Source organism: Streptomyces aureus (genome assembly GCF_001418135.1).
GTDB lineage: Bacteria > Actinomycetota > Actinomycetes > Streptomycetales > Streptomycetaceae > Streptomyces > Streptomyces aureus_A.
The window spans coordinates 1-54,653 of record NZ_LIPQ01000074.1 but is presented as its reverse complement, the minus strand read 5'-3'; the positions used below and the strand labels follow the sequence as shown (position 1 = coordinate 54,653).

At 71.8% G+C, this 54,653-nt stretch carries 55 protein-coding genes (1 of these 55 running past the window's edge); 29 read left to right on the top strand and 26 right to left on the bottom strand.

Features of this window, described 5'->3' with window-relative positions:
- A protein-coding gene (locus AOK00_RS08025; protein ID WP_055599616.1) for a DUF4253 domain-containing protein crosses the window boundary here: on the bottom strand, positions 1–481 show its 5' portion. 296 nt of this gene lie to the left of the window's left edge; the window shows 481 of its 777 coding nt (coding positions 1–481); it begins with the start codon at positions 479–481; its stop codon lies beyond the left edge, outside the window.
- A gap of 110 nt (positions 482–591) precedes the next feature.
- Here AOK00_RS08025 and AOK00_RS08020 point away from each other — a divergent pair, with 110 nt between their 5' ends.
- Positions 592–861: a DUF1876 domain-containing protein gene (locus AOK00_RS08020; protein WP_030546842.1), complete on the top strand. Its 270-nt coding sequence runs from the start codon at positions 592–594 to the stop codon at positions 859–861.
- 65 nt (positions 862–926) lie between these two features.
- Here the strand turns inward: AOK00_RS08020 and argS are convergent, their stop codons facing one another.
- Positions 927–2,723, bottom strand: a complete 1,797-nt coding sequence (gene argS, locus AOK00_RS08015; RefSeq protein WP_055599615.1) for an arginine--tRNA ligase — start codon at positions 2,721–2,723, stop codon at positions 927–929.
- Between the two features lie 219 nt (positions 2,724–2,942).
- Between argS and lysS the strand changes: the two genes are divergently transcribed.
- Positions 2,943–4,667, top strand: coding sequence for a lysine--tRNA ligase (lysS, locus tag AOK00_RS08010; RefSeq protein ID WP_055599614.1), 1,725 nt, complete (start codon positions 2,943–2,945; stop codon positions 4,665–4,667).
- Positions 4,668–4,746: 79 nt separating this feature from the next.
- On the opposite strand, the gene AOK00_RS08005 is transcribed toward lysS, so the two are convergent.
- The 3 genes from AOK00_RS08005 to AOK00_RS07995 all read right to left on the bottom strand — a co-directional run bounded on the left by AOK00_RS08005 (position 4,747) and on the right by AOK00_RS07995 (position 7,892).
- Positions 4,747–5,973 (bottom strand): DUF2637 domain-containing protein, encoded by a 1,227-nt coding sequence (locus AOK00_RS08005; protein WP_437441399.1) that lies wholly within the window; start codon positions 5,971–5,973, stop codon positions 4,747–4,749.
- A 143-nt stretch (positions 5,974–6,116) separates the two neighbouring features.
- Positions 6,117–6,854, bottom strand: a complete 738-nt coding sequence (locus AOK00_RS08000) for a hypothetical protein (RefSeq protein WP_055599613.1) — start codon at positions 6,852–6,854, stop codon at positions 6,117–6,119.
- An 87-nt stretch (positions 6,855–6,941) separates the two neighbouring features.
- On the bottom strand, positions 6,942–7,892 hold the full coding sequence (locus AOK00_RS07995) for a hypothetical protein (protein WP_063886554.1): 951 nt from the start codon (positions 7,890–7,892) through the stop codon (positions 6,942–6,944).
- 174 nt (positions 7,893–8,066) lie between these two features.
- Between AOK00_RS07995 and AOK00_RS07990 the strand changes: the two genes are divergently transcribed.
- On the top strand, positions 8,067–9,260 hold the full coding sequence (locus AOK00_RS07990; RefSeq protein ID WP_055599612.1) for an RtcB family protein: 1,194 nt from the start codon (positions 8,067–8,069) through the stop codon (positions 9,258–9,260).
- Positions 9,261–9,488: 228 nt separating this feature from the next.
- Here AOK00_RS07990 and AOK00_RS07985 read toward each other — a convergent pair whose 3' ends face one another.
- The gene (locus tag AOK00_RS07985; RefSeq protein WP_055599611.1) at positions 9,489–10,253 is read right to left on the bottom strand and encodes an SDR family NAD(P)-dependent oxidoreductase; all 765 of its coding nucleotides are present in this window, start codon (positions 10,251–10,253) and stop codon (positions 9,489–9,491) included.
- A gap of 6 nt (positions 10,254–10,259) precedes the next feature.
- Between AOK00_RS07985 and AOK00_RS07980 the strand changes: the two genes are divergently transcribed.
- Positions 10,260–10,901: a hypothetical protein gene (locus tag AOK00_RS07980; protein ID WP_254047277.1), complete on the top strand. Its 642-nt coding sequence runs from the start codon at positions 10,260–10,262 to the stop codon at positions 10,899–10,901.
- 5 nt (positions 10,902–10,906) lie between these two features.
- Here the strand turns inward: AOK00_RS07980 and AOK00_RS07975 are convergent, their stop codons facing one another.
- Positions 10,907–12,358 carry an FAD-dependent monooxygenase gene (locus tag AOK00_RS07975; protein ID WP_055599610.1) on the bottom strand — a complete coding sequence of 484 codons (1,452 nt, stop codon included), beginning with the start codon at positions 12,356–12,358 and terminating at the stop codon, positions 10,907–10,909.
- A gap of 115 nt (positions 12,359–12,473) precedes the next feature.
- Here AOK00_RS07975 and AOK00_RS07970 point away from each other — a divergent pair, with 115 nt between their 5' ends.
- Both AOK00_RS07970 and AOK00_RS07965 read left to right on the top strand, forming a co-directional pair.
- A complete protein-coding gene (locus tag AOK00_RS07970; protein WP_055599609.1) occupies positions 12,474–13,034 on the top strand; it encodes a TetR/AcrR family transcriptional regulator in 561 nt (186 codons plus the stop codon).
- Positions 13,035–13,180: 146 nt separating this feature from the next.
- Positions 13,181–13,663: a MarR family winged helix-turn-helix transcriptional regulator gene (locus tag AOK00_RS07965; protein WP_055599608.1), complete on the top strand. Its 483-nt coding sequence runs from the start codon at positions 13,181–13,183 to the stop codon at positions 13,661–13,663.
- 78 nt (positions 13,664–13,741) lie between these two features.
- On the opposite strand, the gene AOK00_RS07960 is transcribed toward AOK00_RS07965, so the two are convergent.
- Positions 13,742–14,482, bottom strand: a complete 741-nt coding sequence (locus AOK00_RS07960) for a Mut7-C RNAse domain-containing protein (protein WP_055599607.1) — start codon at positions 14,480–14,482, stop codon at positions 13,742–13,744.
- 51 nt (positions 14,483–14,533) lie between these two features.
- Positions 14,534–15,385 carry an NAD(P)H-binding protein gene (locus AOK00_RS07955; protein ID WP_055599606.1) on the bottom strand — a complete coding sequence of 284 codons (852 nt, stop codon included), beginning with the start codon at positions 15,383–15,385 and terminating at the stop codon, positions 14,534–14,536.
- Between the two features lie 124 nt (positions 15,386–15,509).
- On the opposite strand from AOK00_RS07955, the gene AOK00_RS07950 reads away from it, so the two are divergent.
- The gene (locus AOK00_RS07950; protein ID WP_055599627.1) at positions 15,510–15,959 is read left to right on the top strand and encodes a GNAT family N-acetyltransferase; all 450 of its coding nucleotides are present in this window, start codon (positions 15,510–15,512) and stop codon (positions 15,957–15,959) included.
- Between the two features lie 81 nt (positions 15,960–16,040).
- Here AOK00_RS07950 and AOK00_RS07945 read toward each other — a convergent pair whose 3' ends face one another.
- Positions 16,041–16,580, bottom strand: coding sequence for a GNAT family N-acetyltransferase (locus tag AOK00_RS07945; RefSeq protein WP_055599605.1), 540 nt, complete (start codon positions 16,578–16,580; stop codon positions 16,041–16,043).
- A gap of 14 nt (positions 16,581–16,594) precedes the next feature.
- Complete coding sequence (locus AOK00_RS07940) at positions 16,595–17,524, bottom strand: helix-turn-helix domain-containing protein (RefSeq protein WP_055599604.1); 930 nt, start codon at positions 17,522–17,524, stop codon at positions 16,595–16,597.
- Between the two features lie 83 nt (positions 17,525–17,607).
- On the opposite strand from AOK00_RS07940, the gene AOK00_RS07935 reads away from it, so the two are divergent.
- A complete protein-coding gene (locus AOK00_RS07935) occupies positions 17,608–18,210 on the top strand; it encodes a TIGR03086 family metal-binding protein (protein ID WP_055599603.1) in 603 nt (200 codons plus the stop codon).
- Positions 18,211–18,263: 53 nt separating this feature from the next.
- On the opposite strand, the gene AOK00_RS07930 is transcribed toward AOK00_RS07935, so the two are convergent.
- Positions 18,264–18,512 carry a hypothetical protein gene (locus AOK00_RS07930; protein WP_055599602.1) on the bottom strand — a complete coding sequence of 83 codons (249 nt, stop codon included), beginning with the start codon at positions 18,510–18,512 and terminating at the stop codon, positions 18,264–18,266.
- Between the two features lie 268 nt (positions 18,513–18,780).
- Here AOK00_RS07930 and AOK00_RS07925 point away from each other — a divergent pair, with 268 nt between their 5' ends.
- On the top strand, positions 18,781–19,629 hold the full coding sequence (locus tag AOK00_RS07925; protein WP_055599601.1) for a hypothetical protein: 849 nt from the start codon (positions 18,781–18,783) through the stop codon (positions 19,627–19,629).
- A 34-nt stretch (positions 19,630–19,663) separates the two neighbouring features.
- Here AOK00_RS07925 and AOK00_RS07920 read toward each other — a convergent pair whose 3' ends face one another.
- Complete coding sequence (locus AOK00_RS07920; RefSeq protein ID WP_055599600.1) at positions 19,664–20,083, bottom strand: MerR family transcriptional regulator; 420 nt, start codon at positions 20,081–20,083, stop codon at positions 19,664–19,666.
- Positions 20,084–20,208: 125 nt separating this feature from the next.
- Here AOK00_RS07920 and AOK00_RS07915 point away from each other — a divergent pair, with 125 nt between their 5' ends.
- A complete protein-coding gene (locus AOK00_RS07915) occupies positions 20,209–22,188 on the top strand; it encodes an APC family permease (protein WP_055599599.1) in 1,980 nt (659 codons plus the stop codon).
- A 39-nt stretch (positions 22,189–22,227) separates the two neighbouring features.
- Here AOK00_RS07915 and AOK00_RS07910 read toward each other — a convergent pair whose 3' ends face one another.
- Complete coding sequence (locus AOK00_RS07910) at positions 22,228–22,860, bottom strand: hypothetical protein (protein WP_079041885.1); 633 nt, start codon at positions 22,858–22,860, stop codon at positions 22,228–22,230.
- A 230-nt stretch (positions 22,861–23,090) separates the two neighbouring features.
- Between AOK00_RS07910 and hemL the strand changes: the two genes are divergently transcribed.
- From hemL to AOK00_RS07870, 8 genes are all read left to right on the top strand, one after another.
- Positions 23,091–24,437, top strand: a complete 1,347-nt coding sequence (gene hemL, locus AOK00_RS07905) for a glutamate-1-semialdehyde 2,1-aminomutase (RefSeq protein ID WP_079041884.1) — start codon at positions 23,091–23,093, stop codon at positions 24,435–24,437.
- The gene (locus tag AOK00_RS07900; RefSeq protein WP_055599597.1) at positions 24,434–25,141 is read left to right on the top strand and encodes a histidine phosphatase family protein; all 708 of its coding nucleotides are present in this window, start codon (positions 24,434–24,436) and stop codon (positions 25,139–25,141) included. Before hemL ends, AOK00_RS07900 begins: the two co-directional genes overlap by 4 nt.
- A gap of 333 nt (positions 25,142–25,474) precedes the next feature.
- Positions 25,475–26,770: a hypothetical protein gene (locus tag AOK00_RS07895; protein ID WP_055599596.1), complete on the top strand. Its 1,296-nt coding sequence runs from the start codon at positions 25,475–25,477 to the stop codon at positions 26,768–26,770.
- A 98-nt stretch (positions 26,771–26,868) separates the two neighbouring features.
- Positions 26,869–27,474 carry a TlpA family protein disulfide reductase gene (locus AOK00_RS07890; protein ID WP_055599595.1) on the top strand — a complete coding sequence of 202 codons (606 nt, stop codon included), beginning with the start codon at positions 26,869–26,871 and terminating at the stop codon, positions 27,472–27,474.
- 4 nt (positions 27,475–27,478) lie between these two features.
- Entirely contained in the window at positions 27,479–28,216 is a 738-nt protein-coding gene (locus AOK00_RS07885; RefSeq protein WP_055599594.1) for a cytochrome c biogenesis CcdA family protein, read from the top strand.
- Between the two features lie 5 nt (positions 28,217–28,221).
- The gene (gene resB / locus AOK00_RS07880) at positions 28,222–30,000 is read left to right on the top strand and encodes a cytochrome c biogenesis protein ResB (RefSeq protein ID WP_055599593.1); all 1,779 of its coding nucleotides are present in this window, start codon (positions 28,222–28,224) and stop codon (positions 29,998–30,000) included.
- Positions 29,997–31,082 carry a c-type cytochrome biogenesis protein CcsB gene (gene ccsB / locus AOK00_RS07875; RefSeq protein WP_055599592.1) on the top strand — a complete coding sequence of 362 codons (1,086 nt, stop codon included), beginning with the start codon at positions 29,997–29,999 and terminating at the stop codon, positions 31,080–31,082. The genes resB and ccsB overlap by 4 nt, the downstream gene beginning before the upstream one ends.
- Positions 31,083–31,119: 37 nt before the next feature.
- Positions 31,120–31,653, top strand: a complete 534-nt coding sequence (locus AOK00_RS07870) for an SRPBCC domain-containing protein (RefSeq protein WP_055599591.1) — start codon at positions 31,120–31,122, stop codon at positions 31,651–31,653.
- Between the two features lie 6 nt (positions 31,654–31,659).
- Here AOK00_RS07870 and AOK00_RS07865 read toward each other — a convergent pair whose 3' ends face one another.
- The 5 genes from AOK00_RS07865 to AOK00_RS07845 all read right to left on the bottom strand — a co-directional run bounded on the left by AOK00_RS07865 (position 31,660) and on the right by AOK00_RS07845 (position 37,267).
- Entirely contained in the window at positions 31,660–33,231 is a 1,572-nt protein-coding gene (locus tag AOK00_RS07865) for a hypothetical protein (protein ID WP_055599590.1), read from the bottom strand.
- A gap of 4 nt (positions 33,232–33,235) precedes the next feature.
- Entirely contained in the window at positions 33,236–35,329 is a 2,094-nt protein-coding gene (locus AOK00_RS07860) for a hypothetical protein (RefSeq protein WP_055599589.1), read from the bottom strand.
- A gap of 277 nt (positions 35,330–35,606) precedes the next feature.
- Positions 35,607–36,527 carry an isopenicillin N synthase family dioxygenase gene (locus tag AOK00_RS07855; protein WP_055599588.1) on the bottom strand — a complete coding sequence of 307 codons (921 nt, stop codon included), beginning with the start codon at positions 36,525–36,527 and terminating at the stop codon, positions 35,607–35,609.
- Positions 36,520–36,972, bottom strand: a complete 453-nt coding sequence (locus AOK00_RS07850; protein WP_055599587.1) for a nucleoside deaminase — start codon at positions 36,970–36,972, stop codon at positions 36,520–36,522. The genes AOK00_RS07855 and AOK00_RS07850 overlap by 8 nt, the downstream gene beginning before the upstream one ends.
- A gap of 31 nt (positions 36,973–37,003) precedes the next feature.
- A complete protein-coding gene (locus AOK00_RS07845) occupies positions 37,004–37,267 on the bottom strand; it encodes a GntR family transcriptional regulator (RefSeq protein ID WP_055599586.1) in 264 nt (87 codons plus the stop codon).
- Positions 37,268–37,429: 162 nt separating this feature from the next.
- Between AOK00_RS07845 and AOK00_RS07840 the strand changes: the two genes are divergently transcribed.
- The 4 genes from AOK00_RS07840 (at position 37,430) to AOK00_RS07825 (ending at position 39,590) form a co-directional block, all read left to right on the top strand.
- Complete coding sequence (locus AOK00_RS07840; protein ID WP_055599585.1) at positions 37,430–37,789, top strand: hypothetical protein; 360 nt, start codon at positions 37,430–37,432, stop codon at positions 37,787–37,789.
- A complete protein-coding gene (locus AOK00_RS07835; RefSeq protein WP_055599584.1) occupies positions 37,786–38,130 on the top strand; it encodes a hypothetical protein in 345 nt (114 codons plus the stop codon). The genes AOK00_RS07840 and AOK00_RS07835 overlap by 4 nt, the downstream gene beginning before the upstream one ends.
- Positions 38,131–38,333: 203 nt before the next feature.
- On the top strand, positions 38,334–38,525 hold the full coding sequence (locus AOK00_RS07830; protein WP_055599583.1) for a hypothetical protein: 192 nt from the start codon (positions 38,334–38,336) through the stop codon (positions 38,523–38,525).
- 135 nt (positions 38,526–38,660) lie between these two features.
- Positions 38,661–39,590, top strand: a complete 930-nt coding sequence (locus AOK00_RS07825; protein WP_055599582.1) for a DMT family transporter — start codon at positions 38,661–38,663, stop codon at positions 39,588–39,590.
- Here AOK00_RS07825 and AOK00_RS07820 read toward each other — a convergent pair.
- Positions 39,493–40,377, bottom strand: a complete 885-nt coding sequence (locus AOK00_RS07820; protein ID WP_055599581.1) for a LysR family transcriptional regulator — start codon at positions 40,375–40,377, stop codon at positions 39,493–39,495. The two genes, AOK00_RS07825 and AOK00_RS07820, sit on opposite strands and share 98 nt — an antisense overlap.
- A gap of 1 nt (position 40,378) precedes the next feature.
- Entirely contained in the window at positions 40,379–40,774 is a 396-nt protein-coding gene (locus tag AOK00_RS07815) for a PLD nuclease N-terminal domain-containing protein (RefSeq protein WP_055599580.1), read from the bottom strand.
- 89 nt (positions 40,775–40,863) lie between these two features.
- On the opposite strand from AOK00_RS07815, the gene AOK00_RS07810 reads away from it, so the two are divergent.
- The 3 genes from AOK00_RS07810 to mqnP are packed head-to-tail and all read left to right on the top strand — an operon-like array spanning position 40,864 to position 43,636.
- On the top strand, positions 40,864–42,321 hold the full coding sequence (locus tag AOK00_RS07810) for a menaquinone biosynthesis decarboxylase (protein WP_055599579.1): 1,458 nt from the start codon (positions 40,864–40,866) through the stop codon (positions 42,319–42,321).
- Complete coding sequence (locus AOK00_RS07805) at positions 42,318–42,716, top strand: hypothetical protein (RefSeq protein WP_055599578.1); 399 nt, start codon at positions 42,318–42,320, stop codon at positions 42,714–42,716. Before AOK00_RS07810 ends, AOK00_RS07805 begins: the two co-directional genes overlap by 4 nt.
- A complete protein-coding gene (gene mqnP / locus AOK00_RS07800; protein WP_055599577.1) occupies positions 42,713–43,636 on the top strand; it encodes a menaquinone biosynthesis prenyltransferase MqnP in 924 nt (307 codons plus the stop codon). Before AOK00_RS07805 ends, mqnP begins: the two co-directional genes overlap by 4 nt.
- Here mqnP and AOK00_RS07795 read toward each other — a convergent pair.
- Entirely contained in the window at positions 43,626–44,372 is a 747-nt protein-coding gene (locus AOK00_RS07795; RefSeq protein ID WP_055599576.1) for a TetR/AcrR family transcriptional regulator, read from the bottom strand. The two genes, mqnP and AOK00_RS07795, sit on opposite strands and share 11 nt — an antisense overlap.
- Before the next feature lie 156 nt (positions 44,373–44,528).
- Here AOK00_RS07795 and AOK00_RS07790 point away from each other — a divergent pair, with 156 nt between their 5' ends.
- Genes AOK00_RS07790 through AOK00_RS07775 form a run of 4 tightly spaced genes read left to right on the top strand, consistent with a single transcriptional unit; the run spans position 44,529 to position 50,126 of the window.
- Positions 44,529–45,356 (top strand): glycosyltransferase family 2 protein, encoded by an 828-nt coding sequence (locus tag AOK00_RS07790; protein WP_055599575.1) that lies wholly within the window; start codon positions 44,529–44,531, stop codon positions 45,354–45,356.
- A complete protein-coding gene (locus AOK00_RS07785) occupies positions 45,353–46,831 on the top strand; it encodes a glycosyltransferase (RefSeq protein WP_063886550.1) in 1,479 nt (492 codons plus the stop codon). The genes AOK00_RS07790 and AOK00_RS07785 overlap by 4 nt, the downstream gene beginning before the upstream one ends.
- Positions 46,828–49,317, top strand: coding sequence for a glycosyltransferase (locus tag AOK00_RS40055; RefSeq protein WP_254047276.1), 2,490 nt, complete (start codon positions 46,828–46,830; stop codon positions 49,315–49,317). The genes AOK00_RS07785 and AOK00_RS40055 overlap by 4 nt, the downstream gene beginning before the upstream one ends.
- The gene (locus tag AOK00_RS07775) at positions 49,314–50,126 is read left to right on the top strand and encodes a polysaccharide deacetylase family protein (protein WP_063886548.1); all 813 of its coding nucleotides are present in this window, start codon (positions 49,314–49,316) and stop codon (positions 50,124–50,126) included. The genes AOK00_RS40055 and AOK00_RS07775 overlap by 4 nt, the downstream gene beginning before the upstream one ends.
- Before the next feature lie 45 nt (positions 50,127–50,171).
- Here the strand turns inward: AOK00_RS07775 and AOK00_RS07770 are convergent, their stop codons facing one another.
- Genes AOK00_RS07770 through AOK00_RS07755 form a run of 4 tightly spaced genes read right to left on the bottom strand, consistent with a single transcriptional unit; the run spans position 50,172 to position 54,609 of the window.
- The gene (locus AOK00_RS07770) at positions 50,172–51,038 is read right to left on the bottom strand and encodes a glycoside hydrolase family 16 protein (protein WP_055599573.1); all 867 of its coding nucleotides are present in this window, start codon (positions 51,036–51,038) and stop codon (positions 50,172–50,174) included.
- Positions 51,035–52,294 (bottom strand): FAD-dependent oxidoreductase, encoded by a 1,260-nt coding sequence (locus AOK00_RS07765; protein ID WP_055599572.1) that lies wholly within the window; start codon positions 52,292–52,294, stop codon positions 51,035–51,037. The genes AOK00_RS07770 and AOK00_RS07765 overlap by 4 nt, the downstream gene beginning before the upstream one ends.
- Positions 52,295–52,312: 18 nt before the next feature.
- Positions 52,313–52,693 carry a hypothetical protein gene (locus AOK00_RS07760; RefSeq protein WP_055599571.1) on the bottom strand — a complete coding sequence of 127 codons (381 nt, stop codon included), beginning with the start codon at positions 52,691–52,693 and terminating at the stop codon, positions 52,313–52,315.
- An 11-nt stretch (positions 52,694–52,704) separates the two neighbouring features.
- On the bottom strand, positions 52,705–54,609 hold the full coding sequence (locus AOK00_RS07755; protein WP_216822236.1) for a glycosyltransferase: 1,905 nt from the start codon (positions 54,607–54,609) through the stop codon (positions 52,705–52,707).
- Positions 54,610–54,653 lie beyond the last annotated feature (44 nt).

Below are 54,653 nucleotides of genomic sequence, written 5' to 3'. Positions count from 1 at the left end.
GTATGTCCGCGCTGCGCCGTGCCGGAACCAGGGCCGGGCGGGCGTCCTCGAGCCAGAAGCCCGGCTCCGTCAGCATCTCGGCGACGACGGCCGCCGCCTCGTCGGGATCCGTGCCGCACGGCTGCGCCGGGGCCAGGCCCGGCCAGTCGGCGCTTCCGGGTATCTCGTCGGACGCGTTCGCGTCCCAGAACCCGGCGAGGACCTCTTCCGCGTCGTGGTCCGCCGGATCGCTCATGCGCTCCGGCTCCAGCTCCCACCGGTCCAGGCTCCAGTCACCGCCCAGCAGTACCGGCAGCAGTCCCGCCGTGCGGGCCGCCGGCCGCAGCGCGCTCCAGGCGGAGGGGCCCGCCGCGCCGTGTCCCGACCAGATGTACGGGGCGTCCGCCGGACCGGTGAGGGCGCCGGGCGGCAGGTCGAGGCCGAGGGGACGGCCGGTCGGATCGGCTGCGAGCCGGGGCAGCTGGTTCGGGATCATCGCCATGCGGAGAACGTACGGGGCGTCACTGACAACGGAGCGAGTGGTGGTGCGGCACGCGTCGGCGCACCCTGGAGAGGTAGCCGACAGGTACCTCGCTGGAGGTGGTCCTCATGATGCACACGCTTGTCGGATGGCATGTGGAGATGGAGTTCCAGGAGGAGGGTGACCGGACGCGGGCCGCGGCCATGGTGCGGCTCACCGACGGCACCGAGTTCCGGGCCCACGGCACGGCCAACCGTCACCCCTCCGACCCGGAGCAGCTCAGGGTGGGCGAGGAGATCGCCGGCGCACGCGCGCTGATGGATCTCGCCTCCCAGCTGCTCCAGAAGGCCCACACGGAGATCGACGAGGTCTCGGGCCGGACCTCGCACAGCATCCGTTGACGACGAAGCCCCCGGCACGGTGATCCGTACCGGGGGCTTCGCCTTCGGATGCCGCTCCCGGACCGTCAGAGGCGCTCGGGCGTCCGGATGCCCAGCAGAGCCATGCCCTGCCGCAGGGTGCGGGCGGTCAGGTCGGACAGGAAGAGGCGGTTCTCCGCGACGTCCTGGGCCGGCGCGGGCTTGATGACGGGGCACTCCGAGTAGAACGTCGTGAACAGCGACGCCAGCTGGTACAGGTACGCCGCCAGCTTGTGCGGGGCGTACTCCGCCGCCGTCTCGGCGATCACCTCGCCGAACTGGTCCAGGTGCAGGCCGAGCGCGCGCTCGGCCGGGGCCAGCTCCAGCTCCGGGTGGGCCAGCGGTGTGCGGTCGCCGGCCTTCCCGAAGATCGACCTGACCCGCGCGTACGCGTACTGCAGGTACACCGATGTGTCGCCGTTCAGCGAGACCATCTGGTCCAGGTCGAACTTGTAGTCACGCGCGGCCGACGTCGACAGGTCGGCGTACTTCACCGCGCCGATGCCCACGTACTGACCGTTCTCGACGATCTCCGACTCGGTCAGGAGCGTTTCGCCGGTCTTCGCGACGTACTCCTCGGCCTTCTCGCGCACGACCGTCGTCGCGCGGTCCACGGCCTCGTCCAGCAGGTCCACCAGCCTGACCGTCTCGCCCTCACGGGTCTTGAACGGCTTGCCGTCCTTGCCGAGGACCGTGCCGAAGGCCAGCTGGACCGCCTTCACGTCCTCGTTGAGCCAGCCGGCCCGGCGGGCGGTCTCGAAGACCATCTTGAAGTGCAGCGACTGGCGGGCGTCGACCACGTACAGCAGGGTCGTCGCCTTCAGGTTCTGGACACGGTCGCGGATCGCGGACAGGTCCGTCGCCGCGTAACCGAAGCCGCCGTCGGACTTCTGGACGATCAGCGGGGTCGGGTTGCCGTCCGGGCCCTTCACGTCGTCGAAGAAGACACACAGCGCGCCCTCGGAACGGACGGCGACGCCCGACTCCTCGAGGATCCGGCAGGTCTCCACCAGCATGTCGTTGTAGCCGGACTCGCCGACGACGTCGCCGTCCCGGATGTCCATGTCGAGCTTGTCGAAGACCGAGTAGAAGTAGATCTTCGACTCGTCGACGAACCGCTGCCAGAGGGCGAGGGTCTGCTCGTCGCCGGCCTGGAGGTCGACGACGCGCGCGCGGGCCCTCGTCTTGAACTCCTCGTCGGAGTCGAAGAGCGCGCGCGAGGCCTTGTACAGCCGGTTCAGGTTCGACATGGCCTCCTCACCGGAGACCTCGGAGCCGTCCTCCGCTTTGTGGTCCAGCTCGTGCGGGTGCTCGATCAGGTACTGGATGAGCATGCCGAACTGGGTGCCCCAGTCGCCGATGTGGTGGCGGCGGACCACGCTCTCGCCGGTGAACTCCAGGATCTCGACCATCGCGGCGCCGATGACGGCGGAGCGCAGGTGCCCGACGTGCATCTCCTTCGCCACGTTCGGCTGCGCGTAGTCGATGACCGTCGTGCCGGCCGACTCGTTGAACGGCACGCCGAGCCGGGCGTCGGCGGCGCGGGCCGCGAGAGTCCGCACGATCGCCGCGTCCGTGACCGTGATGTTCAGGAAGCCGGGGCCCGAGACCTCGATCTCCTTCAGGACGTCGTTCTCCGGGATCGCGGCGACGACCTGGGTGGCCAGCTCACGCGGGTTGCCCTTGAGCTGCTTGGCGAGCGCCAGGATGCCGTTGGCCTGGAAGTCGGCCCGGTCGCTTCGTCGCAGCAGCGGGTCGGCGGACGCGGCGTCCGGCAGAGCTGCCGAGAGGCCGTCCGCGAGGTGCTGCTGCACGGTCGAAGCGAGGGAAGGGACCGAGGCCATGAGCTTCCGTTCCTGTTGAGTTCGGGGAGTTCTGTGCGTCCAAATCGCTTGTCAAGTGTCCCATGGGAGCGCAACGTGATTTCCCCGCCTGTGGACAAGCACAGGACGCGCGCCATGTCCGCCTGTGGACAACCTCGGGGAGCGCTCTTCCGTCTGGGAGAATGGCTCACGTAGGGCCCCTCAGGCAGCACCCCACCCAGGAAGAAGGACGTACCGACCGTGGCTCAGAGCAGCACCGAGACCGACTGGGTCTCCCGTTTCGCGGACGAGGTCATCGCCGAGTCGGAGCGACGTGCGCCTGGCAAACCGGTCGTCGTCGCCTCCGGTCTCTCCCCGTCCGGCCCGATCCACCTGGGCAACCTCCGCGAGGTCATGACCCCTCACCTGGTCGCCGACGAGATCCGCCGCCGCGGACACGAGGTCAGGCACCTGATCTCGTGGGACGACTACGACCGCTACCGCAAGGTGCCGAACGGCATCGAGGGCATCGACGAGTCCTGGGCCGAGCACATCGGCAAGCCGCTGACCTCGGTCCCGGCCCCCGCCGGCTCGCCCCACCCCAACTGGGCCGAGCACTTCAAGGCCGCCATGGTCGAGTCGCTGGCCGAGCTCGGCGTCGAGTACGACCCGATCAGCCAGACCGAGCAGTACACCGCGGGCACCTACCGCGAGCAGATCCTGCACGCCATGAAGCACCGCGGCGACATCGACGCCATCCTCGACCAGTACCGGACGAAGAAGACGCCGAAGAAGCAGTCGCAGAAGCCCCTCGACGAGGCAGAGCTGGAGGCCGAGGAGGGCTCCGGCGCGGCGAGCGAGGACGACGGCTCCGGCGGCTCCTCGGGCTACTTCCCGTACAAGCCGTACTGCGGCCGGTGCGAGAAGGACCTGACCACCGTCACCTCGTACGACGACGACACCACCGAACTCGCCTACACCTGCACCAACTGCGGCTTCTCCGAGACCGTGAAGCTGAGCGAGTTCAACCGCGGCAAGCTGGTCTGGAAGGTCGACTGGCCGATGCGCTGGGCGTACGAAGGCGTCATCTTCGAGCCCTCCGGCGTCGACCACTCCTCGCCCGGCTCGTCCTTCGTCGTCGGCGGCCAGATCGTCCGCGAGATCTTCGACGGCGTCCAGCCGATCGGCCCGATGTACGCCTTCGTCGGCATCAGCGGCATGGCCAAGATGTCCTCCTCGCGCGGTGGCGTCCCGACCGCCGCCGACGCGCTGAAGATCATGGAAGCGCCGCTGCTGCGCTGGCTGTACGCGCGCCGCCGCCCCAACCAGTCCTTCAAGATCGCCTTCGACCAGGAGATCCAGCGGCTCTACGACGAGTGGGACAAGCTGGAGGCCAAGGTCGCCGACGGCAGCGTGCTCCCCGCCGACGCCGCCGCCCACACCCGCGCCGCCCGTACGGCCGCAGGTGAGCTTCCGCGCACCCCGCGCCCGCTCCCGTACCGCACGCTCGCCTCGGTCATGGACATCACCGCCGGCCACGACGAGCAGACCCTGCGGATCCTGACCGAGCTCGACCCCGAGAACCCGGTCGCGTCCCTCGACGAGGTCCGGCCGCGGCTCGACCGCGCCGAGAACTGGATCACCAGCCAGGTCCCGGCCGACCAGCGCACCATCGTCCGCGAGGAGCCCGACACCGAGCTCCTCGGCTCCCTGGACGACGAAGGCCGCGAATCCCTCCGCCTGCTCCTGGAGGGCCTCGACAGCCACTGGTCGCTCGACGGGCTCACCACCCTCGTCTACGGCGTCCCGAAGGTCATGGCCGGACTCGACGCCGAGGCCAAGCCGACGCCCGAGCTGAAGCTCGCGCAGCGCGCGTTCTTCGCCCTGCTCTACAAGCTCCTCGTCAGCCGCGAGACCGGGCCGCGACTGCCCACGCTGCTGCTCGCCGTGGGCGCGGACCGGGTGAGGAAGCTGCTCGGCGCGTGAGCGCGCGGACGAGCTGAACACGGGAAGGGGCCGCCGCCCGGATGCCGGGCGGCGGCCCTTTCCCGTACTCCCGTGCGGGTCAGGGAGTGCGGTACTCCCGCATGGCCTGCTGGATCTGCTGCTGGACCTCGGGGATCATCCGGTGAAGCAGCTCGGGGTTGCGGAGCTGCTCGACGCCATAGGCATCAGCCACCAGCCGCTCCAGCTCCTGGGTCTCCGGGAAGGCGTCGTTCTCCACGGCGTACGCCCAGGTCTGCTTGTAGACGACCTCCCGGAACTCCTCGATCTCCTGCGGTTCCGGCTGCTCCTCCACGTACTCGGGATACTCGACGAACTCCTCCGGCCCCGGCGGGGGCACGTCCTCCGGGCCCAGCGGCACCGGCACCGGGATCGGCTCCAGTCCGTCGACGATCTGCGGGTTGTACGAGCCCTGGTAGCCGTCCGGCCGCGCCTGGCCCGCGAACCACGGACTGCCCTCGGCATCCTCCGGCGCGTCGGGAAGCGGCTGCGGCGCGGGCGCGAGCTGCACCGGCTGAGGCTGCTGAGCCGGCTGCAGCGGCTGAGGCTGCTGGGGCAGCAGCGGCGACGTGCCCTGCGGCTGCGGAGGCAGCACAGCCGGCTCGATGCCGGCCGCCGCGAGACCCGCCGCCGCCGTCTCCGCGAGCGGCACTCCGTACCGAGCGAGACGCAGCGGCATCAACGCCTCCACCGGCGCCTTGCGACGCCAGCTCCGGCCGAAACGGGCCTGCAGACGCGCCTGGTAGATCAGCCGCTCCTGCTCCAGCTTGATCACCTGCTCGTACGAGCGGAGCTCCCACAGCTTCATCCGGCGCCACAGCCGGAACGTCGGCACCGGCGACAGCAGCCAACGGGTCAGCCGGACGCCCTCCATGTGCTTGTCCGCGGTGATGTCCGCGATCCGTCCCACGGCGTGCCGCGCGGCCTCGACGGCCACGACGAACAGGATCGGAATCACGGCGTGCATCCCGACCCCGAGCGGGTCGGGCCAGGCGGCCGCGCCGTTGAACGCGATCGTCGCCGCAGTCAGGACCCACGCGGTCTGCCGCAACAGCGGAAACGGGATCCGCAGCCACGTCAGCAGCAGATCCAGGGCGAGCAGCACACAGATGCCCGCGTCGATGCCGATCGGGAAGAAGTACGAGAAGGTGCCGAAGCCCTTCTGCACGGCGAGCTCGCGCACGGCGGCGTACGAACCCGCGAAACCGATCCCCGCGATGATCAGCGCACCGGCGATGACGAGGCCGATGAGTATCCGGTGTGTGCGTGTCAGCTGCATCGCGGCCACCCGCGATCCCCTCCCCGTCAATCGACATCTCGCGCGCACAGACTGGCACATGTGCGCGAAGCCCGGCCCCCGGGGGAGGGACGGGCTCCGCATCGACGTGCCACTCTGCGACGGTTTGCGACAGGTTGTCGGCCTTCAGTCGCCTACTTGTTCGCGGCGGCGACCGCGGCGACCGCCTCCTTGGCCGCCTTCACCGCACCGTTCATGATCGTCTGGTCCGACGGCGTCGTCGCACCGGCGTACCCGGCGCCGTTGTACGACAGCAGCACCAGCACATTCCCCGTACGCGCCACGATGGAGCCGTAGACGAAGTCCTCGTTCGTCTTGCGCAGCTGGTACGCGACGGACTTCGCCTCGTCGCCGATACCCGTGGCCGTGGTCGTGCGGAGCTTCGTCGCACCCGGGGTCGCCTCGACCTTGGCGAGCTCCTTCGCCAGGTTCTCCTGCGCGCGCTCCTGACCGCTGCCGAGCGCGGCGTCCGACTCGTACCGGTAGAAGGACACGTCGAGCCAGCGGTACTGCGACCCCTTCACACCCTTGTCGTCCAGACCGTTCCACGAGCAGCCACTGCGGCTGCCGAGATCGCTGGAGACGGCCGGCGTACCGTTCTTCGTCTTCGCCTTGGGCACCAGCGAGGACGTCGTCCCCGCGACGATCGCCTTGCAGGCGTCCGGCAGCTTCGCGAACCTCGCCGGCTCGACCGCCTTCGTCGTCTGCGACGGCGAGGGGGTGGCGGAGGCCGACGAGGCCCCCTTGTCCTTCGAACCCGCCGAGCCGGAACCACCGTCGCCGGAGTCCGAGGAGCAGCCTGCGACGACGAGCATCACCGGGACGGCGGCGCAGGCGAGTATGCGGGTGAGTCGCGGAGCTGTTCGCTGCATGGTTCCTTCAGTCGCTTGTCGTACGGTCCGGCCGGTACGCCGACACGTTACGTGGTCCCCGTCCGCTCACGGAGCGCACGCGGGCGGCTACTCCTCCAGGCGTTCGGCAAGCAGCCGGGCCAGGTTCCGGGCCTTTTCCTGCAGCTCCGTGCTGTCGGGAGCCTCCGCCGAACCGTCCGTCTGCTCCCGGTAGGAGACGGTCACGATGACATTGGATGTGCGGAACACCACGCTGACGGCCCGCTGATGGCCGTTCGCACCGACCGTGCTCAGGGTGTCGTCGAGATACGCGACGTTCCCCAGGCCTTCGAGGACACGCGGTTCGAGCCCGGTGGGCGAGGGGTCCGAAGGGGTGCCCCCGGACGAGGGCGGCGTGGTCCCGGCGGGGGGCTTGCCCGACGGGCCCTCGCCGGGCTTGCCGGCACCCGCCGACGCGGCGCCCGCGGACGCGCCCTGCGTCGCGCCCGGAGGCAGGCCGCCCGCCGCGGAGGTGCTCTGGGGTGTCGCGGTGGCCGAGGGCGTCGTCGTCGCCGGCGCGGTGGTCGGCGGCGCGGTCGGGGGGAGCGGGATGCCCGCCGCGAGCTGCTTGCGGACGAACACCTCCTGCGCCCGGTCGTCGTCGCTGACGGCGGTGTCGTACGAGACCACCCGCTCGATGTCGAGCGCCAGCCGGTGCGAGATGTCCGGGGTGTCGGCCTTCCAGGTGCAGCCGACCCGCCGGTCGGTGTCGTACGTGACGGACGCGACGCCGCGGTACGCCTTGTCGCGCTCGGGGTCGGCGAGGGCGGCGGCGCCCGGGAGCAGGTCCTTGAGCGTCGCCTGGGGGACGGCGCCGCAGGGCTCGAAGAGCGTGCGGTAGCGGCCCGGGGGTGCGACGGGCGCGGCGGGGCCGGCCTTGGCGTCGACGGCGATGTCGTCGGCCGGGGTGCCGGACGAGCAGCCCGTGAGGCCGATTCCGAGGCCGAGGCCGAGTGTGAGGACGACGGCGGTGCGAGCCGTGGACCCGGTGCGGCCGGGGGTGTACCTCTTTCGCTGCACGCTCCCAGGCTCCCTTCTCCCAAGGTCTTTCCCGAAAACTGTTTGCCGCGCGAACCCGGCCGATGGACACAATGTCTATCGCACACGCAGCTGTTGATGCCGGTCCGCTGTCACCTGTACGGGCTTTGGCTCCGGTTTTTGCGTTATCAGACTTTTCGGGGGAATCGAGGAAGTATGTCGTACGTAGAGGTACCTGGGGCGAAAGTTCCCATCCGGATGTGGGCCGACCCCGCCACGGTGGAGGGCGGTGCCATGCAGCAGCTGCAGAACGTGGCGACGCTGCCGTGGATCAAGGGCCTCGCCGTGATGCCGGACGTGCATTACGGCAAGGGCGCGACGGTCGGTTCGGTGATCGCGATGCAGGGGGCGGTCTGTCCCGCGGCGGTCGGGGTGGACATCGGCTGCGGCATGTCGGCGGTCAAGTCCTCGCTGACGGCGAACGACCTGCCGGGTGGCCTGTCGAGGCTCCGCTCGAAGATCGAGCAGGCGATTCCGGTGGGCCGGGGTCTGCATCGGTCGGAGGTCGACCCGGGGCGGCTCTACCAGTTCCCGACGTCGGGGTGGGGCGACTTCTGGTCGCGGTTCGACGGGGTGGCGGACGCGGTCAAGTTCCGTCGCGAACGGGCTGCTTTGCAAATGGGAACGCTTGGGTCAGGCAACCATTTTGTGGAGCTCTGTGTCGATACCTCCGATTCGGTATGGCTTATGCTGCACTCGGGCTCTCGGAACATCGGCAAGGAACTCGCAGAGTTTCACATTGGTGAAGCCCAGAAGCTGCCGCACAATCAGGGGCTCGTCGATCGCGATCTGGCGGTGTTCGTCGCGGACACCCCGCAGATGGCGGCTTACCGGCACGACCTGTTCTGGGCCCAGGAGTACGCGAAGTACAACCGCGCGATCATGATGGCGCTCTTCCAGGAGGTCGTTCGCCGGGAGTTCCGCAAGGCCCGGGTGACCTTCGACCAGGTGATCTCCTGCCACCACAACTACGTGGCGGAGGAGCGGTACGAGGGCATGGACCTGCTGGTCACCCGGAAGGGCGCGATCCGGGCCGGCTCCGGGGAGTTCGGGATCATCCCGGGCTCGATGGGTACGGGTTCGTACATCGTGAAGGGCCTGGGGAACACGGCGTCCTTCAATTCCGCCTCCCACGGTGCGGGCCGGAAGATGAGCCGGAGCGCGGCCAAGCGGCGCTTCTCGACGCGGGACCTGGAGGAGCAGACGCGGGGAGTGGAGTGCCGTAAGGACTCCGGCGTCGTGGACGAGATCCCGGGTGCGTACAAGCCGATCGAGAAGGTCATCGACCAGCAGCGTGACCTGGTGGAGGTCGTCGCCAAGCTGAAGCAGGTCATCTGTGTGAAGGGCTGAGGCCGGATGGCTGATGGGGCCTGGTGCGGACTCTGCACCAGGCCCCACTTGTCCGAGGGCCAGAAGTGCGTGGGCTCGACTGCGAGTCGCCCCTTGAGGCCCGCCCCCGCCGCCGGGTGGCCGTCGGCCTGCAGGAGCCGAACATGCACGCGCAGCGGGGGCCTTCGAGGTCCATGAAGGACGGCGAGGTCGGCGTGAGGGCGCTCCTGTCGAGGCGCGCGGGCGCGCTCAGAGTTCGCGGTGGACCTTGGTGTTGGAGGCCTGGGCGCGGGGGCGGACGACCAGGAGGTCGATGTTGACGTGCGGGGGGCGGGTGCAGGCCCAGGTGATGGTGTCGGCCACGTCGTCGGCGGTGAGGGGTTCGGCGACGCCGGCGTAGACCTTGGCGGCCTTCTCGGTGTCGCCGCGGAAGCGGGTGGTGGCGAACTCGTCCGTCTTGACCATGCCGGGGGCGATCTCGATGACGCGGACCGGGGTGCCGACGATCTCCAGGCGGAGGGTCTCGGCGAGGACGCGGGCGCCGTTCTTCGCGACGACGTAGCCGGCGCCGCCTTCGTAGGTGGAGTGGCCGGCGGTCGAGGAGAGGACGACGACCGTGCCGTCGCCGCTCGCGGTGAGGGCCGGGAGCAGGGCCTGGGTCATGTTCAGCGTGCCGATGACGTTGACCTCGTACATCTGGCGCCAGTCGGCCGGGTCGCCGGTGGCGACGGGGTCGGCGCCGAGGGCGCCGCCGGCGTTGTTGACGAGGACGGCGAGGGTCTGGAAGGCCGTGGCGAACTCGTCGACGGCGGCGCGGTCGGTGACGTCGAGGGCGTAGGCGGTGGCCTGGTGGCCGGCCCGGTTGATCTCGGCGGCCAGTTCCTCGATGCGGTCCTTGCGCCGGGCGGTGAGGACCACGCGGTAGCCGGCGGCGGCGAGCTGTCTGGCCGTGGCGGCGCCGATTCCGCTGCTCGCTCCGGTGATGACGGCGATGGGGGTACCGGGGGCAGTCATGACGTCGTGCTCCTCGCGCAGGTGGTCGATTACGTCGATCGCCCGGCCAGGATAGGCGGCGCGGATCCAGCGGAGTGCGGTGAGTCTGGGGGCGGTCCGCGGGGTGGAGACACGCTGACTGAAGGATTGTCAGAGGATCTGATGATCTGTGGGTATTTTGGCGTCATGCGTGGATTGCGGAAGGGTGTGCTCGGGGTCGCTCTCGCGGCCGCGGTGGTAATGGGCGCGGGTGCGAGTGCCGGTGCCGTGGGGCCGGTGGTGGGGCCCGAGGCGGATCTGTCCCATCACGGTCATGTCTCCCTTTGGGACGGGCGGCTCGGGGTCTGGCTGGTCAGTGAGAACTTCGGTCCCGCCGATCTCTCCCAGGCGACGGTCCGGCTCGCGTTCTCCGTGCCGATGGCGGGTGGTCAGGAGCTGCCGGAGGCCTGTCTGTGGAGCAGTGACCGGGTGGTCTCCTGCCGGACGGGGGAGCTGCCGGCCGCGGGGGGTGCCGGTGAGCTGGCGCTCGACCTGCGGACCGCGGGGCTTCCGGACGAGCTGACGGTGGAGGTCAGCACTGCCTGGCGGGACGGGGTGGCCGACCGGAATCCGCGGAACGACCGGCATCGGGTGCTTGTGCTGGCCACCGGTGATCCTTACGTCTTCTGACGGGTTCAGTTGCTCGTCCAGTGGACGTAGCCGTCGGGGCGGACCAGTACCGCGGTCCTTCGCGTGGGGTCCGTCCAGGTGGCCCGTACGAGGCGCTCGGGGGAGACCGGGGCGGTCGGGGGCAGGGCCGGGAGTTCGCCCTCCGGGGTGATCAGCACGAACTCGCCCGCTCGCAGCAGCTCGTGGAGGCGGCCTTCGCGCAGGTGGACATCCGGTGCGCGGCGGCCGGCCGGGCGTTTGGAGCCCGCCGGGGGCGCGTACGCGATGCCGAGTCCGCTGATCATGCCCATGGCGCGGGCGGAGGCGGGCCGTAGCGTGCTGAGGAGTCGGGTGGCGAGGGAGCGGGCGGCGCGGGTGAGCGGGGTGTGGGCCATCGCGAGGCGCACGAGTGCGCCGCTGGTGCGGAGCACGGCGGCGCCGACGGGGTGGCGCTCGGACTGGTAGCTGTCGAGGAGGGTGTCGGGGGCGGGTGCGTCGCCGCGCAGGACGGCGGCGAGCTTCCAGGAGAGATTGGCGGCGTCCTGGAGGCCGGTGTTCATGCCCTGGCCGCCGGCGGGGGAGTGGACATGGGCGGCGTCGCCGGCGAGGAAGACCCGGCCCACGCGGTACGAGGGGACCTGGCGCTCGTCGCTGTGGAAGCGGGAGATCCAGCGGGGGTCGTGCATGCCGAGGTCGGTGCCCAGGGCGCGGCGGGCGATCTCGCGGACCTCGTCCAGGTCGACGGGTTCGGTGTCGGGGACCTGGCGGGTGCGGCTCCAGCCCATCACTCGGTACCAGCCGTCGCCGAAGGGGGCGAGGAAGGCGAAGGTGTCGCCGGAGCCGCTGACGCTGAACGCGTCGGTGGGCTCCTCCGTGAGGCGGACATCGGCGAGGACGAGGGAGCGGATCACGGATCCGCCGGGGAAGGGCAGGCCGAGGGCGGTGCGGACGGCGCTGCGGACGCCGTCCGTGCCGACCAGGTGGCGGGCGGTGAGGGTGAGCGGGGCTCCGTCGGGGTCGGTGAACTCCGCTGTCACGGTGTCGGCGTCCTGGCGCAGTCCGCGCAGCCGCGTCTCGTACCGGAAGGTGACTCCGGCGGCGACCGCCCGGCGCTCCAGGAGGCGCTCGACCTCGTACTGCGGGGTGACGAGGAGGTGGTTGAAGCGGCTGGGCAGCCGGGTGAGGTCGAGGTCCAGTCGGCCGAAGAGCCGTGCGGTGGCGAGGGTCGTGCCGGTGGCGACGAGTTCGTCCGCGAGGCCGCGGGCGTCGAGCTGCTCCAGGGTGCGGGCGTGGACGCCGAAGGCGCGGGTCATGTTGGCGAGGCCGTGCGGGCGGCGCTCGACGAGGGTGACGTCCACGCCGGCGGTGGCGAGGTCGCCGGCGAGGAGCAGGCCGGTGGGGCCGGCGCCGATGACGAGGACCTGGGTGTCCGTCGGGTCGGTGGTCTTGGTGGTCTTCGGTGTCTCCGCGGTGCTCATGGCTGCCTCCGGGGTGCCCACGGTCGTTTGCCAACGGCTGTTGGTCAACGCTTGTTGGCAACTGTAGAGGCGGCCCTGATGGGATGTCAACGCCCGTTGGCCTACAGTTGTTGGTATGACGACCGCCCGCCGTTCCGACGCCACCAGAGCCGCGATCCTGGAGGCCGCCCGCGAGCGCTTCGCCTCCGACGGATACGACCGCGCCACCATCCGGTCCATCGCCCGGGACGCCGGGATCGATCCGTCGATGGTCATGCGCTACTACGGCAACAAGGAGGGCCTGTTCGCCGCCGCCTCGGAGATCGAGCTGGACCTGCCCGAGCTCGGCGGCCTGCCCGCGCGGCACATCGGGGCCGTTCTGGTCACCCACTTCCTGGAGCGCTGGGAGCGGGACGACGTCCTCACCGGGCTCCTGCGGGTGGGGGTCACCAACGAGGCCGGGGCGGAACGGATGCGGGCGGTCTTCGCCCAGCAGCTCGGGCCCGTCACCCGGGGCGTCTGCCCCGACCCGGCGGAGGCGCCGCGGCGGGCGGCGCTCGTCGCGTCCCAGATCCTCGGCATGGCGCTCACCCGCTATGTGCTGCGGCTGCCGCCGGTCGCCGAGATGGCGCCCGAGGAGATCGTGGCCTGGCTGGGCCCGACCGTGCAGCGCTATCTGACCGCCGAGGCGCCCTGAGGGTGACCGCGGTCCGGGCCTGCGTGGCCGGTACGGGCCGAGGGTGACCGTGGTCCGGGCCTGCGTGGCGGGTCCGGGCCGAGCGTGACCGTGGTCCGGGCCCGGCGCGCCGGTGTGGGCCGGTGCCTGGTTCGTACAATCTCTGCATGACGCAGAAGAGTTCAGGCCGGCGCGAGGCGCTGATGACCGAGCTGTACGGGGAGGCCCGCCGCTACATGGCGGCGTACGCCCTGTTCAACCAGGCCGTCGCCGACCGTCTGGGGCTCCACCCGACCGATGTGCAGTGCCTGAACCTGCTCAGCCTGGAGGAGGGCCCGGTGACCACCGGGCGGGTCGCCGAGCTGACCGGGCTCACCACCGGCTCCGCGACCCGGCTCGTCGACCGGCTCGAACGGTCCGGCTATGTGACGCGGGAACGGGACGCCGAGGACCGGCGCCGGGTCCTGGTGGCCCTCGTGCCCGAGCGCATCGCCGAACTCGGCGCCCTGTGGCGCAAGCTCAACAGCACCTGGGGCACGATGTTCGACGTCTACAGCGACGCCGAGCTCGCCCTGCTCATCGCCCATATGCGGCGCACCGTCGAGATCAGCGCCGCGCAGATCGAGCGGCTGCGCGGCGACCTGGGCTGACCGGGGGCCGGGCGGCGGCTGCCGTCGGCGGTCGTCCGCCGGAGGGCGGCGGTCGGCCGCGGGTGGGGCTCGGGGGCGTCAGCCGGCCGTCGCGCCGCCGAACTCGCGTACCGCGTCGGAGACGATCGCCTCCAGGCGGGCGTGGTGGGCGCCGCGCCAGTAGACCCGGCCGCACTCCACGCACTCGGCGAACACGTCGTACGACTTCTCCGTGCCCTGCTCCAGGCGCTCGCGCACCGTGTCCTTGTCGGCGTCGCTCAGCCGCCCGTTGCACGCCGTGCACCGCGTCCAGGGCGCGAGCGGCGGTGCGAAGCGCTCCAGGACGTCGCGGAGCTGGTCGTCAGGGCGGTCGCTGTAGACGTAGGCCCCCGCCCACAGTTCGCGGCGGCGGAGCAGGCCGCGGTCCCGCGAGAGCATCACGCGCCGCTCGCGTGCGGAGAGCGCGGCCAGGGCGGGGTCGCCGATGTCCTCGCTCTCGTAGGCCGCGTCCACCCCGAGCAGCCGAAGCCGCCGGGCCAGCGTGCCGAGGTGCACGTCGAGCAGGAACCGGAGGGGCGCGCCCGGTCGTGTCGGCTGCGGACGGGCGACGCCCTCCACCTCGACGGTCTCACCCGCCGCGGGGACGTAGGAGACGTCGACGGGCCGTCCGTCGACCAGCAGCCGGCCGGCCTCGGTGAGCGGTACGCCGAGGGACTCCACGACGTGGCCGAGGGACGAGGCGCCGTCCGTGGTCACGGGCGTGCGGCCCGAGCGGCGGTCGGCCGAGACGAAGAGCCCCAGGTCGGGGGCGAAGCTGATGTGGATCTCCGGTCCGTTCACGGGGACAGGATCGCACCGGGGCGGGGCGGGCGGCCAGGGAATTCGTCGCCGTCAGGGGCGGAAGTCCGCCTCGTGGTCGGCGGCCCAGGTGGCGAACGTGCGGGCCGGACGGCCGGTCAGTTCCTCGACCGTGCGGGTCAGCGGTGTCGGCCGGCCGTCGTGCGCGGCCCAGTGGGAGAGCAGGGCGTCGGCGAAGAGCTCCGGCATGAAGCCGGCGACCGACTCCTTCCACTCCTCGGGGGTCACGACGGTGTGGGGCGCGGGTCGTCCCGTCACCTCGGCGAGTATCGCCAGCTGCTCGGCGAAGGTCAGCGACTCGGGGCCCGTCAGGAGGTACGAGGAGCCGTGCAGCCGGGGCTCGGTGAGGACCGCGAAGGCCGCCTCGGCGACATCGCGCTCATGGATCGGGTCGCCGTACGAGTCGGGGTGGGGCAGGGCGGGGCCCCGCCCGCTCCGGAGGGCCCCGGCCCACTGCAGGGCGTTGGTGGCGAAGGCGCCCGGCTGGAGGTGGGTGGCCTCGAAGGCCCCGGCGTCCGCGGCGGCGGAGAGGGCGCGCTCTGCGGCCAGGTGGGAGGCGGCGATCGGGTTCTCGGCGGCGTCCGGGGCGAGGACGGAGCTGGAGGAGAGCAGGACGACGTGCTCGACGCCGGCGGCGCGGGCCCGGTCGGCGAAGGCCTCGGCGTGGGTGGCCTCGGCGTACAGGAAGACAGAGTCGACGCCGGTCAGGGCGGTGTCGAAGGTGGCCGGGTCGGTGAGGTCGCAGCGCACGGTGTCGACCCCGGGCGGCGGTGAGAGGTCCGCGGGGTTCTTGGAGGCGGCTTTCGCCTTGATGCCGGCGGCGTCGAGGAGGCCGAGCAGGGTGGAGGCGACGCGGCCGCGGCTGCCGGTGACGAGGACGGTCATGAGGGGTTCCTTCCGGAGCGGTGCACGATTCCCTTCGCGGCGCATCATCTGCGTCACGCAGATAAATATCCAGGGTCGCGCCATGCGCGTCAACCCGGACAAACCCCTGAGGTACCGTCCCGGCATGAAGATCATCGACCTTGAGCCCGGCGACCCCCGGCTGGAGAACGACCTCCTGCCGGTCCTGACCGAACTCCGCCCCCACCTCACCCCGGACCTCTTCCGGGAGGTGTACGAGACCGGGCACTCCCAGGGGCTGCGGTTCAGCGCCGCCTACACCGACGAGGGCCGCTGCGTCGGCGCGGCCGGCTGGCGGATCGTCATCAACACCAGCTCCCTGCGCAAGCTCTACGTCGACGACCTCGTGACCGCGGCCGCCACCCGCTCCACCGGCGTCGGCCACGCGCTCGTCGCCCATCTGGAGGGCCACGCCCGCGCGGCCGGCTGCCACGAGCTCAACCTGGACTCCGGCACCCATCGCACCGGAGCCCACCGCTTCTACCTGCGTGAGCGCTTCGACATCGTGGCCTTCCACTTCACCCGGCCGCTCACCGCACCCGAAGACGCCTCCTGACGTCCCCAGGCCCTGTCGTCGAACTCCCGTCTGCCCCGCGGGGCCGCCCTTCGGGCGACGACGGGAGTTCGACGACAGGGCTCAGGCCTCCCGGACCGGCTTCCCCAGGTCGAGGCGCCAGTCGTTGCAGCGCATCGGGTGCCCCGGCGGGTACTCGAAGTCCCGCTCGCCGAGCAGCTCGAACCCGGCCTTGCGGCACACCGCGTTCGACGCGGCGTTGTCCGTCGACGGGAACGCGTGGAGGAAGCGGTGGAGGCCCGCTGACCGGGCCTCCACGGCCACCGCGCGCGTGGCGGCGCTCGCCACGCCCCGGCCCTGGAAGCCCGGCAGCACGGCCCACCCGGTCTCGTACACCGGCTCGCCGTCGCCGGTCCGCACCCAGAAGCCGACGCTGCCGACCACGGCCTCCTCCGGCAGCAGCACGATCCGGTACATGCGCCCCGCGCCCGGATCGTCGGCGCTCAGCTCCACGTACCGCCGGTGGCGGCGGACGAGCTGCTCCTCCGTCTCCGGGCCGCCGAGGTGATCCATCAACTCCGGGGCGTTAAGGGCGCGCAGCAGGCCGGCGTCGGCCTCGGACCAGGGTTCGAGCCGTACGGGCGAGGTGGTGTCGGTGTTCATCTCCGTACGGTAGGTCAGGGCTCTGACACTCCCCGGGCGTACGCCGTCGGCGGCACCCCGATCGTCGCCGTGAACTCCCGTACGAGATGGGCCTGGTCGCTGTAGCCCAGCTCCACCGCCAGGGCCGCCCAGTCCGGGCCGCCCGCCGTGCCCGCGGCCTCGGCGCGCTCCAGGGCCTCGTGGATGCGGTAGCGCAGGATCACCCACTTCGGGCCGACGCCGACGTGGCTCGCGAAGAGGCGCTGGAGCGAGCGCGCCGACAGGCCCGTCGCCGAGACCAGCTGGGCCACCTTGCGGACCGTACGGTCCCCTCGGATCAGGTCCACCAGCTCCATCGCCCGGTCGGCGGCCGGATCGGGCGCGGGGCCGTGGGCGAGCAGGAAGGCGTCGAGCGCCGCCACGCGCGCGTGGTCGGTGCCGGGGGAGAGGACGGCGGACAGGAGGCCGGGGTCCGTACCCGCGGGGTCCGCTTCCGCGCCCGTCCCGGGACTTCCCTCCGTGCCCGTCCCGGCACCCGCCTCCGGGGAGGCGTCCGGGAAGACCTCCGCCAGGGGGACCCGGCGGCCCGTCCAGGTCGACAGCGGCCACGCGGGCGCGAAGGGACGGAAACCGCCGGGGCGGAACTGGACCCCGCAGACCCGGCCCGCCTCCGTCAGCTTCTGGGTGAACAGGCCGAGCCCGATCCCGGAGACCTCGGCGGACGCGCGCGCGTCCGCCGCCGGAGCGCCGAGCGCCCCGTACCGCTGGAAGACGATGTTCATCGACGGGTGCGGGACGACATGGGTCGCGTACGGCTCCGGCAGCTCCCAGTCGATCAGCCAGTAGTGCTCCAGATAGGGCCGCAGCTCCGGTGCCGGGGTGTGGCGGCGGAAGCGGACGCGGGAGAGCAGTTCGGCGGGGTCGACGATGCCGCGGGTGTCCTGGCGGGGAGCGGAGTCGGACATGCTCCGATGCTAGGCCGGGACGGGTTCGCGCCTTGGCGTGTTTCTTCAAGACGGGGGTGGGCAGCCTCTCCTAACGTCGCCCCATGACGAACGAGGACCCGCTCCGCACCGGTGCCCCGCCCCGCATCGGTGACCTGCTCCGTAGCGCCGCCGCACAGGCCACGCCCCTGGTCGGGGGCATCGCCGACACGTCGCTCGGCGCGCCCACGCCCTGCGCCGAGTACGACGTGCGGGCCCTGCTGAACCATCTGCTCGGCGTCGTCGTGCACTTCCAGGCGCTCGCCGCCAAGCAGCCCGCCGATCTCTCCGCCACCACGGACTGGCTCGCCGACGCCGACTGGCGGGACCGCTTCGAGGCCGAGACGGGGAAGCTCGTCGAGGCCTGGTCGGCGCCCGGTGCCGAGGAGGGCACCACCGGGGGCATGGCGATGCCGGCGCGGACCGTCGGGTCCATGGTGCTGCTCGACCTCACCGTGCACGCCTGGGACCTGGCCCGCGCCACCGGGCGGAGCTTCACACCCGGCCCGGGCGTGGTCGACGGGCTCGTCGAGGAGGTGGAGCGGATGGCGCCCATGGCCCGGAGGATGGGCGTCTTCGGGGAGGCCGTCGACCTGCCCGGCGATGCGACCGCCTTCGAGCGGCTGCTCGCGACGACGGGCCGCGATCCGCGCGCCTGGGAGGCCTGAGCCCCGGGAGGCCTGAGGTACCCGAGGCTTGAGGGGTGCCGGAGGCCCGCCGCTCACTGCAGGCGGCCCGCCGATCCCGGGGAGAGCCGGGAGACGACCTGGCCGAAGGCGTGCTCCTCCGCGGGCGTCAGCGGTATCGATTCCTGCGGATGCCAGATCCGCTCCAGCGGGGTGCGCGCCCGGTCGCGGCGGTCACGGGCGCGGGCGCGCAGGCCGAGCGACAGCCACACCGCCGTCGAGACGGCGAGCAGGCCGAAGAGCGTGATCACACGGGGATCGGAGAACTGGCCGGGCAAGGACATGACTCACTCCAGGACGGGAGGGCCGCCCGACACCGCGCGCCCCGGCAGGTGGCGCGTGGGCACGGGGGCCCGACGATTCCTACTGCTTCCTCCCGACCTGTTCAGTTAACACCACCCTGGGGGACTTTCGGCAGGGGGTGTCGGGACCTTGGTCCCGGACCGGCCGCCCCGGTGGCCCGCGCGGCCGACAGGCCCTCTTGTGCGGGCCGGGGAACCGCTCCAAGGTGCTCGGAAGAGGCACATTTCCGGCCGGGGAGGGAGCAGCCGTATGTCCGGGACGCAGGCATGGGGATTCACGGACGACAGAGGTGCGGAGCTGGGGGCGGACCGCGTGCCGCGGCGGGTGATCGGGTACGTGCGGGCCGGGGCCGCCCTGTGCGACCTGGGCGTGACGCCGGTCGCGGTGTACGGCTCCGGGCACGACGGGGACGTCCTCGACCCGGCGAAGGAGGGCGGGCTGACGGCGGCCGCGGTGACCTACCTCGGGCCGGGTCGGGCCCTCGACGAGGGGCTGCTGCGGGAGCTGCGGCCGGACGTGATCGTCGACGTGACCTACGACGGGAAGAGCCCCTACGCGCTGGACGAGGCCGTCGCCGAACGGCTGGGGGTGCCGCTGGTGGCGCTCTCCGTCGGCAACGAGCTCACCCTGCCGGCCGTCCTCGGCCGGTTCGGCGCGCTGGCCGTGAGTCTGGGGGCGGCGCCGGACGACGGGACGAGCGCCGAGGGTTCCCCGGCCGATCTCCGGGCCGCCGAGGACGAGCTCCGGGAGGTCGCCGCGCGGACCCGGCTCGGCGTGCTCGCCCTCTCCGGGGCCGGTCCCGACCAGGTGCACCTCGCCCGGCCGCTCGCCTGGCCCGAGCTGGCGAGGCTCGCCGAGCTCGGCGTACGGCTCGTCGACCCGGGTCCGGGGCCCGGGGCGAACTGGCTCACCGGCGACTGGGGCCGGGCCTCCGAGCTCCGGCCCGATCTGGTCCTCTTCGACAGCCGGGCGCACGCCACGGCGCCGGACGAGGCCCTGTCCGGCGTCCGGTTCTCGCCGTGGAACCCGGAGACCCCGCCCAGCCCGGCCGCGTACGCGCGCTTCTTCCGCACTCTGGCCGGGGCGCTCGCCGGCTGAACCGGCGCGGGCGTCGGCGCGAAGCCGGGGCCGCTCAGGCCGGGGCCGCCGTGAGGCGGGTCCGGCGGAGCGAGTCGGCGAACTCCTCCGCGCGGGAGAGCTGGGCCCGCAGCTCGGCGACCCGCTCCGCGGCGGCCCGCTCGTAGCCGCGGACGCGGGCCACGAGCGCGGCCCGCTCGTCCGGGTCGAGCTCGGTGTCCGTGCCCGCGCGCTCGGCGGCCAGCTGGTCCACGGCCGTCAGCAGCTCGCGGGTCTCGTCGAGGGTGAAGCCGAGCGGCTTCATCCGGCGGACGACCATCAGCCGGGACACGTCCGCGTCCGTGTAGAGCGGGAAGCCGCCCGGCGAGGCCGCGGACGGGACGACCAGGCCGCTGTCCTCGTACTGCCGGATCGTGCGCAGGGACAGCTCGGTCCGTGCGGCGACCTCGCCGATCTGCATGGGCTCGCCGGCCATACGCACTCCTCGTACTCCGCTCACGCGTCAGGTCCTTCCTCGTACGGGGCTCCCACCGGGCGTACGGGTCCCCACAGGGCGCGGCTTCCGCGCATTACATACCATTCGTCCTAACTTCAGCACTTATGAGAGCTGGAAGTGCGGCGAAACGCCTGCTCGTAGGTCGTCCGTTGGACAGCGGCCGGCTCGGGGAGACCCTGCTGCCGAAGCGGGTCGCCCTGCCGATCTTCTGCAGCGACCCGCTCTCCTCGGTCGCGTACGCCACCGAGGAGATCCTGCTGATCCTGGCCCTCGGCGGCCTCGCGGTGCTCCATCTGGCCTGGTACGCGGCGGTCGGCATCGTGATCCTGCTCCTGGTGGTCGTCGCCTCCTACCGGCAGACCTGTTACGCCTATCCGGGCGGCGGCGGGGCCTATGTCGTCTCCGCCGAGAACCTCGGGCAGACCGCCGCGCTCACCGCCGCCTCCGCGCTGCTGATCGACTACGTGATGACCGTCGCCGTCTCCGTGGTCTCCGGGGTGGCCGCCATCACCTCGGCCGTCCCCTCGCTCGACGGGCACGCCGTGGCCATGTCGGTGTTCTTCGTGGCCGTGCTGGCCTGGCTGAACCTGCGCGGGGTGCGGGAGTCGGGGCGCTGGTTCGCCGTCCCGACGTACGCCTTCATCGCGGTCATCTATCTGATGTTCGCGGTGGCCGCGGTACGGATGGCGACCGGTGCGACGATCCGGGCCGAGTCCGCCGACCTGCCCGTCGAGGCGGTCTCCACCTACTCGGGGATCGCGCTCGTGCTGCTCGCGCTGCGCGCCTTCGCCTCCGGCTGTACCGCGCTGACCGGTGTCGAGGCCGTCAGCAACGGCGTACCGGCGTTCGCCAAGCCCAAGAGCCGCAACGCGGCGATGACACTCGCGATCATGGGCGGTCTTTCCGTGACCATGTTCTTCGGGATCACCGTGCTCGCGATGGTCTACGAGGTCCACGTCGCCGAGGACCCCACCGAACTCGGGCTCGCGCCCGGCACCCCGACGTCCACCGCGCTCGCGCAGATCGGACGGGCCACCTTCGGTGACTGGCACATCCTCTTCTACGTGCTCCAGGCGGTCACCGCGGGCGTCCTGATCCTGGCGGCCAACACCGCCTTCAACGGCTTCCCGATGCTCGCCTCCGTCCTGGGCCGCGACCGCTATGCGCCCCGCCAGCTCTTCCACCGCGGCGACCGGCTCGTCTACTCCAACGGCATCGTGCTCCTCGCGCTCGCCGCGATCGTCCTCATCGTCGCCTTCGACGCGCAGCTGACCCGCCTCATCCAGCTGTACATCATCGGTGTCTTCGTCTCCTTCACCCTCTCCCAGGCCGGCATGGTCAAGCACTGGCGGCGAGAACTCGCCACACCCGCGGGCGCCGCCGACCGTCACAACATCCACCGCCGTCTCGCGATCAACGCCTTCGGCGCCTGTCTGACGGCGGTCGTCCTCGTCATCGTCCTCATCACCAAGTTCACCCACGGTGCCTGGATCGTCGTCGTCGCGATGCCGGTGCTCTTCGCCGGGATGAAGGGGGTGCGGCGGCACTACGAGGCCGTCGCCGCCGAGGTGGCCGTCGCCCCCGGGCAGCGGCCCCACGCGCTCGCCGAGAACCACGTCCTCGTCCTGGTGGCCTCGGTGAACGCGCCCAGCCTCCGGGCCCTGTCGTACGCGAAGACCCTGCACCCCGCCTCCCTCACGGCGGTCACCGTCGCCGAGGACCCGGCCGAGGCGGAGGTGCTCCGCGCGACCTGGGAGGCCCATGGCATCGACGTACCGCTGCGGGTGCTCAGCTCCCCGTACCGCTCGATCGTCCAGCCGGTCCTGCGGCACGTCCGGGAGGCGCCCGAGCGGACGGGGGACGCGGTGATCTCGGTGGTCATCCCGGAGTACGTGGTGGGCCACTGGTGGGAGCAGCCGCTCCACAACCAGAGCGCGCTGCGTCTCAAGACCCGGCTGCTGTTCATGAAGAACGTCGTCGTCATCGACGTGCCGTACCGTCTCGCCTCCGCCCGCGAGCTGGCCGCCGAGCGCGCGAAGGCCGCCAAGGCGGCGGAGGACCGGACCGGACGGGACCGGACCTGATCCGACCGGACCTGGCTACCGGCCGGTGCTACCGGATCCCTACGGCCACACCAGGCAGTACGGCTGGTGGCCCGCCTCGTGGAGGCGGACCGAGAAGTCCTGCCACTCGTGGAGCAGCTGGTAGACGTCGAAGGCGTCGCGCGGGCCGCCGCGGTCCGGGACCGTGGACCAGATGAAGGCGGCCGCGCCGACCGACTCCTCGCCGATCGCCCGCAGCGGGTCGACCACGGTCATCGGCAGCTTCACCACGGCGTAGTCCGGGTGGAGGACCACCAGTTCGAGCGGCGGCACCTTGTTCAGGGGCATGCCCTGGATGCCGGTCAGGACCATGGCCGCTATGGTCTCCGGCTTGATCTTGGTGAACATGCCGCCCATGCCGAGCTCGTCGCCGCCGAGCTCCTCCGGGCGCATCGAGATCGGGACGCGGGCCGCCGTGGCGCCGTCGGGCGCCCCGAAGTACTTGTACGTCACCCCCAACCGGCCACTCCCGCTCGCGCTTCCATTGACCGGATCTCCCGGAGGGCCCGATGTGTCGGGGATTCCGGGAATGCCTGGAGTGCCCGGGGTTCCCGAGGCCGATTCCTCGCCCCGCCGGCGCCGGTGCCTCCCCCGGCGGGCAGACTCCGGACCCAGATCGCCCGTCCCCTCGCCCGGTCCGCCACCGCGATGCATATCTCCACCCGACTGCTTTTTCTCGGCAACACGACCCCGCCGCGCAACCCGATCATCGTGTCAGTGACCTCCCCCGCGTTCGTACGGTGAAACACCTGTCCGCAAGAACGCCGTGGCCTCTGACACCATGGATTCCGTGAGCCATCCCTATGACGCCCCAGTTTCGCAGACGCGGAGGGCGAACGCCCCGGCGTAATACTCAGGATGTTCACACCCTCCCTCCGTCCCCGATGTCGTGCCCGAAGTCGTTCTCGCAGGTCAGGATCACAGTGCCGTATTCATACGAAGCCCCAGTCTCACAGACGCTTTTCGACCGCGCTTCCCTCGTGACGCCCGGCGGCGTGAACTCACCGGTGCGTGCCTTCCGGGCCGTGGGCGGAACGCCCCGGTTCATGGTGTCCGGTTCCGGTCCCTACCTCACCGACGCGGACGGTCGTGAGTACGTCGACCTGGTGTGCTCGTGGGGGCCGATGATCCTCGGCCACGCACACCCCGAGGTCACCGCCGCGGTGCAGCAGGCCGTCGCCCGCGGCACCTCCTTCGGTACGCCGGGCGAGGGCGAGGTCGCGCTCGCGGAGGAGATCGTGGCGCGCGTCGAGCCCGTCGAGCAGGTACGGCTCGTCTCCTCGGGCACCGAGGCCACGATGTCGGCGATCCGGCTCGCCCGCGGGTTCACCGGGCGCGCCAAGGTCGTCAAGTTCGCGGGCTGCTACCACGGCCACGTGGACGCGCTGCTCGCCGCGGCCGGTTCCGGTGTCGCCACCCTGGGGCTTCCCGACACGCCCGGCGTGACCGGCGCCCAGGCCGGGGACACGATCGTGCTCCCCTACAACGACCTGGAGGCCGTCCGGGCCGCGTTCGCCGCGCACCCGGGCGAGATCGCCTGTGTCATCACCGAGGCCTCGCCCGGCAACATGGGCGTCGTGCCGCCGGCCGAGGGCTTCAACCAGGGCCTCGCGGACCTGTGCCGGGAGAACGGCGCGCTGTACATCTCCGACGAGGTGATGACCGGTTTCCGTACGTCGAAGGCCGGCTGGTACGGCGTCGACGGCGTCAAGGCCGACCTGCTGACCTTCGGCAAGGTCATGGGAGGCGGCTTCCCGGCCGCCGCGTTCGGTGGCCGTGCCGACGTCATGGGGCACCTCGCCCCGGCCGGGCCGGTCTACCAGGCGGGCACCCTCTCCGGTAACCCGATCGCGACGGCCGCCGGGCTGGCGCAGCTGCGGCTGCTCGACGACGCGGCGTACGCCAAGGTGAACGCGGTCTCGGAGACGATCCAGGGCCTGGTCACCGACGCGCTCGCCAAGGAGGGCGTGGCGCACCGGCTGCAGACCGCGTCCAACATGTTCTCGGTCTTCTTCACCACCGACGAGGTGCGGAACTACGACGAGGCGAAGCGGCAGGAGGCCTTCCGCTTCAATGCCTTCTTCCACTCGATGCTGGCCGACGGCGTCTACCTGCCGCCGTCCGCGTTCGAGTCCTGGTTCGTGTCGGCCGCCCACGACGAGCGGGCCGTCGAGCGGATCGCCGCCGCCCTGCCGGCCGCCGCCCGCGCCGCCGCGGAGGCGACGGCATGAGCGAGAGCGGCAACGGCGCCCACGGCGCCGACCAGGACATCACCGTCGTCCATCTGATGCGGCACGGCGAGGTGCACAACCCCGACGGTGTCCTCTACGGGCGCCGCGCCGGATACCACCTCTCCGAGCTCGGCCGGCAGATGGCGGACCGGGTCGCGGAGAGCCTGGCCGACCGGGACATCACCTACGTCGTCGCCTCCCCGCTGGAGCGGGCGCAGGAGACGGCGACGCCGGTCGCCAAGGCGCACGGTCTGGACCTGGCCACGGACGAGCGGCTCATCGAGGCGGCGAACGTCTTCGAGGGCAAGACGTTCGGCGTCGGTGACGGGGCGCTGCGCAAGCCGGCGAACTGGAAGCACCTGACGAACCCGTTCCAGCCGTCCTGGGGCGAGCCGTACGTCGAGCAGGTCGTCCGCATGATGGGTGCGCTCGACGCGGCGAAGGACGCGGCCCGGGGGCACGAGGCGGTGCTGGTCAGTCACCAGCTGCCGATCTGGATCGTCCGCAGTTTCGTGGAGAAGCGCCGGCTCTGGCACGATCCGCGGCGGCGCCAGTGCACGCTCGCCTCGCTGACCTCGTTCACGTACAAGGGCGACAGGATCGTCTCGGTCGGGTACAGCGAGCCGGCCCGGGACCTCGTCCCGGCGCATCTGCTCGCCGGGGCGAAGCCGGTCAAGGGGAAGTCGAAGGCCTTCGGGGCGTAAGCCTTCTGGAGCGGGACGGGGTTCTCCTTCCGGAGCGGGACGGGTTCTGCCGAAGCGTGGCGGTGGTTCTCCCCCCGGAGCGGGACGCGGTTCTGCCGGAGCGGCGGTGGTTCTTCTGTAACCGCGTGTAGTCCTTCGGTGAAGGATTACGTCCCCGCTGGACAGTGCGGGAGTTCGCGGTCCACAGTTCAGGGCGGTCGGGTGGTGTTCATGCCAACCGATCGCCCTAAAATTTTTGTGCGATTTTCCGGAACCTCCGTGTTCCTCCTGGCATCTCACTCATTGTCGGTTTGGATGACGTTTCGTTAATACGTCAGCGCGAATGGGGATGTCATGCGCGGGATCAATGGGATCAGCCGAAGGGGGCTGCTCGGAGCGGGCGTTGGCGCCGCGGCGGCGATGGGCATCGCCGCGTGCAGTAATGGCAATCAGGACAACTCGGGACGTTCCGGACCGGGCAAGGGGGGCGACGTCTCGGCGGAGCCGAGCACGAGCACCCCGACCAAGGACCACGCCAAGCTCATCGGCGACGGTTCCACCGCCGACACCGGAAAGCAGCCGCACCAGCCCGACGCCCCCGTCCCGCTCGAACCCGGCCAGACCCCGCCCCAGTTCGTGATCTTCTCCTGGGACGGGGCGGGCGAGGTCGGCAACGGCCTGTTCCCGCGCTTCCTCGAGCTCGCCAAGAACCACGACGCGGCGATGACCTTCTTCCTCTCCGGGATCTACCTCCTCCCCGAGTCGAAGAAGAACCTCTACCGCCCGCCGAACAACCGCGTCGGCGCCTCGGACATCGGCTACCTCACCGACGACCACATCAAGGACACCCTGAAGTACGTCCGGCAGGCCTGGCTCGAAGGCCACGAGATCGGCACCCACTTCAACGGGCACTTCTGCGGCGGCTCCGGCTCCGTCGGCAACTGGACCCCGGCCCAGTGGCAGAGCGAGATCGACCAGGCCATGAAGTTCGTCACCGAGTGGAAGACGAACAGCGGCTGGACCGACCTCGACCCGCTGCCCTTCGACTACTCCAAGGAGCTCGTCGGCGGCCGTACGCCCTGCCTCCTCGGCCAGGACAACCTGCTGCCCACCGCCAAGCGGCTCAACTGGCGCTACGACGCCAGCTCGCCCGGCGGCCGGCAGATGTGGCCCACCAAGCGCCAGGGCATCTGGGACCTCCCGCTGCAGGCGGTGCCCTTCCCCGGGCACTCCTTCGAGGTCCTGTCGATGGACTACAACATGCTCGCCAACCAGTCGAAGAACACGACGAAGGGCATGCCCTCGCGCTACCCGGGCTGGCGCAAGCAGGCCACCGAAGCACTCCTCGGCGGCTTCACGCGCGCGTACGAGTCGAACCGCGCTCCCTTCTTCGTCGGCAACCACTTCGAGCAGTGGAACGGCGGCATCTACATGGACGCCGTCGAGGACGCGCTCAAGGGCATGGCCGGCAAGAAGGACGTCCGGCTCGTCTCCTTCAGGCAGTTCGTCGACTGGCTCGACGTCCAGGACCCGAAGATCCTCCAGAGGCTTCGCTCGCTGGAGGTGGGACAGAAGCCGGCCGGCGGCTGGAACACTTTCCTCAAGCCCGCGCCGAACGGTTCGACGCCCTCGTCGACCCCGTCCGCATAGTCGTCGGCCGTGTTCGCTTAGGCGATCTTGACAAGGTGCTTTACGGGCACGTAGGGGGGTGCCCAAGATCCCCCAAACGCCCATGCGAAACTTTTCACATGAGCCTTAGCCGTGCCCCTCGACGCACCCTGCTCGCCGTCGGAGTGCTGTCCGCCGCCCTCACGCTCTCGGCCTGCGGCGGCGACAGCAACGGCAAGTCCGGCGGCGGTGGCAACACCAACTTCGTGACCAACACGGGTGGGATCGCCACCGCGCCCAAGGGCGAGCGCGCGGCCACGGGGGAGCTCGCGGGCGAGACCCTCGACGGCAAGCAGCTCGACGTCGCGGACCTCAAGGGCAAGGTCGTCGTCCTCAACGTGTGGGGCTCCTGGTGCGCCCCGTGCCGCGCCGAGGCCCCGCACTTCGCGAAGGTCGCCAAGGAGCTGGAGGGCAAGGGCGTCGAGTTCGTCGGACTCAACACCCGTGACCCCAACAAGCAGCCCGCCCTCGCCTTCGAGGAGGACTACGGGGTCACCTACCCGAGCCTCTACGACCCGCAGGGCAAGCTGATCCTCTTCGGCTTCCCCAAGGGCACGCTCTCCCCGCAGTCCATCCCCTCCACCGTCGTCCTCGACAAGGAGGGCCGGATCGCGGCCCGCTCGCTCATGGCGCTCAACGAGGAGAAGCTGCGGTCGATGATCGACCCCCTCCTCAAGGAGAAGTGAGCCGGTGAACGAGACCGTCACCAGCGGAGCCCTGCTCCTCGCGCTGCCCGTCGCCCTCCTCGCCGGCCTGGTCTCCTTCTTCTCGCCCTGCGTCCTCCCGCTGGTCCCCGGCTACCTGTCGTACGTGACCGGCGTCTCCGGCACCGACCTCGCCGAGAGCCGCCGCGGCCGGATGACCGCGGGAGCCGTCCTCTTCGTCCTCGGCTTCACCGCCGTGTTCGTGTCCGGCGGGGCGCTCTTCGGCTACTTCGGGTCGACCCTCCAGGAGTACCGCGAGACGCTCACCACGGTCCTCGGCGTGCTCATGATCCTCATGGGCGTGTTCTTCCTCGGTCTGATGCCCTGGTTCACCCAGCGCGAGTTCCGCTTCCACAGGAAGCCCGTCGCCGGTCTGGTCGGCGCGCCGCTGCTCGGCGCGCTCTTCGGCATCGGCTGGACCCCGTGCATCGGACCGACGCTCGCCTCGGTCAACGCGCTCGCCCTGGAGCAGGCCAGCGCCGGCCGCGGCGCGCTGCTCGCGTTCGCGTACTGCCTGGGCCTCGGCGTGCCGTTCGTGCTCGCCGCCATAGCCTTCCGCAAGGCCCTCGGGGCGTTCGGTTGGGTCAAGAAGCACTATGTGTGGGTCATGCGGATCGGCGGCGGCATGATGCTCGTCACCGGTGTCCTGCTCCTCACGGGCGCGTGGGACAGCATGGTCGCCACGATGCAGGGCTGGTCCAGCGGTTTCACGGTGGGGATCTGAGTTCCATGAGCACGACCGACACGTCCGGTACGACGGACACCTCCGGTACGACGGAGCAGCAGGAGAACCTCGGTGAGGCCGGGGCCCAGCTGTCCACCGCCCCCATCGACGACCGCGCCGAGACGCCCGTCGTCGGCGGCCCCACCCTCGGTGTCATCGGCTGGATCCGCTGGTTCTGGCGGCAGCTGACCTCCATGAGGGTCGCGCTGATCCTGCTCTTCATGCTCTCCCTCGGCGCCGTCCCCGGCTCCCTCGTCCCGCAGACCAGCGTGGACGAGCTGAAGGCGCAGGCCTTCAAGGACGCCCACAAGACGCTGACGCCGCTGTACGAGAAGCTCCAGTTCTTCGACGTCTACAGCTCCGTGTGGTTCTCCGCGATCTACATACTGCTGTTCGTCTCCCTCATCGGCTGCATCGTGCCCCGCAGCTGGCAGTTCGTCGGCCAGCTCCGCAGCCGCCCGCCGGGCGCCCCCAAGCGCCTCGACCGGCTCCCCGCGTACACCACGTGGCGCACCGGGGCCGATCCCGAGCAGGTCCGTGCGGCCGCGCTCACCCTCCTCAAGGGACACCGCTTCCGCGCCCATACGGCAGGGAACGCGATCGCGGCCGAGAAGGGCTACCTGCGCGAGGCCGGCAACCTGGCCTTCCACGTCGCCCTGATCGTCATGCTCGTCGCCTTCGCCTGGGGCCAGCTCTTCAAGTCCGAGGGCGGCAAGCTGGTCGTCGAGGGCGACGGCTTCTCCAACACGCTCACCCAGTACGACGACTTCAAGTCCGGCTCCCAGTTCGGCATCGACGAGCTGGAGCCGTTCAGCTTCAAGCTCGACGCCTTCGACGGCACGTACGAGAAGAGCGGCCCCCAGCGCGGCACGCCCCGCACCTTCGAGGCGAAGGTCTCCTACTCGCAGGGCGGTACGGACAAGAAGGCCGTCATCCGGGTCAACGAGCCGCTCAAGGTGGGCGACTCCAAGGTCTATCTGATCGCGCACGGCTACGCGCCCGTCGTCACCGTCAGGGACGGCCGCGGCAAGGTCGTCTTCCACGGCGCCGTGCCGCTGCTCCCCATCGACAACAACATCACGTCCACCGGCGCCATCAAGGTCATGGACGGGTACCGCGACAAGAAGGGCGAGAAGGACCAGCTGGGCTTCAGCGCCCTTTTCGTGCCGACCTTCGCGGGCGAGGGCAAGGGCACGATGTTCTCGCAGTTCCCGGGGCTCGACTACCCGGTCCTCGCGCTCACCGGCTACCACGGCAGTCTGGGCGTGGACTCCGGTCTGCCGCAGAACGTGTACCAGCTCAACACCTCCAAGATGACCCAGTTCAAGATCGACAAGGGGACCGGGTTCGCCGAGCGGCTGCTGCCCGGCGAGGTCATGACGCTGCCCGACGGCGCCGGCTCGATCACCTTCGAGAAGGACGTCAAGGAGTGGGCGAGCTTCCAGATCTCGCAGCAGCCCGGCAACGGGCTCGCCCTCGCGGGCGCGATCGCCGCGATCGCCGGTCTGACCGGTTCGCTCTTCATCCAGCGGCGCCGCGTCTGGGTCCGGGCCGTGCGCGGTGAGGACGGCGTGACCGTCGTCGAGATGGCCGGCCTGGGCCGCAGCGAGTCCGCGAAGCTGCCGGAGGAGCTGGGCGACCTCGCGGTCGCGCTCACGGCGGACGCGCCGCCGGCGCCGGAGGCCGATCCGGACGCCGTACCCGACGCCGATCCGGAAGACGTACCGGAACCCGCGGAAGAACCCGCAGAAGACCCTGCCCCTTCTGGAGAGGCCGACAAGTGATCCTCGCCGCCACGACCAACGAGAGCCTGGCGCGGATGAGCGACCTGCTCATCTACTCCTCGATGGCCGTCTACACCCTGGCCTTCTTCGCCCACATCGCCGAGTGGGTGCTGGGCAGCCGGAGCAAGGTCGGCCGTACGGCCGCCGCGCTCACCTCCCGCGCCTCGGCCGCCACCTCCGCCGTGACCGTCCAGGTCAAGCAGGCGGCCGGTGGCACGGCCGTCCTGGAGAAGCCGAAGGTCGTCACCCGTTCCGCGGCCGGCACCCGTGACGTGCCGGACGGCCCCGGTGCCGCCGGCGGCACCGTCAAGGGCGACCTGTACGGCCGTATCGCCGTCTCGCTCACCGTCCTCGCCTTCCTGGTGGAGGCGTCGGGCGTGGTCACCCGGGCACTGTCCGTGCAGCGGGCCCCCTGGGGCAACATGTACGAGTTCTCCACCACCTTCTCGACGGTGGCGGTCGGCGCGTACCTCGGCTTCCTCGTCGCCAAGAAGAACGTGCGCTGGCTCGGCCTGCCGCTGGTCACCACGGTCCTGCTCGACCTGGGCATGGCCACCACCTGGCTGAAGACCCCCAGTGACCAGCTGGTCCCCGCGCTCGACTCGTACTGGCTGTGGATCCACGTGTCCACCGCGATCTTCTGCGGCGCGGTCTTCTACCTGGGCGCCACCGCCACCCTGCTGTACCTCTTCCGCGACTCGTACGAGAACAAGCTCGCCACCGGCGGGAACCCGGGCGCCTTCGCCCGCTCCGTCATGGAGCGGCTGCCCTCGGCGGCCTCGCTCGACAAGTTCTCGTACCGGGTCAACGCGGCCGTCTTCCCGCTGTGGACCTTCACGATCATCGCGGGCGCGATCTGGGCCGGCGACGCGTGGGGCCGCTACTGGGGCTGGGACGCCAAGGAGGTCTGGTCCTTCATCACCTGGGTCGGTTACGCCGCGTACCTGCACGCGCGCGCGACGGCCGGCTGGAAGGGGCGGAAGGCCGCGTACATCGCGCTCATCGCCTTCGCCTGCTTCCTGTTCAACTACTACGGCGTGAACATCTTCGTGAACAGCAAGCACTCGTACGCGGGCGTCTGAGCTGGCACCGGGCCTGTCCCGGGGTGACGCTTGAGGTATGAGCGAGATACCCCGGGGCAGGTGCGAGACCCACGACGGTGACACGCACCTGCTGCGGTTCGCCGTCGAGCTGTCCCATCCGCTGTCCGAGGTCTGGGAGGCAGTCGCCACCCCCGAGGGCCTGGAGGGCTGGCTCTGCGCGGCGGACCCGCTGGAACCCCGGCTCGGCGGCCGGGTCACCCTCCGCTGGCTCAACGGGGACACGGTGGTGGCGGGGCGGGTGACCGCCTGGGACCCCGAGTACGTGGCCGAGTACACGGTCGATCCGACGCACGGACGCATCCGGTTCCATCTGGAACCGGGGGCGGACGGGGGCGGCGGGTCGACCGTGCTGCGTTTCACGAACGAACTGCGGGCGGACCGGGAGTACCGGCTGGACTGCCTCGCCGGGTGGCACGATCACTTCGAGCGGCTGGTGGCGGCGCTCGAAGGCCGTCCCATGGACTGGGCCTCGTGGAGCCCCGAGCGGTGGCAGCACCTGCGGCAGCTGTACGAGCGGGACGAAGCGCCCTGGCCCAGGTGGGTCCCGTAGGCCCGGCTACCCCCGCTTCGGGGGCAGGCAGGACGTGGACGGCGGTCTGCCCTCCGGCCAGGCGATCTGGACGAAGCGCTGGCTGCCGTCCTGGGCCAGTTCCACGATCGGGACCGCCTTGTTGTACGGGTTCCCGTAGTTGTCCAGGCAGATCCAGCCGCTCGCGCCCTGCACCCGCAGCGAGCCCTTGACCTGCGGCCACTGGGTGACCACGTCGGCGAGTTCCGGGTACTGGGAGCCCTGCGGGGTCGCCTGGCGGATCGCGTGCACCGCCGTCGCCATCGCGTCGTACGCGACGATCGCCTGGCCGTCCGCGAGCGGCACCGGCTCCTTCGAGGCGCGGGCGATGTCCGTGACGAAGGTCGAGTAGGCCACCACCGAACCGCCCGTCGCCGGGACCTTCCGCCCCGCCGCCGGCTTCCACGCGTCCGGGTGGGCGAGGGCCGCGTACCGCACGGTCAGCTTCGCCTTCAGGGCGTTCCGGTCGAGCTTCTCGTCCGCGCCCAGGTACGAGCCCTCGTCGCCGGTCAGGATCGTGAAGGCGCGGTCGAGGCAGCCGCGCGAGCCGAGTGCGTTGATGAACTGGCGCAGCTGGGTGTGGCGGCCCGCGAAGAAGACCGTCTCGGCGCGGGTGTCGCAGATCAGATGGGTGATCTGGCGGAAGGTGTTGGCGGTGGTGCCCTCGTCGGTGGGGTCGGCGGGCGAGGTGAAGAGCTGCGGCTCGTAGGGCGCGCCCTTGAGGGACGCGGCGAAGGCGGACTTGAGGGTGTCGGTGTAGTGGTCGCCGCTGCGGGTGTCCTGGACGAGGAGGGCCTTGGCGGCGTCGACGCGGCCGAAGTTCGCGAGGGCCTTGGCCTCGTCGTTGTTGGTGGGGGAGACGCGGGCGAGGCCGGGGTAGCGGTTGTGTCCGGGGCCCGGGCCGTTGGCGATGTCGTCGGCGGTGATGGTGGTGCCGACGACGGCGATTCCGGCGCCGGTGAGGGCGGTCACCGACTCGCGTACCTCGGTGGAGGAGGTGGCGACGCCGGAGACGGCCCGCAGCCGGTCGGGGGCGCCGGTCATGGCGATCAGCCGGTCGACGGTGCCGCGCCAGTGGGCGTTGCCCTTGCCGGTGTTGGCGAGGACGAGGCGGATCTTCGGGGTCTCGCTGTTGGACTCGTGGTTGGCCCGGTACTGGTAGGCGTACGCGCCCTGCACCTCGTGCAGCACCTTGACCCGCATGCCGCTGTCGGTCGAGGTCAGCGGCAGGAGGACGGCGACGGTGGCGTACTCGCCGGGTTTGAGTGCGGCGTTCTCGGCGCCGATGGCCCGGGCGACCTCGGCGAGTTCGGGTACGCCGAAGGCGTGACCGTCGCCGTTGACGCCGACGCATTCGCCGCTGCCCTCCGGTCTTTCGACCCCCGCGGCGCAGGAACGGTCCTCCGGGGTGGTGAGCCGGGCGACGGCGTACCCGCCCAGGCCGAGGACGACGGCGGCGGTGACGACGGACGCGACGAGCTTCTGGCGGGGGGTGCGGACGCGGCGCCGCAGCCGGTCGAGCGGGCGGCCGGTGCGCGGGGCGGTCGGGCGGTCGGGCATGGCGTCAGACTCCGTCCTCGCGGCCCGGCGGCAGCGACAGCTCCCGCCAGGCACGGATGTCGCGCGGCCAGTGGGTGGCCGCGTCCCAGAGCGAACCGCTGCCCGTCAGATGACGGCCGGAGAGCCGGCGCAGTTCGTGCGCGAGGCGGTCGGCCACCTCGTCGTCGGGCAGTGCGAGCGGATCGGTCAGCAGCCATACGGCGTGCAGCAGCCGCCGTACGGACAGGTGGAGTTCGGTGGTGTCGTGGTCGAGTCCGGGAGGCAGGTCCTCGGCCGTCGCGCCGCTCGCTCCGCCCGGCGGTCGTTGGCCGAGGGCGATCGCCCGGCGCGGGTCCGGCCCGGTCCGGCCGTGCTCGCGGGGGTACGGGGCCGAGCCGATGAACCGCAGCCGCTCCAGCCAGCCGAGGACGTCCTGCTCCGGGAAGGTGAGCCGCAGCTGGGTGACGGCCTCCTCGGTGCGGCCGAGCGCCAGGTCGTGATGGAGGCGGTACGGGCCGGGCTCGGGGCCGTAGTGCCGGTGCAGGGTCTCGTGGACGGCGTGCCAGGCCGTGTACCGGGGATGGTCGCCGTCCTCGAAGCGGAGGCGGTGCAGGAGCAGGGCGCGCAGGAGCGGATCGGCGACGAAGTGGCCCGAGCCCGGTTCGGAGGCGGCCCAGTCCTCGGAGCGCAGCTGGTCGCGGACGCGCAGCGCGACGTCCCCGTCCAGGGACTCGCCCTGGAGCCGGGCGTGGGCGAGCATCCGGGCGGACTCCTCGTCGTGGGCGGCGGCGAGCACGGCGTACGGGCCGGGCCGCCGCACCGGGAGGAGTTCGGCGAGGAGGGTGGGGGCGACGGGCACCGGCGGCGTGTCCTCGCGGAGTTCCACGGTCAGGTCGAGCAGCCCGCCCGGGGTGAGGCCGGCCCGCAGATGCTCCGGGGCCTCTCCGGCGGCCCGGCCGAGGAGGGCGACGCCGAGGGGGCGGCCACCGGTCAACCGGTGGACGGCTCGGGCGAGTTCGGTGGGTGTCCGGCCCGCCGGGTCGTGGTGGTCGAAGGCGGAGCGGGTCTGGGAGGGGGAGAGCGGGGTGAGCTCCACGGCGAGGATGCCGGAGCCGACGCGGGTGTCGCGCGGGCTCGGCGCCCGGTGCGCGGTCTCCGGCAGCCGGGTCCTGGTGGCGTTGCGCAGCCCCTCGTGCTCGCGGACCCGGGAGGTGGCGAGGACGACGACCCGGTCGCGGCGGCCTTCGGCGCGGGCGCGCAGGATCGGTTCGACGAGCTGTCGGCCGAGGGGTTCGTGGGCGTTGTCGAGGAGGACCAGCGGGCGGCCGATCCGGCCGCCGCGGCGGATCCCCACGTACGGGTGCAGGAGGTCCTCGGTCAGCGCTCCGACGAGGAATCCCTCGGCCTCGGCGCGACGCCGGCCACCCTGCTCGAAGTCGATCGCTAGCTGCTGGAGGCCCGCCTTGCCGCGTCCGCCGGCGTTGCGATAGCTGCCGTACCAGCTCTCCGAGGTGCGCTGGAGGCGGCCGAACACCTCCTCCAGGACGGTCTCCACGGTCGCCTCGGCCAGCAGCCCGGCGAGCGGGACGGTGGCCTCGGCGAACGTGGCGGCCAGTTTGGCGAGCACCTTGCCGACCCAGTGGGTGGCCGCGCCCCTGGTCGGGTCGACGGTCGCGAGCAGCGGCCCGAGCCGCTGGAGGTCCCGCCGGGCCCGCTCGTCGTCCTCCTGCGACCAGCCGATCGAGGCGACCGCGACGAGCCCGAGCGAGACCCGGGGGAACCTCACCGGCCGCGCGCCGAGCACCCTCGGCGACAGCTGTACGGCGAGCTCGGCGAGGGCCCCGGTGAGCGGGGTCCAGCCGGGGCCGTGGTCGGCGGGCGGTTCGATGTGCGCGCAGTCGAGGAGCGCCAGCGGCGTGTACCCCTTGTAGCGGTTGCGGACCTCCTTGAGCAGGGCGGTCTTGCCCGTACCGCGCCCGCCGGTGAAGACGGTGACCGGCGGATCGTCACCGTGCTCGAACGGCACCCGGGAGGCGCCGTGCTTCGTGAGGCCGCTGAGGCGCGCGACCAGTCCGGCATCGTGCAAGGCCGCCTCGCGGCCGTACAGCTCCCTGTCCACGAACCGTCACCCCCGTCACAGTCAACTCAAGGATATCGACGGCGTGTTGGGAAAGCGGTGGGCTTTTCGACTCTGCTTTCGAGTCGTTGCGAAGGCGTGTCCTCGGGCGAGGCGGGTGCCGTGCCGCGGTGGCGTCGGCGTCGTCCGGTGCCGGGAGGGGCGGGGCCTGACCGCGATACCGACGGCCGGGGCCCAGTAGACGACCAGCGCGGTGGTCAGGGCGGTGTTGCCCCAGCCGACGGCGCTGTGTGCCGGAGCGGCCGGGTGCCGGGGACCGTCAGTCCGTGGCGATCGCGTCGAGCTGGGCCCGCAGGTATCCGTGCGACTCGATGCCGTGGATCGTCGTCCCGGGTGTGCACTCGTAGAAGTACACGAGCGACATCAGCTCCTCCGTGGGGACGTCGGCCGGCGGCGGCAGCACCCGGTGGCGTCCCGAACGCCAGCGTCCTCCGGTCCAACCGGCCATCAGGTCACCGATGTTGACGGTGAAGGCGGCGGGGTCGTACGGGGCGTCCTGCCAGCCGCCCGCGTCGGTGAAGACCTGCAGCCCGCCCTTGCCGGCCTCCCGGTCCAGGACGGTGACCGTGCCGAAGTCCGTGTGCGGCCCGATGCGGAACTGGCCCGGCTCCGGCTCGCCCGTCCGCTCCCGCCCCGGGTACCAGTTGATGTTGAAGCCGAAGGTGGGGTGTCCGGTGTGCCGGGTGAAGAAGTCCCGCTCCTCGCCGAGAGCCACGCCGAGCAGGTCCAGGACCCGGTCCGCGAGCGTCTTCATCTGCGCCAGATACGTCTCCACCAGCGGCTTCAGCTCGGGGACCTCGGCGGGCCAGGTGTTCGGCAGGAACCACTCGGCGTCCACGGCCGGGTCGCCGGTCGGCTCGTCCGCCGCGAAGGACAGCGACTCCTTCAGGTCGGGCGGCGTCGCCGTGCCCTCCGCGTACCCGTTGGCCTCCGCGCCGGGCCCGAGCCAGCCCCGGCCGCCGACCCGCACGGCGTACCGCTCCTTGACGGCGGGCGGGAGGTGGAAGAAGCGGCGGCCGGCGGCCCGGATCTCGTCACGGAGCCCGGTGCCGACGCCGTGCCCCGTCACGAGCAGGAAACCGGCCTCGCGGAGGGCGCGGTCGACGGCGGGCAGCTGCGGCGCCGGATCGCGAGCGAGGTCGATGACGGGGAGGCGCGCCTCACGGCCGGGTTCACTCATCGCCGATGTCCTCGTTCCAGAGAGCCGGATGTGCGGTGATGAATTCCCGCATCAGCGCGGCGCATTCGGGATCGTCGAGGACGAGGACCTCGACCCCGTGCTCCGCCAGCCAGTCGTGCCCGCCGTGGAAGGTCTCCGCCTCCCCGACGACCAGCCGTGAGATCCCGAACTGCCGCACCAGGCCGGAGCAGTACCAGCAGGGCGAGAGGGTCGTCACCATCGTCGTACCCCGGTACGAGCGCTGCCGGCCGGCGGCCCGGAAGGCGGCGGTCTCCGCGTGCGTCGACGGATCCCCGTCCTGCACGCGCCGGTTGCGCCCGCGCCCGAGCAGCGCGCCGTCCGCCCCGTACAGCGCGGCCCCGATCGGGATCCCGCCCTCGGCGAGCCCGGCGCGGGCCTCGGCGACGGCGGTCGCGAGCCACCTGCGGGCTTGTTCCTGGTCCATGCGGGGAGCCTTCCCCGCCGGGGCGTCGTATTCACGCCTCGGCGGAGGGGCTGCCCTTTCCAGCGGTGGGCGTGACGTAGGAGCCCTTGCCGGGCACGGTGACGATCAGTCCGCGCTCGCGGAGTTCCCGCATAGCCCTGCGTGCGGTCAGAACGGCGATTCCGAATTCGTCGGCCAAGCGGGCCGGGGTGGGGATCATCCGGTCGGGGGCGTACTCCCCGGAATCGATCTTCGCTGCGATCACGTCGGCGAGCTGCATGTACAGCGGGCGTCCCGACTGAGGGTCAAGGCTCATGAGGCAATGCTAGATAGTCATACAAAGACACGTTCGGATGGGTCTAGCTACACAGTGATGCATCACTGTGTAGCACGCGCTACGGTGACGCACATGGAAGACCCCGGCGACCGCTGGAACGGCCCCGGGGCATGGCCACCAACTACCAACGGAGTTGATGACGTGCGGAACCCTATCGCGCGCGTACTGGGCCGGGTCTGGATCCCGGTCCTCCTCTGGCTTCTCATGCTGACCCTGCCGCCCACCGGCAGGCACCGGCCCCGGCCGGCCGGCCGCCGCCGACCCCGTCGCGCGGCGGCGCGGGTGGCCACCGCGCCACGCCACCGCGCCCCGGCCCGGCTGTCCCCGTACGCCCGGGAGCAGGCACTGCCGCTCGACGGAGCCCGATCGCCCCTGGAACGCCCCTACCTCACGGCCACCTCGGCGCGAGCCGCCCAGCGCGGCCGACGGCGGACGCTGTGGCTCGCGACGGTCGGGGTGGACGTCGACCGCCGGAACATCCACGCCGGGAGCACCCGATGAGCCGCTGCGGGGCGCGGCGGTCCGTGTTCGCCGTCGCGGACGTGGTGCGGGCGGTGTGGGGCGGTTCGGTCTGTGTGCTCGCCGTGGGGCACGACGGTCACCATCGCGACCGGGCCGGGGACGGCTGGTGGGTGACGCCGGAGATCGCCGACGCCGTGAGTCTGTCCCTGCTGACCCACGCGCTGACGGCCGCGCCCGAGCCCGAGTTCACGTCGCCGCGCTGCATCGTCGGCCGCCACGACCGCTGCCGGGACCACGTGCCCCGCGACAGTGGCGTCCACGGGGTCCGTCATCTCGTGTGCGCATGCCCCTGCCATCCGGCGCCGCTCGCCGCGCCCTGACGCGACAGGGCCATGGCGGGCACCAGGTGTCCCATGGGTCTGGTCCCTTCGTGCGGCAGCGGAACGGGCCACTTCGCCGCCGATCGGCTGAGGACCGGGGCCGCACCGGCCGGGTGACCGGGGGAGGGGCGGCGGTGGGCCTTAGCGTGCGGGTGCTCCGCCGTCGCGCGGGGCGCTTCCACCGTCCTACCGAGAGGTCCTCCATGCGTTCCCTGCTGACCGTCCTCGCCACCGGTGCCCTCGTCCTCGGCGCCGCCGGCGTCGCGAGCGCCGATGTCCACGTCGAGTTCGAGCCGGAGGCCTCGCACACCGTCGTCTTCGGCGACTGGCTCCAGTTCGCGCACGACGACGTCTTCAACGCCGGTCACGACAACACCGTCGGCTCCGACGACTGAGCCTCCTCCCGGACCGTCGCCCGCCGCTCGCGGCAGCGGTCCGGGAGGCCCCATCGGCTCCGGCGATCGCCCCCATCGGCAGGTCCCCCCACTGGCTCGTGGACCCGGATCCGGGGCGCTCGTAGCGTCGTCGTCATGAGAAACGAGACCAGGGGAACCGTCGAACTCACCCTCGCCATGGTGCTCTCCGGCACCCTCGGCATCTTCGTCGTGGAGTCGGGGGCGTCCCCCTTCAACGTGGTGTTCTTCCGGTGCCTCTTCGGGGCCGCCGCCCTCGGTGCGTACAGCCTGGTCCGCGGATACTTCACCGGCCACGGCCTCACCCCGAGGAAGCTCGGACTCGCCGCGCTCGGCGGCGTGTTCATCGTCTTCAACTGGGTGCTGCTCTTCGAGGCGTACGAGGCCACCTCGATCTCCTTCGCCACCGTCGTCTACCACACGCAGCCGTTCTTCCTGGTGGTGTTCGGCGCCGTGCTGTTCCGGGAGCGGATCACCGCCGCGAAGCTCGGCTGGCTCGCCGTCGCGTTCGCCGGGCTCGTGCTCGTCTCCGGGATACGGCCCGGCGACACCGCCTCCCTCAAGGGCCTCGGGCTCGCGCTCGGCGCCGCCGTCCTCTACGCCCTGTCGACGATCGTCACCAAGCGGATCACCGGCGTACGGCCGCACCTAATCGCCCTCGTCCAGGTCCTGGTCGGCATCCCGCTGCTGCTCCCGTTCGCCGACTTCGGCGCCGCGTCGGAACTCGGCGCCGGCTGGGGCTGGCTCGTCGGGCTCGGGATCATCCACACCGGACTGATGTACGTCCTCATGTACGCCGCGTACGCCAAGCTGCCCACCGCCAAGATCGCCGTGCTGGCCTTCACCTACCCCGCCGTCGCCATGGGCGCCGACTGGGTGGCGTACGGGCATCACATCGGGCTCGTCCAGGCGCTCGGCGTTCCGCTGATCGTCCTCGCCAGCCTCAAGGTCACCCTCGCTGCTCGGACACCAGCCGCCGCGCCTGCTCCACGAACAGGCGGACATGCGCCGGAAGCCGCTTCCCCCGTCGCCACGCGAGTTGGGTGAAGAGGGTGAACGGGGCCTCCCAGGGGAGCTCCACGAGGGTCCCGGACGTCAGCTCCTCCGCCACCGCCACCCGGGGCAGGAGCGCCACGCCCAGGCCCGCCGCCACGCCGCGCTTCGTCGCCTCGATCGTGCCGAACTCCATGAACGGCGGGGACCACTCCGCGAGCTCGCGCTCGAACAGGTCGCGGTAGGGGCAGCCCGGTTCCGTGCCCACCAGCTGCGCGCCCGCCACCTCGGCGGCGGTCAGCTCCGAGCGGCCGGCCAGCGGGTGGGCCGGGCCCGCCACCAGGACCAGCGGTTCCGGGGCCAGGACCTCCGACTCCAGGCCCTCGTGGTCCGTCTCCGGTTCCATCAGGAAGCCGACGTCGTACGTGCCCTGCCGCAGGGCCTGCCGGGTCTCGTCGCCGAGGGTGGGGCGCAGGGTGAGGCGTACACCCGGGTAGCGGTGGTGGAAGTACTCCAGGAGCGGCGGCAGCCGGTACGAGGTCAGGGACTCCATCGTTCCGACGGCGATCGTGCCCGTGGGGTCCGCCGTGGCCGCCACCGCCGTACGGGCCTCCTCCGCCAGCTCCGCCATTCCCCGGGCGTACGGCAGCAGGCGCTCGCCGGCCTCGGTGAGGCGGATGCGGCTGCCCAGGCGCTCGAAGAGTTCCACCCCGAGGGACGTCTCAAGGGACCGGATCTGGGCCGTCACGCTCGACTGGGCGTAGCCCAGTTCCGTCGCGGCCCTCGTGAAGGAGAGGACCGTCGCCACCTTCTCGAACGTGGCGAGGAGTCTGAGCTCCATCTCAGGGCTTCTCGGGAGCGTCGCCGCCGTCCTGCTCGCGCTTCCTCAGCTCCTCCTCGCGGCGGCGGAGGTCCGCCTCCCAGTCCTTCAGCACCGCCTCGTCCTTCTCGTTCTCCTCCTTGAGGGACTTCAGGAACTCGGGGTTGTCGTCCGGCGCCACCCACTCCTGGCGGTGGTTGCGGTGCCACTCGGAGGGAGTGCGGCCGCCGGCCGGGGCCCTGCGCATCTTGCCCGCGGCGAACCAGACGATCGGGCCGACGATCCAGAACAGCAGGATGATGATGACCCAGACCACCTTGGGCAGGTGCTTGGCCTCGTCCTCGGGGGTGTTCAGGCAGTCGATGAAGGCGTAGATCGTCAGTGCCAGCGGCAGGATGTACATGAGCGCCCTGAGCATGTGGGACAGCCCCCTGGAAGCAGTGATGGGGCTCGTTTCGACCGCCCCGGTGACAGGCCCAGCGTAGCTCGTGGCGGATACTGGCCCCTATGGCTTACGACGATCTCCGCTCGCTGCTCAGGGCCCTCGAGCGCGAAGGCGACCTCAAGCGCATCAAGGCCGAAGTCGACCCGTACCTGGAGGTCGGGGAGATCGTCGACCGGGTGAACAAGGCGGGGGGTCCGGCGCTTCTCTTCGAGAACGTCAAGGGCTCCTCGATGCCCCTCGCGATGAACGTCTTCGGAACCGACCGCCGACTCCTCAAGGCCCTCGGCCTGAAGTCGTACAGCGAGATCAGCGAGAAGATCGGCGGGCTGCTCAAGCCCGAGCTTCCGCACGGTTTCGTCGGTGTCCGCGAGGCCTTCGGCAAGCTCGGCTCGATGGTCCACGTGCCGCCGAAGAAGGTGAAGTCGGACGCCGCGGCCGTGCAGGAGGTCGTGCTCACCGGGGACGACGTCGATCTCGACCTTCTTCCCGCGCTCTTCACCTGGCCCAAGGACGGCGGCTCCTTCTTCAATCTGGGCCTCACGCACACGAAGCACCCGGAGACCGGGGTCCGGAACCTCGGCCTCTACCGGCTCCAGAGGCACGACAAGCGCACCATCGGCATGCACTGGCAGATCCACAAGGACAGCCGCAACCACTACGCCGTCGCGGCGGCGAAGGGCGAGCGGCTGCCGGTCGCGATCGCCTTCGGCTGCCCGCCGGCCGTCACGTACGCCTCCACCGCCCCGCTGCCCGGCGACATCGACGAGTACCTCTTCGCCGGCTTCGTGCAGGGCAAGCGGATCGAGATGGTCGACTGCAAGACCGTTCCGCTCCAGGTGCCCGCGCAGGCCGAGGTCGTCGTCGAGGGCTGGCTCGAGCCGGGCGAGATGCTGCCGGAGGGGCCCTTCGGCGACCACACCGGCTTCTACACGCCGCAGGAGCCCTTCCCCGCGCTGAAGATCGACTGCATCACGATGCGGAAGCGTCCCCTGCTCCAGTCGATCGTCGTCGGCCGGCCGCCGACCGAGGACGGTCCGCTGGGCCGTGCGACGGAGCGTTTCTTCCTGCCGCTCCTCAAGATCATCGTGCCGGACATCGTCGACTACCACCTGCCGGAGTCGGGCGGCTTCCACAACTGCGCGATCGTCTCGATCGACAAGAAGTACCCGAAGCACGCGCAGAAGGTCATGCACGCCATCTGGGGCGCGCACATGATGTCGCTGACCAAGCTGATCATCGTGGTCGACAAGGACTGCGACGTCCACGACCTGCACGAGGTGTCCTGGCGGGCCCTCGGCAACACCGACTACGCCCGCGACCTCACGGTCGTCGAGGGGCCGGTCGACCACCTCGACCACGCCTCCTACCAGCAGTTCTGGGGCGGCAAGGCGGGCATCGACGCCACGAAGAAGCTGCCCGAGGAGGGCTACACCCGAGACGGCGGCTGGCCGGACATGGTCGAGTCGGACCCGGCGACGGCGGCCCTCGTGGACCGCCGCTGGAAGGAGTACGGGCTGTGACCACGGCCGTGGGACTCCGCCTCGGGGACGACCTGGCCTGGGTCGAGCTGGCGCCGGACCAGGAGGGGCCGGACCGGTGGCGGGTGACGGCCGACTGGGACAGCGCCTTCACGGCCGACTTCGACGCCCACCTCTCGGCCGAGGAGGTCGCCGTCTTCGCGGACGCGCTGCTGGCCGGGGCCGACGGCGACGGCTCGTTCCTCCTGGAGGTGACGGCGAGCAGGAGCAACCCGCTGCGCCTCCAGTCGGTCCCGGCGGGCGACTGCCACGCCTTCCTGGTCCGGCTCACGCCCAACGGGCACGACGCGGTCGTGCACCTCGACCTGGAGATCGCCCCGATGGACCGGGCCGAGCTGCGCGGTCGTATCGAAGAGTTCCGGAGGTCCCTCGTATGACATCGGCCGCCGAAGGCGTCCTCGGCCAGGGGCCCGCGCCCGACTCCGACGGGAAGGTGAAGTCCTTCCTGCGCCTCGTGATGATCGAGCACTCGGTGTTCGCGCTGCCCTTCGCCTACACCGCCGCGCTCACCGCGATGTACCAGGTGGACAAGAACATCCACTGGTGGACGCTCTTCCTCGTCACCGTCTGCATGGTGGGTCTGCGGACCTTCGCCATGGCCTGCAACCGGATCATCGACCGCGAGATCGACGCGCGCAATCCGCGGACGGCCAACCGCGAGCTGGTGACCGGTGCCGTGTCGGTCCGGTCGGCGTGGACCGGGGCCGGGATCGCCGTCGTCGTCTTCCTCGGCGCCGCCGCCCTGCTCAACCCGCTCTGTCTGGCCCTCGCGCCGCTCGCCGTCATCCCGATGGTCGTCTATCCGTACGGCAAGCGGTTCACCAACTTCCCGCACGCCATCCTGGGGCTCGCCCAGGCCATAGGGCCCATCGGCGCCTGGCTCGCGGTGACCGGCGAGTGGTCCTGGGACGCGGTCATCCTGGGCCTCGCGGTGGGCGTCTGGATCGGCGGCTTCGACCTGATCTTCGCCTGCCAGGACGTGCAGGCGGACCGGGCGCACGGCGTCATGTCCGTACCGGCGCGCTTCGGGATCCCGGCGGCTCTCTGGGGGGCCCGCGCGTCCGCGGTCGTCACCACGGGACTTCTCGTCTGGTACGCCCTCGCCACCGACGCCGGTGTCTTCTTCTGGGTCGGCCTCGTGATCGTGGTGGCCGCGTTCTGTTACGAGCACTCGATCGTGAAGCCGCACGACCTGTCGCGCCTCAACCGCGCGTTCTTCACGGTGAACGGTTTCATCGGCATGGCGCTGTTCGTGTGCGCCCTCCTCGACCTGCTGGTCCGCGGGCTCACTCCGTAGCGCCCGCGCCGGGGGCGAAGCGGTCCAGGAGCGCGTCGAGGCCGACGGCCATGCCCTCGGGCCCGGCGCGCCGGGCGAGCGCCGGAGCGGCGGCGCGCAGACGGGGCAGCTCGCGCGCCGGCATGCGGTGCAGTCCGAGACGGAACGCCGGGTCGGGCTCGTCGGGGTTGTCGACCATGGCCCGCAGGTCTCCGAGGATGCAGCCCAGGATCCAGTCATTGACGGCCCGGAAGGCCGCCGCGGTGGCCTCCTCGTCGAGACCGGCCCGGTTCAGGAGCGCCAGGACGCGTTCGTGGTCCCTGAGGACGGCGAGCGGACGGCGCGCGAGCGGGACCGCCAGCATGCGGGTGGCCAGGAGCGGGGCCACCTGGGGGTGGGCGAGGGCGACCCGGTAGGTCGCGGCGGCGATCCGGTGGAGCTCGTCCCGCCATTCGGGTGACTCCTCGGAGGCGGCCAGCTCTTCCTCCAGCTCGGCGTAGAGCGCCTCCACCAGTCCGTCGAGCAGCGCGTCCTTCCCGGCGGCGTACCGGTACAGCGCCATGGCCTCGACCCCGAGCTCCGCGCCGGTCCGGCGCATGCTCAGCGCGGAGAGCCCCTCGCGGTCGACCAGCCCCAGGGCGGCGGTGAGCACGAGCTCGCGGCTCAGGCGGCCGTAGCGCCCGTGGTCGCCCGCGCGCCGGCCGGGTGCCCGGCGCTCCGCCGTGGGCCCTGCGCTGGGGTCCTTCTCGATCGCCATGTGCCCGCCTTGACCGTGGGACATCCAGGGATAAAGTGTACATATACGTCGTAAACGTATGGTGCATCGTCGGGGTGTACCCCTCGCGCACCACTCTCCGGCGGACGGCCTCCGCAGCACGACACGACCGTGCGCCGAATCCCTCTCGGAGCCATCATGACCACGCACCCGACTCTCCCGCGCAGCACCGAATCCGAGCCCGCCGACCACCCGCTACGACGCTCGACCGACCCGCCCCCGCACCCGATGCGGCGCGCCGGGGACAGGACGCCGACCCGGCCCGCGGTGAGTCTGGTGATCCCGGCCCTCAACGAGGCACGCAACATCCCCTGGGTCTTCGAACAGATCCCGGACTGCGTCGGCGAGGTCCTGCTGATCGACGGCGACTCCCACGACGCCACGGTCCCGGTGGCGACCCGGATCCTGCCGACGGTCCGCAGTCTGCGGCAGAGCGGCAAGGGCAAGGGCAACGCCCTGCGCACCGGCTTCCTGGAGGCGCGCGGCGACTACGTGGTGATGATGGACGCCGACGGCAGCATGTCCCCGGCGGAGATCCCGCACTTCGTGCACTTCCTTGAGAACGGCTACGACTTCGTCAAGGGCTCCCGCTTCGTGGAGGGCGGCGGCTCCCTCGACATCACCCGCTTCCGCAAGCTCGGCAACCACGCCCTGCTCGCCCTCGTGAACCGCCTCTACGACGCCACGCTGACCGACCTCTGCTACGGCTTCTGCGCGTTCCGGCGCAGCTTCCTCGACCAGCTGGACCTGCACGCCACCGGCTTCGAGATCGAGGCCGAGATGATCGTCCACGCGCTGCGCTCCGGCCTCCGGATCGCCGAGGTCCCCAGCCTCGAACTGCCCCGCCGCAACGGACGGTCCAACCTCCACGCGATATCCGACGGGCGCCGGGTGCTGCGTACGCTCCTGTCCGAGCGTCCCGGCGGCCGGCCGGCGTCCGCCCCGCAGGAGCGGAGCACGCCGTGACCGGCGGCGGCCCGCCTGCCACCGTGCCGTCGCCGTCGCCGCCCGGTGCGGTCGCCCGCCTGCCCGCGCCGTCCGCGCCGCTGCCCGTGGTGGACATCGACCTCGCCGAGCCCGGGGCGTTCCGGCGCCCGGGGGGCGGGGCGCGGCCCGGCCCGACCGGCCGCGCGCTCGGTCTCGTACGCCTCCACGGCCGTCCGCTGGGAATGGCCGAGGCGTACGGGCGGGGGCCCGAGGAGCTGTGGCAGGCACTCGCGGAGACGGCGCGGCGGGACTTCCCGGCCGCGGAAAAGAGCACCGCCCGAGACGAGAGCCCCGGCCCGGGCGGAAGGCCCGGCTCGGGCGGGAGCTCCGGCCCGGGCGGGAGTCCTGGCCCGGGCGGGAGTTCCGGCTCCGGCGGGAGCCCCGGCCTCGGCGGGAGCGGCCGCCTGGCGCGTTCCGCGCGGGGGCGGGGGGCCGTCGGGGTGCCCGCGATCAGCGTGATCGTGGCCACGCGGAACCGCGCCGGCATGCTGCGCGACTGCCTGGACTCGCTGCTCGTCCTGGAGTACCCGCGGTACGAGGTGATCGTCGTGGACAACGCCCCGGCGGACACCTCAACCGAGGAACTGGTCCGGCGGGAGTACGCCGGCCGGCGGAACGGCGGCCCCGCCGTTCGCTATCTGCGGGAGCCCGTGCCCGGTCTCGCCCGCGCCCACAACCGGGGGCTCGCCGTGGCGGGCGGCGACATCGCCGCCTTCACCGACGACGACACCCTGGTCGATCCACGGTGGCTGACCGCGCTCGCCGCGCCCTTCGCGGCCGACCCCCGGACGGGCTGCGTCACCGGCCTCATCGTCCCCGCCGAGCTGGACACCGAGGCGCAGATCGCGCTGGAGCGGCACGGCGCGTTCGGCAAGGGCTACGCCCCGCTCACCTGGTCACTGCGGGATCCGCCCGCGGACCCGCTGTTCCCGTTCACCGCCGGCCGGTTCGGCTCCGGCGCGAACATGGCCTTCCGCACGGAACTCCTGCACGGACTCGGCGGATTCGACCCCGCCACCGGAACCGGGACCCCCGCGCGCGGCGGCGACGACCTGCTCGCCTTCTTCCGGGTGCTGGCCCACGGCCGCTCCCTCGCCTACGAGCCGGCCGCGATCGTCTGGCACCGGCACCGGCGCACCCACGAGGCGCTCGTCGCGCAGGCGTACGGCTACGGAGCCGGGTTCGGTGCCTTCCTGGCCGCGGCGCTCGCCCACGAACCACGCATGCTGCCCGCCCTGCTGCGGCGGCTGTTCGGCGGCGTCCGGTACGTGATCGCCAGAAACCGCGAACGTGCCGGACCGCGCCCCGGTGCCGGAGAGGGCGCCGGAGCGGGAGAGGGTGCCGGAGCGGGGACCACCGCGTCCGCGCTCGCCCGCCTGGAGCTGCGGGGGCTGCTCTACGGGCCGTACGGCTACCTCCGCAGCCGCCGGATCGAACGGCGGACACGACGATGACCGAGCTGCGGGCGGCATTCCACGGCCGGTCGCCCCTGGTGGCCGACCCCACGGCCGAGGGGGACCCGCCTCCCCCCGGCGCCCGGCGCTCACTCGGCGCGGCGGTCCGCTCCGGTGTCACCGCCGTCTTCCCCCGTGACCCGCTGCTGCGCAACGGGCACCTCCTCGCGATCAGCTCCCTCGTCAGCGCCGCGCTGGGGTCGATCTTCTGGCTCCTGGCCACGCACTGGTACGACGACGCGGTGGTGGGCGTCAGCTACTCCGCGCTCTCCATGACCCTGCTGCTCGCCAGCATCGGCCAGCTCAACCTGTCCGACTTCCTCGTCCGGTTCGTGCCCTCCGCGGGCCACCACACCCGCCGGCTGATCCTCCTCTGCTACGCCGTGAGCGCCGTCGTCAGCGCGCTGGTGGCCATGGCCTTCCTGCTGCTCGTCCCCGCGGTCGCCCCCGGCCTCGGCTTCCTGCTGACCCCGGTGACCGCCGCCTGCTTCGTCGCCGCCACCGCCGGATACGCCGTCTTCGTGATGCAGGACGGTGCGCTGACCGCGGTGCGGCGGCCCGGCTGGGTGGTGGGCGAGAACGTGATCTTCGCCTGCGTGAAGATCGGCCTGCTCGGCATGGGCGCGGCCCTGGCGCTGTTCTCCGGCATCCTGCTCTCCTGGGTCGGGGCGCTCGCGGTCTCCCTCGTCGTCGCCAACTTCGTCCTGCTGCGGCGGGCCGTACCCGAACACGTACGGGTATCGAAGGAGGCGGAACGACCGGACCGGGCACTGCGGTACGCGGCCGCCGACTACTTCGGCTCGCTGTTCCGGATGGCGGCGTACACCGTGCCCCCGCTGATGGTCCTGAACAATCTGGGCGCCGACCAGAGCGCCTACTTCTCGCTCGCCTGGATCGTCGGCTACACGCTCTACCTGGTGGCCCGCAACCTGGGCAGCTCCCTCGTGGTGGAGGCCGTGCGCAGCCCGGAGCGGCTGGTCGAGCACACGCTGCGGATGCTGCGCCACACGGGTCTGCTGCTCGGCGCCGGCATCGTCTTCGTCGCCGCGCTGGCGCCGCAGATCCTCCAGTTCTTCGGCCCCGAGTACGCCGAGCACGGAAGCACCCTGCTGCGGCTCCTCGCCCTGTCCGCCCTGCCGAACATCCTGGTCAGCATGGCCATCGACGTGTGGCGGGCGCGACGGCGGCTGCGGTGGGCGGTCGGGGTGCAGATCGTGATGTGCGTGATGGTCCTGGGGCTCACCAAGGTGCTGCTGCCGACGCTGGGGATCACCGGGGCGGGCGTCGCCTGGCTGGTGACCATGTGCCTGCTCGCCGCGCCGCTGCTGATCTGGCGTTCGCGCTGGCTCACGACCGGATCCCAGGAGGTCCCCGTGAACACCGAGACCGAGAAGGCCGCCGACACCTCGACGGCTGCCGAGACCGGGGCAGGGGCCGGGCCCGGGACTGCGACCGGGACCGATACCGGCCCCGGCTCCCGCCCCGTACCCACCCTGACCGTCGTCGTCTGCGCCTACACCCTCGACCGCTGGGACGACGTGCGGGCGGCCATCGGGTCGCTGCGCGCCCAGCGGAGCCCCGTGACGGAGACCGTCCTCGTCGTCGACCACTGCCGTGAGCTGTACGAGCGGTCGCGCACCGCGTTCCCCGGTGTGCGGGTGCTCGAGAACAGTGAGCGCCAGGGGCTTTCGGGTGCCCGCAACACCGGGGTGGCGGCCGCCCGTTGCGAGGTCGTGGCCTTCCTCGACGACGACGCGGCGGCCGATCCGGACTGGTCCGCCCGGCTCCTCGCCCGCTATGCCGACCGCGCCGTCGTGGGCGTCGGGGGCCTGGTCCGGCCGTGGTGGGTCACCCGGCGTCCGGTGTGGTTCCCGCGAGAGTTCGACTGGGTCGTCGGCTGCTCCTACCGGGGGCTGCCCGAACAACCGGCCCCGGTACGGAACTTCATCGGCGCCAACATGTCCTTCCGGCTGTCCGAGGTGATCGCCGCCGGAGGTTTCCGCAACGACCTCGGGCGGGTGGGGAAGCGGCCGCTCGGCTGCGAGGAGACCGAGTTGTGTCTGCGCATCGCGGCCCGCAGCCCGGACGCCGTCCTGCTCCACGAGCCCGCGGCGGCGGTCCGGCACCGGGTGCCCGCGGCCCGCACCACCTGGGCGTACTTCGTCGCGCGGTGCTACGCCGAGGGACTGTCCAAGGCCCATGTCGCCCGGCTCGGCAGCACCCGTACGGCCCTGTCCAGCGAGCGCGCCTATGTGCGGTCGACCGTCCCGCGGGCGTTCGTACGGGCGCTGACGTCCGGCCGTCCCGGCGGGCTGCGTACGGCCTCGGCGCTGGTGGGAGGGGTCGGGGTGACCGTCGCGGGCTATGTCGTGGGCCGGGTCCGGCGTCCCGCGCCGGCGTCCGGCGCCGACCGGTCCGCCGCCGGGGCCCCAGCTGCCGCACCCGCCGCGGGGCGGGCCGGAGGAGCGGGCGGGGGCCTGTCATGACAGCCGTGCCCGTCTTCCTGTACCACTCGGTGTCGTACGATCCGCCGTCCTGGATCGCGCCGTTCACGGTCGGACCGCGGGTCTTCGCCGAGCAGCTGGAGACGATCGCCGACAGCGGTCTCCGGCTCGTGCCGCTGCATCGGCTGGTGGCGGCCCAGCGCGGCGGCCCGCCGCTCCCCGCCCGGTCCGCGGTCCTCACCTTCGACGACGGTTTCGCGGACTTCCACTCGATCGTGCTGCCCCTGCTCGCGCGCCTGGGCCTGCCCGCCACCCTGTTCGTCACCACCGGCGCGCTGCGCGGCCGGGCCGGCGCTCCGGTGGACCCCGTCTTCCCGCCGGAGTCGCGGATGCTGAGCTGGCGCCAGCTCGGCTCGCTGGACGGCGCCTCCGGTGTCGAGATCGGCGGCCACACGAGGACGCATCCGCAGCTCGACACCCTGCCCGCCCACCGGGTGTGGGACGAAGTGGCGGGGTGCGCCGGTGAGTTGGAGGACTTCCTCGGTCACCGGGTCACCTCGTTCGCCTATCCGCACGGGTACTCCAGTGCGGCGGTGCGCGACCAGGTCAGTGCGGCGGGGTGGACGTCGGCCACGGCGGTGCGGGACGCGTTCAGCTCGGCGGGTGACGATCCGCTGCGCATCGCGCGGCTGATGGTGCGCGCCGACACGGACCGGGACCGGTTCCGGCAGTGGACCACCGGGGCCGCGGCGCCGGTCGCGCCGTTCCCCGAAGGGGCCCGGACCAAGGGCTGGCGCGCCTACCGCCGGATGAGGGCCCGGCTGAACGTGCCGTACAGGGCGGTCTCCTGAGGTGCGCGGGGCGTCTCCCGAGGCGTGGGAGCCGCCCGGAGACGCTCACCGCTGCTCCCACACCCGTACCCAGTCCACGCGCATCCGGGCCGAGTCGACCGAGTCCGGAGGCTCCTTCGGCACCCCGACCGCCAGGTTGATCAGCACCTCCATGGGAACGTCCGGGATCCGTTCGGTGTCCGTCACCCGGAGCCGTTCGACGTCGTCCACGTACCAGACCAGCTTGTCGGGCTCCCACAGCAGGCCGAACACGTGGTACTCGGCGGGGAAGTCGACCGGGCCGTACGTGCCCTTCTGCCGCTCCTCGTCGCCGTCGGGCTCGCGCCAGTGCACGTAGAAGCTGACCTCCTGGGTGGTTTCCAGGAATTCCATGATGTCGATCTCCGGCGGTGTGTAGCGCGATTCGGGCATCATCCAGAACGCGGGGAACATGCCCGCCTCCGGCGGGATCCTGATCGCCGCCTCGAAGTAGCCGTACGTGAACGTGCGCCGCGGCTCGGCGTACCAGTCGTCCCGGCCGGTGGAGATCATTCCGGAGGTCCACGGATAGGTCCGGTCGTCGCTGCCGCGGGTCTCGCGCCGCTCGGCGGTGAGGGTCAGCTCGCCGTTCGCCACCGAGACCTGCTCGGGCAGGTACCACTGCAGTTCGTCGTTGCCGCTGTTGGTGCAGCCGTCCTCGTTCCAGTCGTAGCAGGTGGTCCATGTCCGGCCGTCGAGCTCTGTCCCGTCGAAGTCGTCGCTCAGGACGAGCCGCCACGCGTCGGACGGCGTCGGCATGAGGGCGGACGGACTCTCCTCGGCCACCCGTGAGCCGTCGGCCGGTCCGACGCAGGCGGTCGCCGCCATCAGCAGGGCGGACGACAGTGCCAGTGCCGCCCGCCGAAGGGACCGGCGGGCGTCCCGCGCGTTCACCGGTCCCGGCCCGCGACCGAGGCCGCGACCCGGCGGGCGGCGAACGTCGTGCCGTGGACGAACCGCAGGAGGGGGCCGAACGTGGGGGCGGCGGCCAGCCCGGTGAAGTACAGGCCGGGGACCGAGGACTCGCATCCCGCCGACAGCACGGGCGGGCCACCGGGCCAGGTGCGTACCGCCGTGCGCAGGGCCGGCGCCAGGACGGGGATCCTCTCGACGTCCACCCGGTAGCCGGTGGCCGCGAGGACGTGGTCGGTGTCGAGGACGTCCTTCCGGCCCGCCGTGTCCTCCGTCTCCAGGCGTACGGCACCGTCCGCGCCGTCCTGGAGCCGGGCCGAGACGAGCCGGCGGCCGCACAGCACCGGCACCTGTCCGTTCACCCGGTCGCGCAGCCACCACGCGCCGGACGGCCCGAGCACGGTACGCAGGAGGCGGGTGCGCACCGGGAGCGGCAGATGGCGGTAGGCGGCGGGGCCGCGGCTGACCGCGAACAGCGACCAGCCGGGGCCCAGCGCCGAGCCGGGTTTGCGCAGCCGGGTGGCCCCGGGCCGGGCGGACGGCCGGTCCGTCGGGGGCGGGTCGCCGAAGAGCAGGGAACGGGTCCGGGCGATCACGACGGGCCGGGCACCCGCCTCGTGCAGCAGCGCGGCGCTCTCCAGGGCGGACTGCCCGGCGCCGACGACCGCGACGCGCCGGCCGGCGAATCCGGACAGGTCCGGGTGGTCGCACGAGTGGGACGCGCGGCCGGCCGCGACGAGCGGCGCCAGGCCGGCCGGCCGGAAGGCGTGGGCCACCAGTCCGGTGGCCACCACCACGGCCCTCGCCTCGATCTCCTCGCCGGAGTCGAGGGTCACGCCGAACCCGCCGTCGGCCCGCCGTACGTCGCGCACCGCCGTACGCTCCACGTCGGGCACCAGGCGCTCCTGGAACCAGTGGCCGTACGCGATGAACTCGTCGACCGGGATCGGATAGGTGTCGCCCACCGGCGCCCGTCCGCGGGCGGCACGGAAGTCCGCGAACCGGTGCCCGTCCTCGGGCGCGGAGATCGAGGACGCGGCCGGGACCGATTTGAGGAACATGCCGTCGGGCATATGGGTCCGCCACGTCTCCATCGGTTCGCCGAACACTCGGAGGGACGCGCCCGTCGCGGTCAGCCAGGCGGCGGTGGCGAGTCCGAACGGACCGGCTCCGACGACCACGACGGGAAGTCGTCGGCGGGCGGTGGTTCCGGGCCGTGGGAGTGAGCCCTGGGCCATCGCACGTCTCCTCTCCTCTCAACCAGCGTGCACCTGAGGGCCCGGGTTCCGCGCGCGGGAGCGGCGCGGCAGCAGGGCGAGGACCGCGGTCAGGGCGGCGAGCACGAGCAGGGACCGGGTGGGGGTGAAGACGCCGCCGAGGAAGAGCGCGACGGCCACGAGGGTGGTCAGGGCGAGCCCGAGCACGAGGGTGAGGAGGGCGGCCTCCAGGACCGCGGCCGGGTGCCCGGCCCGTCGCAGCAGGCCGGAGGGCCGCAGCGCGAGCTGGGCCGCGAGACCCGGGCAGACCAGCAGGAACACGGTGACGGCGGCCACCCGCACCGGGGCGGCGTCCGGCAGCGCCGTGGCGAGGAGCGCGAGCCAGCCGGAGGCGGCGAGTCCCACGCGCAGGAGTGTCATGAGGTGCCTCCTCAGTCCGGTGGGGGCGTCACATAGCGGTAGACGATCGCGTCGCCGTTGTCGTAGACGCGCGTGAAGCCCGGCGCGTTCGACAGCGCGGCCTGGAGCCGCTCCGGGACGTCGGCCGGCAGTGCTCCGGTGACGTAGAGGTTCATGTCCTGGGCCCGGGAGAGCACGACGTACGCGGGCCTCTGCTCGGTGGCGCCGAAGACGAAGCCCTCCACCCCCTCCAGCGGGTCGCGCACCAGCAGCCGCAGCTCGTCCGTCTCCTGGTAGGCCAGCTGGACCCGGCGGTGTTTCTCGTAGTCCAGGTCGAGGTCGGGCACGTCGGCGGTGAGCGTGACGATCGTCGAGCCCGGCGGGGCGTGCTCGATCACGTAACGGGCGGCGGCGACCTCCTTGAGGGTGTACTGGTTCAGGGCCTCCTTGCCGTAGTAGCCGAAGACCAGCGCGCCGAACATGGCGAGGAGCACGGGGTAGACGGCGAGCGTGCGCGCGACGCGCCGGTCACCCGACGGCAGGAGGAGAGCCGCGACCAGGAACGCGGCGGCGGGCAGCGCGAAGAGATAGGCCCGGAAGAGCATTTCGCCGCCGTAGGCGTTGACGGCGAGCAGCGGCAGCGGGGCCGCGGCCAGCAGGGGGAGGCCGGTGCGCCGGGTCCACCGGCGGACCAGGAGGCCGGCGAGCGCCAGGACGGCGACCGCCGCCGACAGTCCGCGGTCGACCCAGGACAGCAGGATCTGCCCCGGGGCGGCGTCGCCCAGGGCGGCGAGGCCGGACGAGACGTTCTGGTCGGGCTGGGTGAGGGAGTCCACCAGGTAGGTGATGTTGACGGAGATGTACGACCGGGCCACGGTGGCGTCCCAGACGGCGGTGAGGACGACCGTGGCGATCAGCACCGGCAGCGCGAGACGTCGGCTGCGGCGGGGCAGGGACAGCAGCGCCAGGGCGCTGATCAGCATCAGTGGTGTGAGCGGGTGGGAGACCACGATCGCGGCCACGAGCACCACGACCGCCACGAGGAGCCCGGCGGGCCAGCCGTCCCGCCGGCGCGGATCGGGGCGGGGGAGCGCCGACGACCGCAGCTGCCGGAAGAGGAGGGCGATCACCGTCATGAAGAGCAGGAAGGCGAAGGACTGCGGCGCGAAGTAGTCCTGACCCACCCAGGAGCAGCTGTAGTAGATCCAGACCGCGCCCCACACGAGCCGCCGGTCGCGGGTCACGGACCGGTACAGCAGGAGCAGCGGGGCGAGCAGCAGGGCGTTGGCGAACGGGGGCGTCCAGGCGGCGTACCCGACGGACGAGTCCAGGCCGGTGGTCCGGAGGAACAGCGCGTGGAGCTGGAAGAAGCCCGGCCAGTCGTTGTAGACGGAGAACTTGCCCGCGTTCGGCACCTCGCCGCCGTGCCGGATCATCGCGTCGATGACCGCCAGGTGTTTCCAGGCCCAGGAGTAGCGCAGGGTCGGGTACAGCAGGGTGGGGGTGGCGTGGAGCAGGGCGATCAGCGTGAGGACGTAGCCGGTCAGCCAGGCGCCGTGGGTGCGGCGGTCGCTCAGGGCCAGGCAGAAACCCAGCGTGAGGACGGCGGCCGCCACCCAGAAGAGCGGGGGCAGGACCTGGAGCAGTCCGAGGTCGCGCATCCGTTCGAGCGGGACCGAGCGCAGCGACAGCAGCCAGAGCGTGATCGAGAGGGGCAGGATCACGCGTGCCGCCCAGACGCGGACGACGTCGGACCGGGAGCGGGGCGGGGAGGGCCGGTTCCGGGTCGGGGAGGGCCGGGTGCGGGTCCGGGTGCCCGACGTTTCGGGGGCGGACGTCCCGGTGGTGTCGCCGGGACGGGCGGCGCCGTTCGGCGTGTCCTTGTCGCCCTTCTGAGCGCCGTCCGAGGTGTGGGCCGGGCGCCGGGGCCCGCTCACCGGAACACGTCCATGACCTGTTCGGCGGGACCACACCTTCCGCT

What these genes read in the sequence shown, in the direction of transcription:
- AOK00_RS07990 (WP_055599612.1), top strand. Translation starts at nt 8,067, where the DNA reads ATGTCGTACGTAGAGGTACCTGGGGCGAAAGTTCCCATCCGGATGTGG.
- argS (WP_055599615.1), bottom strand. Translation starts at nt 2,723, where the DNA reads ATGGCCTCGGTCCCTTCCCTCGCTTCGACCGTGCAGCAGCACCTCGCG.
- AOK00_RS07835 (WP_055599584.1), top strand. Translation starts at nt 37,786, where the DNA reads ATGAGCCGCTGCGGGGCGCGGCGGTCCGTGTTCGCCGTCGCGGACGTG.
- AOK00_RS08000 (WP_055599613.1), bottom strand. Translation starts at nt 6,854, where the DNA reads ATGCAGCGAACAGCTCCGCGACTCACCCGCATACTCGCCTGCGCCGCC.
- hemL (WP_079041884.1), top strand. Translation starts at nt 23,091, where the DNA reads ATGTCGTGCCCGAAGTCGTTCTCGCAGGTCAGGATCACAGTGCCGTAT.
- resB (WP_055599593.1), top strand. Translation starts at nt 28,222, where the DNA reads ATGAGCACGACCGACACGTCCGGTACGACGGACACCTCCGGTACGACG.
- AOK00_RS07915 (WP_055599599.1), top strand. Translation starts at nt 20,209, where the DNA reads ATGAGAGCTGGAAGTGCGGCGAAACGCCTGCTCGTAGGTCGTCCGTTG.
- AOK00_RS07870 (WP_055599591.1), top strand. Translation starts at nt 31,120, where the DNA reads ATGAGCGAGATACCCCGGGGCAGGTGCGAGACCCACGACGGTGACACG.
- AOK00_RS07985 (WP_055599611.1), bottom strand. Translation starts at nt 10,253, where the DNA reads ATGACTGCCCCCGGTACCCCCATCGCCGTCATCACCGGAGCGAGCAGC.
- AOK00_RS07855 (WP_055599588.1), bottom strand. Translation starts at nt 36,527, where the DNA reads ATGAGTGAACCCGGCCGTGAGGCGCGCCTCCCCGTCATCGACCTCGCT.
- AOK00_RS07830 (WP_055599583.1), top strand. Translation starts at nt 38,334, where the DNA reads ATGCGTTCCCTGCTGACCGTCCTCGCCACCGGTGCCCTCGTCCTCGGC.
- AOK00_RS07815 (WP_055599580.1), bottom strand. Translation starts at nt 40,774, where the DNA reads ATGCTCAGGGCGCTCATGTACATCCTGCCGCTGGCACTGACGATCTAC.
- AOK00_RS07950 (WP_055599627.1), top strand. Translation starts at nt 15,510, where the DNA reads ATGAAGATCATCGACCTTGAGCCCGGCGACCCCCGGCTGGAGAACGAC.
- AOK00_RS07825 (WP_055599582.1), top strand. Translation starts at nt 38,661, where the DNA reads ATGAGAAACGAGACCAGGGGAACCGTCGAACTCACCCTCGCCATGGTG.
- AOK00_RS07895 (WP_055599596.1), top strand. Translation starts at nt 25,475, where the DNA reads ATGCGCGGGATCAATGGGATCAGCCGAAGGGGGCTGCTCGGAGCGGGC.
- AOK00_RS07850 (WP_055599587.1), bottom strand. Translation starts at nt 36,972, where the DNA reads ATGGACCAGGAACAAGCCCGCAGGTGGCTCGCGACCGCCGTCGCCGAG.
- AOK00_RS07890 (WP_055599595.1), top strand. Translation starts at nt 26,869, where the DNA reads ATGAGCCTTAGCCGTGCCCCTCGACGCACCCTGCTCGCCGTCGGAGTG.
- AOK00_RS07940 (WP_055599604.1), bottom strand. Translation starts at nt 17,524, where the DNA reads ATGTCCGACTCCGCTCCCCGCCAGGACACCCGCGGCATCGTCGACCCC.
- AOK00_RS07760 (WP_055599571.1), bottom strand. Translation starts at nt 52,693, where the DNA reads ATGACACTCCTGCGCGTGGGACTCGCCGCCTCCGGCTGGCTCGCGCTC.
- AOK00_RS07970 (WP_055599609.1), top strand. Translation starts at nt 12,474, where the DNA reads ATGACGACCGCCCGCCGTTCCGACGCCACCAGAGCCGCGATCCTGGAG.
- AOK00_RS07820 (WP_055599581.1), bottom strand. Translation starts at nt 40,377, where the DNA reads ATGGAGCTCAGACTCCTCGCCACGTTCGAGAAGGTGGCGACGGTCCTC.
- AOK00_RS07925 (WP_055599601.1), top strand. Translation starts at nt 18,781, where the DNA reads ATGTCCGGGACGCAGGCATGGGGATTCACGGACGACAGAGGTGCGGAG.
- AOK00_RS07975 (WP_055599610.1), bottom strand. Translation starts at nt 12,358, where the DNA reads ATGAGCACCGCGGAGACACCGAAGACCACCAAGACCACCGACCCGACG.
- AOK00_RS07930 (WP_055599602.1), bottom strand. Translation starts at nt 18,512, where the DNA reads ATGTCCTTGCCCGGCCAGTTCTCCGATCCCCGTGTGATCACGCTCTTC.
- AOK00_RS07795 (WP_055599576.1), bottom strand. Translation starts at nt 44,372, where the DNA reads ATGGCGATCGAGAAGGACCCCAGCGCAGGGCCCACGGCGGAGCGCCGG.
- AOK00_RS07790 (WP_055599575.1), top strand. Translation starts at nt 44,529, where the DNA reads ATGACCACGCACCCGACTCTCCCGCGCAGCACCGAATCCGAGCCCGCC.
- AOK00_RS07865 (WP_055599590.1), bottom strand. Translation starts at nt 33,231, where the DNA reads ATGCCCGACCGCCCGACCGCCCCGCGCACCGGCCGCCCGCTCGACCGG.
- mqnP (WP_055599577.1), top strand. Translation starts at nt 42,713, where the DNA reads ATGACATCGGCCGCCGAAGGCGTCCTCGGCCAGGGGCCCGCGCCCGAC.
- AOK00_RS07920 (WP_055599600.1), bottom strand. Translation starts at nt 20,083, where the DNA reads ATGGCCGGCGAGCCCATGCAGATCGGCGAGGTCGCCGCACGGACCGAG.
- AOK00_RS07955 (WP_055599606.1), bottom strand. Translation starts at nt 15,385, where the DNA reads ATGACCGTCCTCGTCACCGGCAGCCGCGGCCGCGTCGCCTCCACCCTG.
- AOK00_RS40055 (WP_254047276.1), top strand. Translation starts at nt 46,828, where the DNA reads ATGACCGAGCTGCGGGCGGCATTCCACGGCCGGTCGCCCCTGGTGGCC.
- AOK00_RS07935 (WP_055599603.1), top strand. Translation starts at nt 17,608, where the DNA reads ATGACGAACGAGGACCCGCTCCGCACCGGTGCCCCGCCCCGCATCGGT.
- AOK00_RS08020 (WP_030546842.1), top strand. Translation starts at nt 592, where the DNA reads ATGCACACGCTTGTCGGATGGCATGTGGAGATGGAGTTCCAGGAGGAG.
- AOK00_RS07845 (WP_055599586.1), bottom strand. Translation starts at nt 37,267, where the DNA reads ATGAGCCTTGACCCTCAGTCGGGACGCCCGCTGTACATGCAGCTCGCC.
- AOK00_RS07810 (WP_055599579.1), top strand. Translation starts at nt 40,864, where the DNA reads ATGGCTTACGACGATCTCCGCTCGCTGCTCAGGGCCCTCGAGCGCGAA.
- AOK00_RS07910 (WP_079041885.1), bottom strand. Translation starts at nt 22,860, where the DNA reads ATGCATCGCGGTGGCGGACCGGGCGAGGGGACGGGCGATCTGGGTCCG.
- AOK00_RS07945 (WP_055599605.1), bottom strand. Translation starts at nt 16,580, where the DNA reads ATGAACACCGACACCACCTCGCCCGTACGGCTCGAACCCTGGTCCGAG.
- AOK00_RS07765 (WP_055599572.1), bottom strand. Translation starts at nt 52,294, where the DNA reads ATGGCCCAGGGCTCACTCCCACGGCCCGGAACCACCGCCCGCCGACGA.
- AOK00_RS07900 (WP_055599597.1), top strand. Translation starts at nt 24,434, where the DNA reads ATGAGCGAGAGCGGCAACGGCGCCCACGGCGCCGACCAGGACATCACC.
- AOK00_RS07775 (WP_063886548.1), top strand. Translation starts at nt 49,314, where the DNA reads ATGACAGCCGTGCCCGTCTTCCTGTACCACTCGGTGTCGTACGATCCG.
- AOK00_RS07965 (WP_055599608.1), top strand. Translation starts at nt 13,181, where the DNA reads ATGACGCAGAAGAGTTCAGGCCGGCGCGAGGCGCTGATGACCGAGCTG.